The following is a 50,105-nucleotide window of genomic DNA, read 5'->3' as shown; positions in this document are numbered from 1 at the left end:
CGCCGCCGCGCCGGCCGCGCAACGCTGACGCGCCGGCGAACCGCCGCGCCGCGCATCGCGCGAGGCCGTGCGCCGCGGGATCGGGCCGCGCGCCGCAAGACCGGCCGGATGGGCCGGCGCTGACGGTATAATCATCGTTTTTCCCGGTTGGCAGGTTTTTTCCAGGTAACCCGGCATTTTCCAGGTAACCCCGAAAATATCCGGAAACCCCGCACAGGCCTCGCAACAGCGAGCCTGCAGCGCCGCCGGGCCAGCACGATTTTCGATCCAATCCTGCGCGCGAGCCGTCGCGCCGCTTAAAGCCTAGCCCGAACCACACCATGCACGAGAGATACGTACCCGCCGACGTCGAAGCCGCCGCCCAGGGCGACTGGCGCGCAGCCGATGCCTACAAGACGCAGGAAGATTCGCAGAAGCCGAAGTTCTACTGCGTGTCGATGCTGCCGTACCCGTCCGGCAAGCTGCACATGGGTCACGTGCGCAACTACACGATCAACGACGTGATGTACCGCTATCTGCGGATGAACGGCTACAACACGCTGATGCCGATGGGCTGGGATGCGTTCGGGATGCCGGCCGAGAACGCCGCGATGGCGAACGGCGTGCCGCCCGCGAAGTGGACCTACGACAACATCGACTACATGAAGGGCCAGATGCAGTCGATGGGTCTCGCGATCGACTGGTCGCGCGAAATCGCGACGTGCAAGCCCGACTACTACAAGTGGAACCAGTGGCTCTTCCTGAAGATGCTCGAGAAGGGCATCGCATACAAGAAGACGGGCACCGTGAACTGGGACCCGGTCGACCAGACCGTGCTCGCGAACGAGCAGGTGATCGACGGCCGCGGCTGGCGCTCGGGCGCGCTCGTCGAGAAGCGCGAGATCCCGATGTACTACCTGCGCATCACGCAGTACGCGGATGAGCTGCTGAACGACCTCGACGGCCTCGGCTGGCCCGAGCGCGTGAAGATCATGCAGCAGAACTGGATCGGCAAGAGCTTCGGCGTGAACTTCGGCTTCCCGTACGAACTCGACGGCGAGCAGAAGCTGCTGCGCGTGTTCACGACGCGCGCCGACACGATCATGGGCGTCACGTTCTGCGCGGTCGCGGCCGAGCATCCGCTCGCCACGCGCCTCGCGCAGGGCAAGCCGGAGCTGCAGGCGTTCATCGACGAATGCAAGCGCGGCGGCGTCGCCGAAGCCGACGTCGCGACGATGGAGAAGAAGGGCGTCGCGACCGGCTTCTCGGTCAAGCACCCGCTGACCGGCGAGCCGGTCGAGGTGTGGATCGGCAACTACGTGCTGATGAGCTATGGCGAAGGCGCGGTGATGGGCGTGCCCGGCCACGACGAGCGCGATTTCGCGTTCGCGAAGAAATACGGTCTGCCGATCAAGCAGGTGATCGCGAGCGAAGGGCAGACTTACTCGCTCGACGCATGGCAGGAGTGGTACGGCGACAAGGAAACCGCGGTCTGCGTGAACAGCGGCAAGTACGACGGCCTGCGCTATGCGGAAGCGGTCGACGCGGTCGCGGCAGACCTGAAGGCCGGCGGCTTCGGCGACAAGCAGGTCACGTGGCGCCTGCGCGACTGGGGCGTGTCGCGCCAGCGCTACTGGGGCACGCCGATCCCGATCATCCACTGCCCGTCGTGCGGCGACGTGCCGGTGCCGGAGCAGGATCTGCCTGTCGTGCTGCCGGAAGACCTCGTGCCGGACGGCTCGGGCAACCCGCTCGCGAAGTCCGAAGCGTTCCTGAACTGCACGTGCCCGAAGTGCGGCGCGGCCGCGAAGCGCGAAACCGACACGATGGACACCTTCGTCGATTCGTCGTGGTACTTCTCGCGCTACACGGCGCCGGACGCCGAGACGATGGTCGACGCGCGCACCGATTACTGGATGCCGATGGATCAATACATCGGCGGCATCGAGCACGCGATCCTGCACCTGCTGTATTCGCGCTTCTGGACCAAGGTGATGCGCGACCTCGGCCTCGTGAAGTTCGGCGAGCCGGCGAAGAACCTGCTCACGCAGGGGATGGTGCTGAACGAGACGTACTACCGCGAAGACGCGTCGGGCAAGAAGACCTGGTACAACCCGCTCGACGTGACGGTCACGCACGACGACAAGGGCCGCCCGGTCGGCGCGACGCTGAATGCGGACGGCCAGCCGGTCGTGCTCGGCGGCATCGAGAAGATGTCCAAGTCGAAGAACAACGGCGTCGATCCGCAGCTGCTGATCGACCAGTACGGCGCCGATACCGCGCGCCTGTTCACGATGTTCGCCGCGCCGCCCGAGCAGCAGCTCGAGTGGTCGGGTGCGGGCGTCGAAGGCGCGAGCCGCTTCCTGCGCCGCGTGTGGAGCTTCGGCGCGGGCAACCGTGAAGCGCTCGCCGTGCGCGCCGGTTTCGACGCGGCCGCGCTCGGCGACGCCGACAAGGCGCTGCGCCGCGAGATCTACAGCGTGCTGAAGCAGGCCGATTTCGACTACCAGCGTCTGCAGTACAACACGGTCGTGTCGGCCGCGATGAAGATGCTGAACGCGATCGACGGCGCGAAGGGCGCGACGCCCGCCGTGCTGCGCGAGACGTACGGCGTGCTGCTGCGCGTGCTGTACCCGGTCGTGCCGCACATCACGTTCGAGCTGTGGAAGGCGCTCGGCTACGCGGACGAATTCGGCCCGCTGCTCGACGCACCGTGGCCGAAGGTCGACGAAGCCGCGCTCGAGCAGGCCGAGATCGAACTCGTGCTGCAGGTGAACGGCAAGGTGCGCGGCGCGCTGAAGGTCGCGAAGGACGCGAGCCGCGACGCGATCGAAGCGGCGGCGGTGGCCGACGAAGCGTTCGCGAAGTTCAGCGACGGCAAGCCGGCGAAGAAGATCGTCGTCGTGCCGGGCCGCCTCGTGAACATCGTCGTCTGACGGCCGTTGGCCGTCGGGCGCACACAGAAGGAGCGAAGGTGATCCGCAGATCGTTTTTGATGCTCGTCGGCAGCGCGGTCGTGCTGTCGGCATGCGGCTTCCAGTTGCGCGGCCAGCAGGACTACGCGTTCAAGCACCTGTTCGTGGCCGGCGCGCCGCCGGCTGTCGAGGCGCGGCTCACGCGCCTCGTCGAGGCCGGCAGCGACACGAAGATCGTCAAGTCGGCGGACGACGCCGACGTCGTGCTGAACATGTCGGAGTCGCGTGGCCAGAACACGCTGACGCTCAACAAGTACGGCTCCGCACAGGAATACGCGCTGTTCTACACGCTGAACTACACGCTGACGAGCAAGGACGGCACCGTGCTGATCCCGCCGAGCGCGATCGCGCTGAACCGCGCGATGACGTACAGCGACCAGTACACCAACGCGAAGGCGCAGGAAGCCGACATCCTGTACGCGGACATGGCGAACGATGCCGTCGACCAGCTGATGCGGCGTCTCGCGATCGTCCATTCGCTGACGCCGGCGCCGCAGGACGTGGTGCCGGGCGTGGCGCCGGGCGCGCCGCTGCCGCCGCCGCCGCTCTGATCGCCGGCGCACGCACCGATGCAATTGCGACTTGATGCGCTGGAGCCGCACCTCGCGAAGGGGATGGCCGGGCTCTACACCGTGTATGGCGACGAGCCGCTGCTCGCGCAGGAAGCGTGCGACCGCATTCGTGCGGCCGCGCGCGCGGCCGGTTTCACCGAGCGTTCGGTGCATACGGTCGAGCGCGGCTTCGACTGGAGCGTGCTGCTCGGCGCGACCCAGGCGATGTCGCTGTTCGGCGAGCGTCAGCTGATCGAGCTGCGCATTCCGTCGGGCAAGCCGGGCAAGGAAGGCGCCGATGCGCTGAAGACGCTCGCGGCCACGCCCAACCCCGACGCGCTGATGCTCGTCACGTTGCCGCGTCTCGATGCGGCCACGCAGAAATCCGCGTGGTTCACCGCGCTGCAGAACGGCGGCGTCGCGCTGAAGATCGATCCGGTCGACCGCGCGCAGCTGCCGAACTGGATCGGCCAGCGTCTGTCGATGCAGGGCCAGCGCGTCGCGCCCGGCGACGACGGCCGGCGCGCGCTGCAGTTCATCGCGGAGCGCGTCGAGGGCAACCTGCTCGCCGCGCACCAGGAAATCCAGAAGCTCGGGCTGCTGTATCCGCAGGGCGTGCTCGCGTTCGAGCAGGTGCACGACGCGGTGCTGAACGTCGCGCGCTACGACGTCTTCAAGCTGAACGAAGCGATGCTCGCCGGCGACGCCGCGCGGCTCGCGCGGATGATCGACGGGCTGAAAGGCGAGGGCGAGGCGATCGTGCTCGTGATGTGGGCCGTCGTCGAGGAATTGCGCACGCTGCTGCGGATCAAGCGCGGCACGACGGCCGGCAAGCCGCTGGCCACGCTGCTGCGCGAGAACCGCGTGTGGGGCCCGCGCGAGCGGCTGATCGCGCCTGCGCTGAACCGCGTGTCGGAAGCGACGCTCGAGAAGGCGCTCGCGTTCGCCGCGAAGCTCGACCGGCAGGTCAAAGGGCTGTCGGCCATCACGCCGGGCCGCCGCACGCAGGACGATCCGCCGCCCGATCCGTGGGACGGCCTGTTCCAGCTCGCGATGACGGTGGCAGGCGAGCGCGGCGAACGACCGCCGACCGCGGGTCGCGTGCGGCGTTAAGCCTCGTCGGGGCCGTCAGCGCCCGCATCGCAACCCGCTTACAATATTCCGTTGGCCGGCGCGGCCCTTCCTGCTGCCGCGCTGCGCGCTTTCCCCGAATTCATGCCGCGCCAAGCGGCTCGCTTCTCGAGTCACACCATGGATATCGATCAGTACATGACGGACCTGGGCCGCCGTGCCCGGCACGCTTCCCGCGCGATGGCGCGCGCGAGCACGGCCGCGAAGAACGCGGCGCTCGACGCCGTGGCCCGCGCGATCGAACGCGATGCGCAGGCGCTGAAGGATGCGAATGCACGCGACGTGGCCCGCGCGCGCGAAAAGGGGCTCGATGCGGCGTTCATCGATCGCCTGACGCTGTCGGACAAGGCGCTGAACACGATGGTCGAAGGGCTGCGCCAGGTCGCGTCGCTCGCCGATCCGATCGGCGAGATCGGCAACCTCAAGTACCGCCCGAGCGGGATCCAGGTCGGCCAGATGCGCGTGCCGCTCGGCGTGATCGGGATCATCTACGAGTCGCGCCCGAACGTGACGATCGACGCGGCCGCGCTGTGCCTGAAGTCGGGCAACGCGACGATCCTGCGCGGCGGCTCCGAAGCGCTCGAGTCGAACGCGGCGCTCGCGAAGCTGATCGGCGAAGGGCTCGAGGCGGCCGGCCTGCCGCAGGACGCGGTGCAGGTCGTCGCGACCGCCGATCGCGCGGCGGTCGGCAAGCTGATCACGATGACCGAGTACGTCGACGTGATCGTGCCGCGCGGCGGCAAGAGCCTGATCGAGCGCCTGATCAACGAGGCGCGTGTGCCGATGATCAAGCACCTCGACGGCATCTGCCACGTGTATGTCGACGATCGCGCCGATCTCGCGAAGGCGCTGACGGTGTGCGACAACGCGAAGACGCATCGCTACGGCACCTGCAACACGATGGAGACGCTGCTCGTGTCGAGCGGCATCGCGGCCTCGCTGCTGCCGCCGCTCGGCAAGCTGTATCGCGACAAGCAGGTCGAGCTGCGCGTCGATGCGGCCGCGCGCGCGGTGCTCGCCGCTGCCGGCGTCGGCCCGCTCGTCGATGCGACCGAAGAGGACTGGCACACCGAATATCTCGCGCCGGTGCTCGCGATCAAGGTCGTCGACGGCCTCGACGCGGCGATCGAGCACATCAACCACTACGGGTCGCACCACACGGATGCGATCGTCACCGAGGATCACGACCGCGCGATGCGCTTCCTGCGCGAAGTCGATTCGGCGAGCGTGATGGTCAACGCGTCGACGCGCTTCGCGGACGGCTTCGAATTCGGCCTCGGCGCGGAAATCGGCATTTCGAACGACAAGCTGCACGCGCGAGGCCCGGTCGGCCTGGAAGGGCTCACGTCGCTGAAGTACGTCGTGCTCGGGCACGGCGAAGGCCGCCAGTAACCGTCAAGCGAGGCGCACAACCGATGGCAATGCTTTGGGTCAAGACGTTCCACATCGTTCTGATCGCCGCGTGGTTCGCGGGGCTGTTCTACCTGCCGCGCATCTACGTGAACCTGGCCATGGAGACCGATCCGGCCGCGGTGCGGCGCCTGCTGCTGATGGCGCGCAAGCTGTTTCGCTTCATGACGTTCATCGCGGTGCCGGCGCTCGCGTGCGGGTTGTGGCTCTGGCTCGCGATCGGCATCGGCCAAGGGCAGGGCTGGATCCACGCGAAGGTGACGGTCGTGCTGCTGCTGATCGTCTATCACGCGTATTGCGGGCACCTGCTGCGGGTGTTCGAGCGCGGCGAGAACCGTCGCACCGACAAGTGGTATCGCGTGTTCAACGAACTGCCGGTGCTCGGCATGCTCGCGGCGGTCGCGCTGGTCGTGATCAAGCCGTTCTGAGCGGCGAGGGCGTCGCCGTCGAACCGTGCGCAACGGCGCCCTGCGGGGCGCCGTTGTTCGTTTACGTGCCGTTTTTACGTCCCGCTTTTATTCCCGGTTCGCGCGGCGCGGATTCAATCCTTCGTGCCGTCGTCGATCCGGCGCCGCGTGATCGCTTCCTTCGCGCGGCCGACCCGCTCCATCAGCGCGGGCCCGCGCGACAGCGCGACGCCGACCGCGAGGATGTCACCGATCGCGAGGTGCGACATCCGCGACGTCATCGGCGAGAACACGTCGGTTTCCTCGGCGACGTTCGATGCGAGGCTCACCGTCGCGAGCTTCGCGAGCGGCGAATGGCTCTGCGTGATCGCGACGACTTTCGCGCCGCACGCGAGCGCGGAGCGCGCGGCATCGACGATGTCGCGCGTGCGGCCGGTGTTCGAGATCGCGACGACGACGTCGTGCGGCCCGAGCAGCGCCGACGACATCGAGAACGTGTGCGGGTCGGAATACGCGACGCTCGGCACGCCGAGCCGGAAGAACTTGTGCTGGATGTCCTGCGCGGCGATGCCCGAGCCGCCGGCGCCGTAGAACTCGATGCGCGACGCGTTCGACAGCAGCGCGATCGCGTCGGCGACGCTGCCGGCCGACAGGCTGTTGCGCACCTCGATCAGCGCGCCGATCGTGCGGTCGAACACCTTGCCGATGATGCCGGGCGCCGGTTCGTCGGGCTCGACGTCGCGATACACCGACGACACGCCGGGCGCGACGCTCTGCGCGAGCCGGATCTTGAATTCGCGAAAGCCGCTGCAGCCGAGCGCCTGGCAGAAGCGCGCGATCGTCGGCTGGCTGACGCCCGCGCGGGTCGACAGCTCGGTCATTGCGAGGTCGAGCACCTCGCGCGGCGCGGCGAGGATGTAGTCGGCGAGCTTGCGCTCGGACGGGCGCAACTCGGCGCGGATCGCTTCAATGCGAGGCAGCATGGGACGGCAGATGTAAATCGGGTTCGGATGAGCGAGTGTATCGCAATCGAATTGTAGAAAATCTACATGAAAATGCTAGCTCTTTCGTTGGCCTGTCCTCGCGTAGGTAGTGGTGAAAATTAGGGTTTTCACTAGGTAAAACCTTGCTGGTGGCGGGAATGGCGGTTGCGTACAGATCGATCTGCATTGCGCGCTTGTAGTTTTTCTACTAGACTGGCTTCGTTCGTTCGACGCACTCGACCGTCCCCACGATTCCAACCGCCGGTGTCGTCCGGCATACAGGAGCGCCCAGCATGACGTCGCTGCACCCCACTCTGGCAAAAGTCACCGATCGCGTGATCGCCCGCAGCCAATCGACCCGTTCCGCCTATCTGCAGCGCATCGACGGCGCGCAAGGCAAGTTCCCTGCACGCGGCGCGCTGTCGTGCGCGAACCTCGCGCACGGTTTCGCGGGCCTCGAGGGCAGCGACAAGTTCCAGATCAAGGCGATCCGCGAGCCGAACATCGGCATCGTGTCCTCGTACAACGAGATGCTGTCCGCGCACGCGCCGTACAAGGATTTCCCCGACATCATCAAGGCGGCCGCGCGCGAGAACGGCGGCGTCGCACAGTTCGCCGGCGGCGTGCCGGCGATGTGCGACGGCGTCACGCAGGGCAACCCCGGGATGGAGCTGTCGCTGTTCTCGCGCGAGGCGATCGCGATGGGCACGGCGATCGCGCTCACCCACAACATGTTCGACGCGGCGCTCTGCCTCGGCATCTGCGACAAGATCGTGCCGGGCCTCTTGATCGGCGCGCTGCAGTTCGGCCACCTGCCGACGATCTTCGTGCCGGCCGGCCCGATGACGAGCGGCCTGTCCAACGACGACAAGGCGAAGATCCGCCAGCAGTTCGCGACCGGCCAGGTCGGCCGCGACGCGCTGCTCGAAGCCGAATCGGCCGCGTATCACGGCCACGGCACCTGCACGTTCTACGGCACCGCCAACAGCAACCAGATGCTGATGGAGCTGATGGGGCTGCACCTGCCGGGTTCGGCGTTCGTTCATCCGCACACGCCGCTGCGTACCGCGCTGACGGCCGAGGCCGCGCGCCGCGTGCTCGACCTGACGGTCGAGCGCGGCCAGTACACGCCGATCGGCCACGTGATCGACGAGAAGGCGATCGTCAACGGGATCGTCGCGCTGCTCGCGACGGGCGGCTCGACCAACCACACCCTGCACCTCGTCGCGATCGCGCGCGCGGCCGGCATCCTGATCGACTGGAACGATTTCGACGAGCTGTCGGCCGTCGTGCCGCTGCTCGCGAAGATCTACCCGAACGGCAAGGCCGACGTGAACCACTTCCACGCGGCCGGCGGCGTCGCGTTCCTGGTGCGCAACCTGCTCGAAGGCGGGCTGCTGCACGAAGACGTGACCACCGTCGCGGGCAAGGGGCTCACGCACTATACGAAGGAGCCGAAGCTGATCGACGGCAAGCTGACGTGGGTCGACGGCACCGCCGAGAGCCACGACACGAAGGTGCTGCGCGGCATTCGCGATCCGTTCCAGCCGGACGGCGGCCTGCGCCTGATGCAGGGCCGGCTCGGCCGCGGCGTGATCAAGATTTCGGCCGTCGCGCCCGAGCACCGCAAGGTGACGGCGCCCGCGATCGTGTTCGATTCGCAGGAAGCCGTGCAGGCGGCGTTCGATCGCGGCGAGCTGAAGCGCGATTTCGTCGCGGTGGTGCGCTTCCAGGGCGCGCGCGCGAACGGGATGCCCGAGCTGCATCGTTTGACGCCGCTGCTCGGCGTGCTGCAGGATCAGGGCTTCCACGTCGCGCTCGTTACCGACGGCCGCATGTCGGGCGCGTCGGGCAAGGTGCCGGCCGTGATCCACGTGTCGCCGGAAGCGCTGCTGGCCGGCCCGATCGGCAAGGTGAAGACGGGCGACATGCTCGTGATCGACGCGGAAGCCGGCGTGCTCGACATCGAGGTCGACGACGCCGAGTGGCACGCGCGCCCGGTCGCCCAGCCGCTGCACCAGGCCGAGAACGAAGTCGGTTTCGGGCGCGAACTGTTCGGCGTGTTCCGCGCGGCGGCCGCACCGGCCGAGCAGGGCGCATCGGTTTTCGGGACGCTGGTCGGCGAAACGGCCGTCCACGTCGCCGCATGAATTTCAAGGAGCCACATCAATGAAGACGATTGCTGAAATCGTGAAGCTGGGCCCGGTCATTCCGGTGCTCGCATTCGACTCGGTCGAGCAGGGCGAACACGTGTCGCGCGCGTTGCACGCGGGGGGCGTCAAGGTGCTCGAAATCACGCTGCGCACGCCGGCAGGGCTGGAAGCGATCCAGCGCGCGAGCCAGCTCGCGGACGACATCGTCGTCGGCGTCGGCACGATCACGAAGCCCGAACACTGCGCGCAGGCGAAGCGCGCGGGTGCGAAGTTCGGCGTGTCGCCGGGCCTGACGAAGGAGCTGCACCTCGCGTCGCTCGACGCGGACCTGCCGCTGCTGCCGGGCGTGATGACGCCGAGCGACATCATCCAGGCGCTCGAATTCGGCTACGAGATCGTGAAGTTCTTCCCCGCGCAGCAAGCCGGCGGCGTGCCGATGCTGCAGGCGTTCCACGGGCCGTTCCCGGGGCTGAAGTTCTGCCCGACGGGCGGCATCACGGTCGACACCGCGCCGAATTTCCTGAAGCTGCCGAACGTCGTGTGCGTCGGCGGCTCGTGGCTCACGCCGAAGGCGGCGCTCGCCGCGCAGGACTGGGCCGAAGTCACGCGTCTCGCGCAAGCGGCGAGCCAGCTTCCCCGCTAAGACTTGTACCGGATGACCGTTCAACCCTCGGTAGGCGAGCTTAGTGCTTGTTTTACCGAGGGTTTTTGCTGATGGAACCGGTTCTATCCGCGGACCGTAAAGATAAGTAAAATTCAGCGTCCTGACGGGGTGGGAACCCCCCGTGTTTCGGAGACCTGCATAGCCGGGCATACTCGCTACCACTCGCCCGGTTCGAACAATCCAAGGAGGAGTGCCACATGGGGGCTGTCCAAGGCAGCATGCTGCTCGTATTCACGCTGATCGCGATCGCCGCGCTGATCCTGATGATCGCGCGCTACAAGATCTACCCGTTCCTGGTGCTGATCATCGTTTCGCTTGGCCTCGGTCTCGCCGTCGGCATGCCGATGGACAAGATCGTCAAGTCGTTCGAAACGGGCACCGGCGGCACGCTCGGCCACATCGCGATCGTCGTCGGCCTCGGCACGATGCTCGGCAAGATGATGGCCGAATCGGGCGGCGCCGAACGGATCGCGACCACGCTGATCGACTGGTTCGGTGAAAAGAACATCCACTGGGCGATGATGTTCGTCGCGATCATCGTCGGCCTGCCGGTGTTCTTCGAAGTCGGCTTCGTGCTGCTGATCCCGATCGCGTTCAACGTCGCGAAGCGCACCGGCAAGTCGCTGCTCGTCGTCGGCCTGCCGATGGTGGCCGGCCTGTCCGTCGTGCACGGGCTGATCCCGCCGCACCCGGCCGCGCTGCTCGCCGTCCAGCAATATGGCGCCGATATCGGCAAGACGATCGCATTCGGCCTGATCGTCGGCGTGCCGACCGCGATCATCGCGGGCCCGCTGTTCGCGCTGATGATCTCGAAGTTCGTGAAGCTGCCGGAAAACAACCCGCTCGCGTCGCAATTCGTCGATTCGCGCACCGATGGCGGCAAGCGCGAGCTGCCGAGCTTCGGCATCACGTTGTTCACGATCCTGCTGCCCGTCGTGCTGATGCTCATCGGCAGCTGGGCCGACCTGGTGTTCGCGCCGAAATCGCTGCCGAACAACCTGCTGCGCTTTGCCGGCAACTCGGACGTCGCGCTGCTGATCGCCGTGCTCGTGAGCTTCTTCACGTTCGGCAAGCTGCAGGGCTTCAACCGCGACCAGATCCAGAAGTTCTGCGGCGAGTGCCTGGCGCCGATCGCCGGGATCACGCTGATCGTCGGCGCGGGCGGCGGCTTCGGCGGCGTCCTGCGCGACAGCGGGATCTCGCAGCAGATCGTCGAGACCGCGAAGCACGCGCATCTGTCCCCGCTGCTGCTCGGCTGGTTCGTCGCGGCGCTGATGCGCCTCGCGACGGGTTCGGCGACGGTCGCGATGACGACGGCCTGCGGCATCGTCGCGCCGATCGCCGCGGCGTCGGGTGCGGCGGTTCGTCCGGAGCTGCTCGTGCTCGCCACGGGCTCGGGTTCGCTGATTTTCTCGCACGTGAACGACGGCGGTTTCTGGCTGATCAAGGAATACTTCGGGATGACGGTCGGTCAAACGTTCAAGACCTGGTCGCTGCTTGAAACCATCATCTCGGTGCTCGGTCTGAGCTTTACGCTGCTGCTGAGCCTGGTTCTGTAACAAGGGGTAGTCAATGATTCTGATCGCAATGGGCGTGTCGGGCGCGGGCAAGTCGCTGATCGGCGAAATGCTGGCGGAACGCCTGGCGTGCAGCTATACCGACGGCGACGCGTTTCACAGCGCGGCGAACAAGGAAAAGATGCACCACGGCATTCCGCTGACCGATGAAGACCGCTGGCCGTGGCTGCGTACGATCCGCGCGGCCATCGAGGAAAAGCAGCGCGCGGGCGAAACCGCCGTGTTCACGTGCTCGTCGCTGAAGCGGTCGTACCGCGACGTGCTGCGCGGCACCGACACCGACGTGCGGTTCGTGTATCTGAAGGGTTCGTTCGAGATGTTGCACGAGCGCCTGAAGAGCCGCACCGGCCATTTCTTCGATCCGTCGCTGCTGAAGAGCCAGCTCGACACGCTCGAGGAACCGGGCCCGGACGAAGCGATCGAGGTCAGCATCGAGCTGACGCCCGAGCAGATCGTCGATCAGGTCATGCTGAAGCTCGGTCTCGCGCAGCAGCGCTGAGCGCGGTTCGCGGCCATCGTCGCTTCAAACTGGAAAAGGCGCCCACGGGCGCCTTTTTCGTTCGCGGCGAGCAAGCCGGCCAGGCTGCGCGCGCATGTTGGGGGAAATCCCGCTTGCCGTCCCGCCTCGGAACGACGGCTCGGCTTCTTCGACGCGGATGCCGTTCAGCAGCACGTCGAACATCGTGTCGTGCACGGCGGCCGGATCGAGCTGCGGATACGGCGGCGCGGGCCGTTCCGGGCGTTGGTCCCCGCGCGATGCGCCAGTAAAAAAGCCCGATGCGAATTGCTTCGCATCGGGCTTTTTTGCGTCAGGCGACGGCGGCGCTTACGCGATCCGCTTCGCGAGTTCGACGGCCTTGCCGATGTACGACGCCGGCGTCATCGCGAGCAGGCGGTCCTTCGCATCCTGCGGGATCGCCAGCGTGCCGACGAATTCCTGCAGCGCTTCGCGCGTGATGCCCTTGCCGCGCGTCAGTTCCTTCAGCTGCTCGTACGGGTTCTCGATGCCGTAGCGGCGCATCACCGTCTGGACCGGTTCGGCGAGCACTTCCCAGCAGTTGTCGAGATCTTCGTTCAGGCGCTGCGGGTTCACTTCGAGCTTGTCGAGGCCGCGGATCAGCGAGTCGTACGCGAGCAGCGAATAGCCGAGCGCGACGCCCATGTTGCGCAGCACCGTCGAGTCGGTCAGGTCGCGCTGCCAGCGCGACACCGGCAGCTTGTCGGCGAGGTGGCGCAGCGTCGCGTTCGCGAGGCCGAGGTTGCCTTCCGAGTTCTCGAAGTCGATCGGGTTGACCTTGTGCGGCATCGTCGACGAGCCGATTTCGCCGGCCTTCGTCTTCTGCTTGAAGTAGCCGACCGAGATGTAGCCCCACACGTCGCGGTCGAGGTCGAGCAGGATCGTGTTCGCGCGCGCCACGGCGTCGAACAGTTCGGCCATGTAGTCGTGCGGCTCGATCTGGATCGTGTACGGGTTGAACGTGAGCTTCAGGCGGTTCTCGATCACGTCGCGCGAGAACGCTTCCCAGTCGAATTCCGGATACGCGGACAGGTGCGCGTTGAAGTTGCCGACCGCGCCGTTCATCTTGCCGAGGATCTCGACCTTCTCGATGCGGGCGATCGCGCGGTCGAGGCGCGCGGCGACGTTCGCGAGTTCCTTGCCGAGCGTCGTCGGGCTGGCCGGCTGGCCGTGCGTGCGCGACAGCATCGGCTGTTCGGCCAGCGCGTGCGACAGCGCGACGAGGCGCTGGTGCACCGTGCGCAGCGCCGGCACGATCACGTGCTCGCGCGCGCCGGCGAGCATCATGCCGTGCGACGTGTTGTTGATGTCTTCGGACGTGCACGCGAAGTGGATGAATTCGCTGGCCTTCTCGAGTTCGGCCTGGCCCTTCACCGATTCCTTCAGCCAGTATTCGACGGCCTTCACGTCGTGGTTCGTCACGCGCTCGATTTCCTTGATGCGCGCGGCGTCGTGCGCGGTGAAGCGCTCGGCGAGCTGCAGCAGGAACTGTTCGGACGCTTCGGAGAAGCGCGGGACTTCCGCGAAGCCGGCGCGCGACAGCGCGATCAGCCAGTGCACCTCGACGGTGACGCGGTGGCGCATGAAAGCGGCTTCGGAGAGCCAGTCGCGCAGCGCTTCGGTCTTGCTGGCGTAGCGGCCATCGATGGGCGAGAGCGCGGTGAGGGCGAAAAGCGTATCGGGACGAGTGTCGGACATGATCGGGCGGGGCCTTGGGGCCGGGGCGAACGAGGGGGAGGAGAATCCGGCATTTTACCATTGGCGCGGGTCGATCCCGGCCGAACCGGGGGCCGGCCGCCGTTGCGACGGGCGATCGGCGCGCAGACGGCGCTCCGGCGGGCACGGGCCGCGCCCGCACGGCACGCGGACGGAGCCCGCACGGCACGCGGACGGCGCCCGAACGGCACCCGGACGGCACGCGAACGGCGCTCGAACGGCACAGGCGGCACCCGAACGGCACGCGAACGGCACGCGAACGGCACGCGAACGGCCCTCGGACGGGACGACACGCGAACGACACGCGGACGGCGCCCGAACGGCACCCCAACGAAGCCCGAACGGAGCCGGGCACCCGAGCGCACCGCGTCGCCGGCCCGCTCGCCGCCGGAGGCGGCGGACCATGGACAACGCCGTCGGCCGGGCCCGCCCGCCGGTAGAATGCAGGCTTCTTCCCGATCCGCCGCCCGCCGCGCCCGCCTGCATGGAACTGAAATGGCTCGAAGACTTCGTCTCGCTCGCGGAAACGCGCAGCTTTAGCCGCTCCGCCGAACTGCGGCACGTGTCGCAGCCCGCGTTCTCGCGGCGCATCCAGGCGCTCGAGGCGTGGCTCGCGACCGAGCTGATCGATCGTTCGGTCTATCCGACGCGACTCACGCAGGCCGGCCAGATCTTCTACGAGCAGGCGCTGACGATGCTGTCGCAGGCGCACGAGGCGCGCACGCTGCTGCGCGGCCACGTCGGCGCGCCGGTGCCGACGATCGAATTCGCGGTGCCGCACACGCTGTCGCTCACGTATTTCCCGCGCTGGCTGCAGCGGATCGAGGCGAAGATGGGGCAGGTCCACACGCGGTTGCGCGCGCTGAACGTGCACGATGCGGTGCTGTCGCTCGTCGAGGGCGGCTGCGATCTGGTGATGGGCTATCACCACCCGAGCCACCCGGTCGCGCTCGATCCGGCCCGCTACGACATGCTGGTCCTCGGCAGCGAGCCGATCAGCCCGTTCTCGGCGCCGGGCCGCGCGGGCCGGCCGCGCTACACGCTGCCGGGCACGGCCGACGCGCGCGTGCCGTACCTGTCGTATACGCCGAACGCGTATCTCGGCCGGATGACCGAGGTCATCGTCGCGAACGCGCCGACGCGGCTGTTCCTCGATCGCGTGTACGAAACCGACATGGCCGAAGGGCTGAAGGCGATGGCGCTCGCGGGCCACGGTGTCGCGTTCCTGCCGCACAGCGCGGTCGAGGACGCGGTGGCCGGCGGCCGCCTGATCCGGCTCGACCGCTCCGCGCGCGGCGGCACGCATCCGTTCACGCTGACGATGGAAATCCGGCTTTACTGCGACAAGCTCGCGCTGCAGGGCGACGATCCGCGGCAGAAGCTGGTGCGCGCGCTGTGGGACGTCGTGCGCGACGAACTGCGCGAGACCACCGGCGACACCGCCGGTTAACCGCCGGCGGTTAATTCGGCCGACCGGCTCACTCAACTGACGGCGGCCTTGCAGCACCGGTCGGACGACTGTCCGGCGGGCCTCCCGCGCATTTCCAGAACGATTTTCCACGCACGCGATGCACGACCGATCGCGGGCGTTCTTGCGCAATTCGACCGCAGATTTGCGAAAAATCCCGATCATGCAAGAAACGCATAATCGAATAAGCAAACGGCATTGGATAAAAAAAACGGGTTTTTCGACAATGTGCGCAATCCGTTGAACGTTGGAGTGTCCATGTCTTCGCAACTGCAGTCCATCCCGTCCTACCTTCACGCCGACGATCTCGGCCCGTGGGGCAACTACCTTCAGCAGGTCGATCGCGTCGCACCGTATCTCGGTTCGCTGTCGCGCTGGCTCGAAACGCTGAAGCGTCCGAAGCGCATCCTGATCGTCGATTGCCCGATCGAGCTCGACAACGGCACCGTCGCGCACTTCGAAGGCTATCGCGTGCAGCACAACGTGTCGCGCGGGCCCGGCAAGGGCGGCGTGCGCTACCACCAGGACGTGACGCTGTCGGAAGTGATGGCGCTGTCCGCATGGATGTCGGTGAAGAACGCGGCCGTGAACGTGCCGTACGGCGGTGCGAAGGGCGGCATCCGCGTCGACCCGCGCAAGCTGTCGCGTGGTGAGCTCGAGCGCGTGACGCGCCGCTACACCAGCGAAATCGGCATCATCATCGGGCCGAACACCGACATTCCGGCGCCGGACGTCAACACCAACGAACAGGTGATGGCGTGGATGATGGACACGTACTCGATGAACCAGGGCCAGACGTCGACCGGCGTCGTGACCGGCAAGCCGATCTCGCTCGGCGGCTCGCTCGGCCGCAAGGAAGCGACGGGCCGCGGCGTGTTCGTCGTCGGCTCCGAAGCGGCGAAGAAGAAGGGCCTCGAGATCGAAGGCGCGCGCATCGCGGTGCAGGGCTTCGGCAACGTCGGCGGCATCGCGGCGAAGTTGTTCCAGGAAGCGGGTGCGAAGGTGATCGCGGTGCAGGATCACACGGGCACGATCTACCAGCCGGCCGGCCTCGATTCGAACAAGCTGCTCGACCACGTGGCACGCACGGGCGGCGTCGCGGGCTTCGAAGGCGCGGAACCGATGCCGAACGACGAGTTCTGGACGGTCGAGACCGACATCCTGATCCCGGCGGCACTGGAAAACCAGATCACCGAGAAGAACGCGGCGAAGATCCGCACGAAGATCATCGTCGAAGGCGCGAACGGCCCGACGACGACGGCAGCCGACGACATCCTGAGCGCGAACGGCGTGCTCGTGATCCCGGACGTGATCGCGAACGCAGGTGGCGTGACCGTGTCGTACTTCGAGTGGGTGCAGGACTTCTCGAGCTTCTTCTGGACGGAAGACGAGATCAACCACCGTCTCGAGCGCGTGATGCGCGAAGCGTTCGCCGGCGTGTGGGCGGTCGCGGAAGAACACAAGGTGACGGTGCGTACGGCGGCGTTCATCGTCGCGTGCAAGCGCATCCTGATGGCGCGCGAAATGCGCGGCCTGTACCCCTGATCGCGCGTCGCCGACTGGCCTCGATGGCCATGCCGGTTGACTTCGATCAAATCATCACGCAATCCATCCGATTGCGTGCATGAACCCTCGCGGGCGGCGCCGGATCCGGCACCGTCCGCGTGCGCATTTCGGGGCGCCTGAAGCCGGGAGGACGGCTTCGCACAGGGCGATTCGTAGTGCGGTAAACAACCAGTTCTTTCAAAAATATTACTTTGATACACTGGCGCGGGTTTCAGCCAAGGAGATGACCAAAATGAAATACCACAAGGCAGTCCTGATGGTCGCGGCGCTGTGCGCGTTCGCAAGCGGCGCGCATGCACAGGAGACGGGCACGCTGAAGAAGATCAAGGACACGGGCGTGATCGCGCTGGGCCACCGCGAATCGTCGATCCCTTTCTCCTACTATGACCAGAACCAGCAGGTCGTCGGCTATTCGCGCGAATTCCAGATGAAGGTCGTGGACGCGGTGAAGAAGAAGCTGAACCTGCCGAACCTGCAGGTCAAGAACATCCCGGTCACGTCGCAGAACCGCATCCCGCTCGTGCAGAACGGCACGGTCGACATCGAGTGCGGCTCGACGACCAACAACACCGAGCGTCAGCAGCAGGCTGCGTTCTCCGACACGATCTTCGTGATCGGCACGCGCCTGATGACGAAGAAGGATTCCGGCATCAAGGACTTCGCCGACCTGAAGGGCAAGACGGTCGTGACCACCGCCGGCACGACGTCCGAGCGCCTGCTGCGCAAGATGAACAACGACAAGCAGCTCGGCATGAACATCATCAGCGCGAAGGATCACGGCGATTCGTTCAACACGCTCGAATCGGGCCGCGCGGTCGCGTTCATGATGGACGACGCGCTGCTCGCGGGCGAGCGCGCGAAGGCGAAGCAGCCGGGCGAGTGGGTGATCGTCGGCACGCCGCAATCGGAAGAGGCTTACGGCTGCATGATGCGCAAGGGCGACACCGAGTTCAAGAAGGTCGTCGACGACGCGATCTCGCAAGTCGAGAAGTCGGGCGAAGCCGCGAAGATCTACGCGAAGTGGTTCGAGAACCCGATCCCGCCGAAGGGGCTGAACCTGAACTTCCCGCTGTCCGATTCGATGAAGAAGCTGTACGCGAACCCGAACGACAAGGCGCTCGACTGACCACGCGGCCGTTGATGCAGAAATGACGCTACTGAAACGGAAGAGGCCACGCTTCTTCCGTTTCTTTTTGCTGGAGTCTTGCCCATGTCTTACCACTGGAACTGGGGTGTCTTTTTCAGCCCCGTCTCGACCGGCGAGCCGACGACTTATTTCGGATGGCTGATGTCCGGCTTCTGGGTGACGATCGAGGTGTCGCTCGTCGCCTGGGTCATCGCGCTGATCGTCGGTTCGCTGTTCGGCGTGCTGCGCACGGTGCCGAACAAATGGCTCGCCGCGATCGGCACCGTGTACGTGTCGATCTTCCGGAACATCCCGCTGATCGTGCAGTTCTTCATCTGGTACCTCGTCGTGCCGGAACTGCTGCCCGCATCGATCGGCACCTGGATCAAGCAGTTGCCGCCCGGCACGCAGTTCTTCACCGCGTCGATCGTCTGTCTCGGCCTGTTCACGGGCGCGCGGGTGTGCGAACAGGTGCGCTCGGGCATCAACGCGCTGCCGAAGGGCCAGCGCGCGGCCGGCCTCGCGATGGGCTTCACGCAATGGCAGACGTATCGCTACGTGCTGCTGCCGGTTGCATACCGGATCATCGTGCCGCCGCTCACGTCGGAGTTCCTGAACATTTTCAAGAACTCGGCGGTCGCGTCGACGATCGGCCTGCTCGACCTGTCCGCGCAGGCGCGCCAGCTCGTCGACTACACCGCGCAGACCTACGAGTCGTTCATCGCGGTCACGCTCGCGTACGTGGTCATCAACCTCGTCGTGATGGCGTTCATGCGCTGGATCGAAGGCCGCACGCGGCTGCCCGGCTACATCGGAGGCAAGTGATGCATCAATTCGACTGGAGTAGTATTCCCGGCGCGATACCGACGCTGTGGTCGGGTGCGATCGTCACGTTCAAGATCACGCTGATCGCGATCGTCGTCGGCATCGTCTGGGGCACGCTGCTCGCGCTGCTGCGGCTGTCCGGCGTGAAGCCGCTGGCATGGTTCGCGAAGGCGTACGTGACGGTGTTCCGCTCGATCCCGCTCGTGATGGTGCTGCTGTGGTTCTTCCTGATCGTGCCGCAGGTGCTGCAGGGCGTCCTCGGGTTGTCGCCGACGATCGATATCCGCCTCGCATCGGCGATGGTCGCGTTCTCGCTGTTCGAAGCCGCGTATTATTCCGAGATCATCCGCGCCGGCATCCAGGCGGTGGCGCGCGGACAGGTGAACGCCGCGTTCGCGCTCGGCATGAACTACGCACAGGCCATGCGCCTCGTGATCCTGCCGCAGGCGTTCCGCGCGATGGTGCCGCTGCTGCTCACGCAGGCGATCGTCCTGTTCCAGGATACGTCGCTCGTGTACGTGATCAGTCTCGCGGACTTCTTCCGCACGGCCGCCAACATCGGCGACCGCGACGGCACGACCGTTGAGATGGTGCTGTTCGCGGGCGCATGCTATTTCGTGATTTGCTCGTTGGCGTCTGTTCTCGTCAAGGGTCTCCAGAAAAAGGTCACAAGATGATTTCCATCAAGAACGTTTCGAAGTGGTACGGCCAGTTTCAGGTCCTTACCGAATGCACGACCGAGGTCAAGAAAGGCGAGGTGGTCGTCGTGTGCGGCCCGTCCGGCTCGGGCAAGTCGACGCTGATCAAGACCGTCAACGGCCTCGAGCCGTTCCAGCAAGGCGAGATCCTCGTGAACGGCCAGTCGGTCGGCGACAAGAAGACGAACCTGTCGAAGCTGCGCTCGAAGGTCGGGATGGTGTTCCAGCATTTCGAGCTGTTCCCGCACCTGTCGATCACCGAGAACCTGACGCTCGCGCAGATCAAGGTGCTCGGCCGCGGCAAGGACGAAGCGGCGGAGAAGGGCATGAAGCTGCTCGATCGCGTCGGCCTGAAGGCGCATGCGCACAAGTTTCCGGGCCAGTTGTCCGGCGGCCAGCAGCAGCGTGTCGCGATCGCGCGCGCGCTGTCGATGGACCCGATCGCGATGCTGTTCGACGAGCCGACGTCCGCGCTCGATCCCGAGATGATCAACGAAGTGCTCGACGTGATGGTCGAGCTCGCGCAGGAAGGGATGACGATGATGGTCGTCACGCACGAGATGGGCTTCGCGAAGAAGGTCGCGCATCGCGTGATCTTCATGGACAAGGGCGCGATCGTCGAGGACGACCGCAAGGACGATTTCTTCTCGAACCCGAAGTCGGACCGCGCGAAGGACTTCCTCGCGAAGATCCTGCACTGAGCGTTCGCAACGCGTGCGCTTTGTGCGCGCCCATGAAAAACCGCCTGGCCAACCACCAGGCGGTTTTTTTTCGCCGGTGGCCCGTCGCCCGTCGCCCGCCGACGGCGGCGGACGGCTTCGTGCATCGCGCGTTACCAGCTGTAGCGGTAGCCGACCTGGCCGGTGATCCCGCGCCGGTAATCGCCGCCGATGTTGCGCGCGTACTTCGCGTTCGCATACAGCTCGCCCGATTTGCCGAAGCCCGCGGTCACGCCGATGCCGAGCTCGTACCACGTGCGGCCCAGGTGCGTCGCGAACGGCGTGCCGCCGACGACGGTCTGGCCCGGCGACAGGAAGTCGTGCAGCACGTCGGCCGTGAAGTACGGCGTCGCGGCACTGCCGCCCGCGTTCGCGTCGAGGTTCGGCCGGAACATGCGTACGCCGACGCGCCCGCGCAGCGCGTGGGTCGTCGTACCCGACACGGCCGACACGGTGTCGTTGAAGCCGTTGAGCTTCAGATACTGGTACATCAGCTGCGCCTGCGGCTCGACGGCGATCGGCGTGCCGCCGATCCCGAACGGCTTGCCGGCTTCCTGCGACAGCGCGACGCCGAAGCCGTTCTGCGACGCGTCGTTGCCGTAGCTGTCGCGGTAGCGGTTGCCGTAGTGCGTGACCTGCCCGACGCTGTCGAAGTACGTGCCGTCGGACAGATAGCGCGTCCAGTAGACGCCGATGCTCTGCGCGTGCATTTCGACCGAGCCCGTCGACGTCGACAGGCCTGGCGCATCGGCGCGCGCCATGTCGCTGAAGCTCGCGTTCGCGACGCCGATGCTCGCCGTCACGCCCGCGTGCGTGCTGCCGCCGGCGGGCGCCTGGTCGAGTGTCGAGTCCTTGCCGAATTGCGCGAAGAACGTGCGTTCGTCCGCCGCGAAGCGGCCCGCGTTCGCATCGACACTCTGTCCGCCAATGCGGCCCCATACGCCGTCGCGGTTGCCCGGCGCCTGCTTGTCGAGGTTGTAGATGTCGCCGACGCGTTCGTGCAGCCTGCCGAGCGTCGAGAAGCCGTAGTCGGCGTTCAACAGCGGCGTCATCGCATAGCCGGCGACACCCGGACGATAGGCGAGATTGCGGCCGTTGCCGTTGCCAGCGCCGGTCGGATCGATCGGATTGCCGGGATCGGCCGGATCGAGCTGCGAGCGCAGGTACCAGCCGTTCGCGTCGCTCTGCCCGCCGCGATAGAGCCGATATTCGTACGCGCCGGCCTGTACCGGGCCCGCGAGATGGAACGCCGATGCGGTGGTCGTGCCGCCGTTGGCCGTGACGACCACCGGAATCCCGTCTCCCTTCGTTTGTGCGCCGCCGCCGGCCGTGTTCGCGATCTTCAGGCCCGTCGTGCCGCTCGCGGCGCCGCCGTTCACGATCAGCTGGTCGGTCGGCGAGTTGTCGGCGCCGAGGTAGGTGTTCAGCGCGATCGCCGACGGTATCGCCGCCCGACACCGTCGCGGCGCCGGCCAGGTTGCTGTTCACGGTCGGGCTGAAGCTGCCGAGTGCGCAACGGCCGCCGCTTGCGACCGCCGAATTGTCGCCGCAGGTCGACGCGTACGCGGAGCCGGCCGACAGCGCGGCCAGCGCGGCGCCGAGCGCGGCCACGCGTAGCGGCGAGCGACGGATCGCCGCGTGGCCGGCGCCGCGACATGCGCACGATGTGCTGCCCGAACGCTTGCCGCGCGCCCGTGCGGTTTCCCCGACCGCGATCCAGCAACCGGCGGTTTCGCTCCATATCGATCGAAATGAGTGATTCACGACATGCCCCTATTTCTTTTTTTGAAGTGATGTTCACCGTGCAGCGGTGAAAGTGCATTCCGCGGTCGAAAAATGGCCGGACGGGCGTGCTGCGGCCATTGCCGTTTTCACGCCGGTCGTGATCCGTTACGCCGAGGATTGACGGAGTCTACTGATCGAAGTGGCGGGCGATTATCAAAAAAATGACGAATGTGGCGATGATGCCGATTCGGCCGTGTATTTTTGAATTATGTGGATAAGCGAACTGATCGCCTTGTTGGGTAAGGGTTTGAGGGATTTTTTGACGAGACGCCTGTCGATGGCTGGATCGGTGATCTGACGCACCGATCGCGAAAAATTTCTGAGCTAGAATGCGGGCTTCCAGATTATCTGGATGAAATTCCGGTATTCGGATTGTTTCGCATATGGATTATATTCTCTTGAAAATTAATTAAATCAAGCGAATGTTGTGCGAAGCCGTTTCGGCGAACCGGATTGCGGTTTGAATGACACGAAGGCCGAAAAGGCCGGGGCGGGCGACGCGATTTTCCGTGGCGGCGCGCGATGCGCGGAAACCGCGCGCACGCGACTGTCGCGTCGCGCGGCGGCGGGAAAAGAAGCAGGAAAGGGCGCGAGCGCGCCGCTCAGAAGTCGATCGAGTCGTCGGCGTCGTCCGCGGCCGCGGACGCGAGCGCTTCGCGCCGCGCCGCCGTGCAGGGCGCGGATGCCGACGCGTCGAGCGACGGATTGCGAAGCTTCTCGAGCACGCGCTCGGGCACTGGAATCTGCATCCGCGCGGCGACGTCGCCGCACTGGAACATGATCAGCTCGCCCGGCTCGAACGACGTCCAGACCTCGTTGTCGGTCAGCGGCTGCGTGGCGATCACCGCGACGCGATCCTCGGGCGTCGTGTATTTCGCGAAATCGATCGACAGGTCTTCGTCGACCAGGTGTGCGGTCGAGAACGGCCAGCGGCGCACGAGGTAGTGCAGCCGCGTCGAGCAGTGCGCGAACAGCGCCTGGCCGTTCGACATCAGGAAGTTGAACACGCCGTGATCGGTGATGCCGCGCGTCAGTTCGCCCACGCGCTCGAACAGCTCCGGCAGCGGCGGCTGCGCGCCCGGGAACGCTTCGCGCAGCCCCTGCATCAGCACGCAGAACGCCTTCTCGCTGTCGGTCGTGCCGACCGGGTGGTAGACGCTGCCGTCGAGGTCGGGTTCGTAGTCCTGCAGATCGCCGTTATGCGCGAAGATCCAGTGCCGCCCCCACAGCTCGCGCATGAACGGGTGGCTGTTCTCGAGCAGGATGTGGCCCTGCGTGGCCTTGCGGATGTGCGCGATCGTGTTCTTGGACTTGATCGGGTAGCGCTTCACCATTTCGGCGAGCGGCGACGTGGCCGACGCCTGCTGATCGATGAACAGGCGGCAGGCCTTGTCCTCGAAGAACGCGATGCCCCAGCCGTCGGCATGGTGATCGGTGAGCCCGCCCCGGGCCGCGAAACCGGTGAAGGAGAATGTGACGTCCGTCGGTGCGGCGCAGTTCATTCCTAAGAGTTGGCACATTTTGCTTGGGGCGGCAGGGTGAGGCGGGGGTAACGAACCGGGTGAAGCCCGGTACAATGCGGGTTCTAGCATATCACCGAGCCTGGAGCGGTAAAAAGCGGATTCCGCTGCCAAGGGCCTCGTGTTGCGGTTTGCCGTCAGTCGGCCCGCACACGCGGGGTTCCGGCCCCGCAGATGGCCAGCCCGTTCCTCACGACGCCTCCTATGACTGCCTCGAACGCTTCCTCCCCGGCGACGCTCACGCTCGCCCGTCCCGACGACCTGCACCTGCACCTGCGCGACGGCGACATGCTGGCCGCGGTGCTGCCGCACACCGCCCGCCAGTTCGCCCGCGCGATCGTCATGCCGAACCTGAAGCCGCCTGTCACGACCACCGAGCACGCGCGCGCGTATCGCGAGCGGATCCTGGCCGTGCTGCCGGCGGGCATGGCGTTCGAGCCGCTGATGACGCTGTACCTGACCGACAACACGGCGCCCGACGAAATCCGCCGCGCGCGCGATAGCGGCTTCGTACACGGCGTGAAGCTGTATCCGGCCGGCGCGACGACGAACTCCGACCACGGCGTCAGCGATCTCGCGAAGTGCGCGAAGACGCTCGAAGTCATGCAGGAAACCGGCATGCCGCTGCTCGTGCACGGCGAGGTGACGGACCCGGCGATCGACATGTTCGATCGCGAGAAGGTGTTCATCGACCGTGTGATGACGCCGCTGCGCCGCGATTTCCCGGGCCTGAAGGTGGTGTTCGAACACATCACGACGAAGGACGCGGCCGACTACGTGCGCGACGCCGATGCGGCGCCGGGCCTGCTCGGCGCGACGATCACGCCGCAGCACATGCTGTACAGCCGCAATGCGTTGTTCGTCGGCGGGATTCGTCCGCACTACTACTGCCTGCCGGTGCTGAAGCGCGAGACGCACCGCGTCGCGCTCGTCGAAGCCGCGACGTCGGGCAACCCGCGCTTCTTCCTCGGCACCGACAGCGCGCCGCACGCGCGCGACGCGAAGGAAACCGCGTGCGGCTGCGCAGGCTGCTACACGGCGCTGCACGCGCTCGAGCTGTATGCGGACGCGTTCGACCAGGCCGGCGCGCTCGACAAGCTGGAAAATTTCGCGAGCCGTTTCGGCGCCGATTTCTACGGGCTGCCGCACAGCACCGAGACGATCACGCTGCGTCGCGAGCGCTGGGAACTCCCGCGCGAGGTGTTCGCGGGCGATACGCCGGTCGTGCCGCTGCGCGCCGGCGAAACGATCGGCTGGAAGTTTGCGTGAGCGGTACGCCGTCGCGCGGGGCCGGCTTGACGGCCGGCGTCGGCGCGGCGGATTTCGCGCGGATCGACTGGTCCGCGCCGTGGCTCATGCAATACGCGGAGCCCGGCCGTGCGCTGCAGGCGGCCGCGCGCGACGGCGAGGCCGCGCTGCTCGACGCGCTGAACGGCGCGCTGCGCGACGGTGATCGCGCGAGCGGCCGCGGCAGGCCGCTGCGCTTCGTGCCGCAACGCGAGCTGCCGTCCGGCGTCGCATACGAAACCCATATCGCCGACACCGGCGGTGTGCCCACCCGCCACAATCTTCACGACTTCTTCAATGCGCTCGTGTGGTTCGCGTATCCGCGCACCAAGGCCACGCTGAACGCGCGCCAGGCCGCGGCAATCGACGCCGCGGGCGGGGTCGGCCCCGTGCGCGGCCCGCTGCGCGATGCGCTCACGCTGTTCGACGAGAACGCCGCCGTGTTCGCGACGGCCGACCCGGCGCTCGCCGACGCGCTGCGCGGGTTCGACTGGCAGCGCCTGCTGGTCGCGGCGCGCGATGCGTGGGGCACGCGCTGCGAGACGCGGCTCGTCGGCCATGCACTGCTCGAGCAGCTCGTCACGCCTTACAAATCGTGTACCGCGCACACGTGGATCATCGAAGTGAGTGCGGACTATTTTTCGTGGCCCGACACCGCGCGAGCCGCGCATGTCGATGCGCGGCTCGCCGGCGAACTGGCCGCCCGCAACCTGACGAGCCGCGATTTTTCGCCGCTTCCGGTGCTTGGTGTGCCGGGCTGGTGCGATGCGAATGCCGCGCCCGCGTTCTACGACGATCCGGCCGTTTTTCGCAGCGGCCGCCGCTCGCGCGCTGCCGGCGGCGGCGCGCAGTGCTAGAATGCGCACCGCAAAGCAGGCTAGGCAGTCGCGGCCTCGCCGCCTTCGGGCAGGCGGGGGCGAGGAAAGTCCGGACTCCACAGGGCAGGGTGATGGCTAACGGCCATCCGTGGCGACACGCGGAACAGGGCAACAGAAAGCAAACCGCCGATGGCCCGGCGCAAGCCGGGATCAGGTAAGGGTGAAACGGTGCGGTAAGAGCGCACCGCGGCGACGGCGACGTTCGCCGGCACGGTAACCTCCACCCGGAGCAATTCCAAGTAGGCAGGCGCGCATTTTCGGATGCAGGACGGGGCCCCCGTCTCGTCTGCGGGTAGGAAGCTTGAGCGCGTCAGCAATGGCGCGCCTAGAGGAATGGCTGCCACGCGTTGCGCGCTTCGGCGCGCGGCGTGCACAGAATCCGGCTTATCGGCCTGCTTTGCCGCTCGAATACGAAAAGGCCGGCGCTCCGCGAGGAGCGCCGGCCCTTTTTTATCCGCGGCCGCCGTGCGTTCAGGACGCGACGATGTCGAACGAGTGCGTGAGTTCGGCCGTCTTCGCGATCATGATCGACGCGGAGCAGTACTTGTCGTGCGACAGATTGATCGCACGCTCGACCGTGGCCGGGTTCAGGTTGCGGCCCGTGACGGTGAAGTGGAAGTGCACCTTCGTGAACACCTTCGGATCTTCGCTCGCGCGCTCCGCCTTCAGCGTGACCGAGCAGCCGGTCACTTCCTGGCGGCTTTTCTTCAGGATCAGCACGACGTCGTACGCGGTGCAGCCGCCGGTGCCGACCAGCACCATTTCCATCGGGCGCGGCGCGAGGTTATGGCCGCCGCCTTCCGGTGCGCCGTCCATCGCGACTAGGTGGCCGCTTCCGGTCTGGGCCGAAAACGCCATGCCGTCCTGACCCATCCAGTTTACTTTGCATTCCATGCTTGCACTCCAGCGTTGCCTGATTCGGATTCGATCCGGCATTGTAGCCCGCGGCGCTGCGCTCGGCTGATGCGCTGCACGACGCGAAACGCCGCACTCGCGGAGCCGACGCGCGGTGCGGCGATTTCCCTGCGGTTCTTAGGGGTTTTGCTCTAGATGGGACCGATTCCCGGCCGGGTGAATGTTGCTTAGTTCATTGATTGCAAACAGGAAAGCGGATCGTCTCGGCGAATTGCCGTGATTCCGCATTATGGTTTTCGATTTCGCAATGCAAATTTTCTTGTGCAGTCGGCCACGCGTTCGTATAATGGGCTCCATTGGTTGTCGCGCTGCGGCAACCTCCCCATGTCTCCTCCACCCTCCTCCAAAGGTGGATTAAGCCCGAACCAGCCGTTCGGGCTTTTTTTCGTCCCATGCAAACATCGGCGCGCAGCTTGCGCGGGCCGAAACCCGCTTCGAACCGCTTATGCGGGTTGCCGTGCGCCCGGTTGCGACGCCGCGTCGGGCGATGCGCGCCCGGAACGGCCGGCCGGCGCGGACGCGTGTGCGGCGGACGCATGGCCGTGGCCGCGCGCGCAGAAATGGCGCACGCGTTCGCGGACTGCGCGCAGGCGGGCGACGCGCTCCTCGGCATGGGCGCCGCGGGCGTCGGCGATGCGCGCATCGAGCGCGTCGAGCTTGGCTTCGCACGCGGTGCGGGCGGCGACGGCGGGCGTCGCGGCGGCCAGCAGCGCGGCCGCGAGAAAGGGCGTAAGTCGTTGTTTCGTCATGTTTGTTTGTTGTTGTCCTGAGTCGACCGGTAGCGCGCGGCAAGGTCCGGCGCCGCGCGTCGATGGGTGCCGCCGCCGGGCGCTCGGTTCGCCTGGCTTGTCGGGGCACGATCGAATTCTGGCCCAATTCTGGCCCATTTCGCGCGCGGTGAGCACCGCTCGTGGATTCTCTTTGACCGTGTTGCGGTATTTCCTTTATAATTCAGGGCTTTTCCGCATTCATGCCCACGGAAAAAGAACAGGGAGAGCCTGCACCGCGCCTCGAAGCGCACTCAGACAAGCAGGACAAACACACCGGGCAAAGCATTTTTTTTGGATCGATCATGAAGACGTTTTCCGCAAAAGCCCATGAGGTGACGCGCGAATGGTACGTGATTGACGCGACGGATAAGGTTCTCGGCCGTGTTGCCAGCGAAGTGGCACGCCGTCTGCGCGGCAAGCACAAGCCTGAGTTCACTCCGCACGTCGACACCGGTGATTTCATCATCATCGTCAACGCGAGCAAGTTGAAGGTCACGGGCAACAAGACGCTGGACAAGAAGTACTACCGTCACTCGGGCTACCCGGGCGGTATCTATGAAACGACGTTCGGCAAGATGCAAGAGCGCTTCCCGGGCCGTGCGCTCGAGAAGGCGGTCAAGGGCATGCTGCCGAAGGGCCCGCTCGGCTACGCGATGATCAAGAAGCTGAAGGTCTACGCAGAAGCGACGCATCCGCACTCGGCTCAACAGCCGAAGGCGCTCGAGATCTAAGGGGACCCACATGATCGGTAACTGGAACTACGGTACGGGCCGCCGCAAGAGCGCAGTCGCACGTGTCTTCATCAAGGCTGGCAAGGGCGATATCATCGTCAACGGCAAGCCCATCGCTGACTACTTCTCGCGCGAAACGTCGCTGATGATCGTGCGTCAACCGCTGGAACTCACGAACCACGGCCAGACGTTCGACATCAAGGTGAACGTCAACGGCGGCGGTGAAACGGGTCAGGCAGGCGCAGTGCGCCACGGCATCACCCGTGCACTGATCGACTACGACGCAACGCTGAAGCCGTCGCTGTCGAACGCAGGCTTCGTCACGCGCGATGCGCGTGAAGTCGAGCGTAAGAAGGTTGGTCTGCGCAAGGCACGTCGCGCAAAGCAGTTCTCGAAGCGTTAATTTCGCTTCCTGGCCGCGCCGCTTTCGGGCGGCGCTCGCCGAAAAAACCGCCAGCGTTCGCACTGGCGGTTTTTTTATGTCCGCGCGATGGCGCGCCACGGGCCGCACCGCGCATTGGAATCAACAAGAACCTATTGATTTCATGGACATCAGCACGATCTTCTGATCGGCCCTACAATAGCGGCTAAAGCTTTTTGGAGAGTTCGCATGAACGCTGTTACCGAATCCGCAGCAACGACCACCGAAATGCCGGTACCGTTCGTCTTTACCGACGCCGCGGCCGACAAGGTCAAGCAACTGATCGACGAAGAGGGCAATCCCGACCTGAAGCTGCGCGTGTTCGTGCAAGGCGGCGGCTGCTCGGGCTTCCAGTATGGCTTCACGTTCGACGAGGAAGTCAACGAGGACGACACCGTGATGAACAAGAACGGCGTCCAGCTCCTGATCGACTCGATGAGCTACCAGTACCTGGTCGGCGCCGAGATCGACTACAAGGACGACATCAACGGCGCGCAGTTCGTGATCAAGAACCCGAACGCAACGACCACCTGCGGGTGCGGCTCGTCGTTCTCGGTCTGAGCGCACGACGAATCCTGTCCGGTTCGCCGGAATGAAAAGCGGGGCTTGATGCCCCGTTTTTTTTGCCCATGCGCGGCATGACCGCGCGGGGCGCGTCAGCGCGGATACAGTGCGCCGAGCACGCGCTCGCCGGCCGCACCCGTCACGCTCGCGAGATTGCCGGGCTGGCGCGCGGTGAAGCGATACCCGAGCCACGCGAACGCCAGCGCCTCGACTTGCTGCGGCGGCACGCCGAGCGCGGCCGTCGTGTCGACGCTCGCCGGTACGCCGGCTTTCTGCAACGCATCCCCGAGCGCCGCGAGCAGCACCGGATTGCGCGCGCCGCCGCCGCACACGAACACGGCCTTGCAGCCCGCCGCATGCTGCGCGATCTCGCGTGCGACCGACACGGCGGTGAGCGCCGTCAGCGTCGCCTGCACATCCTCCGGCGCCACCTGCGCAAAACCGGCGAGCTTCGCGTCCAGCCACGCGGGATTGAACAGGTCGCGGCCGGTGCTCTTCGGCGGTGGTGCGCTGAAGTACGGTTCGTCGAGCAGCGCGTCGAGCAGTGGCGCGTGCACGGTGCCGCGTGCGGCGAACTTGCCGCCTTCGTCGTACGCCTTGCCGAGGTGGCGGGTTGCCCACGCATCGATCAGCGCATTGGCGGGCCCGCAGTCGAAGCCGCGCACGTCGCCGCCTTCGGCCGGCAGGATCGTGATGTTGCTGATGCCGCCCAGGTTGCACACGACGCGCGTCTCGCCCGGCGCGCCGAACACCGTCGCGTGGAACCCGGGCGCGAGCGGTGCGCCATGGCCGCCGGCGGCCACGTCGCGGCTGCGGAAATCGGCGATCACGTCGATCCCGGTGAGTTCGGCGAGCAGTGCCGGATTGTTGAGCTGGCGCGTATAGCCGCGCTCGGGCCGGTGCCGCACCGTCTGACCGTGCACGCCGATCGCGCGGATCTCGTCGCGCGACAGCCCGGCCGTGCGCTGCAACTCGTGGCAGCACACCGCGTAGCGTGCGACGAGCGCGTTCGCGGCGATCGATTCGCGATCGATCTCGTTGTCGCCGGGCTGCTGCAGCGCGAACAGCGCGTCGCGCAGCGATTGCGCGAAGCCGACGAACGCTTCCGCGAGCACGACCGGCGCGCGGCCGGCCTCGAAACGCACGGCGACGCCGTCGACGCCATCCATGCTGGTTCCCGACATCAGCCCGAAGTAGATGCCGTCGGCAGGGTGGGCGGGTTGCGGATGTCGATGCGCCACGTTGGGTTCTCCTGGATCATGCGCCGCGGGCCGATGCCGCGCGCGTTGCGCCCGATTATCCGCGTAACCTGATGCGTCGTTAAGCGATGCGCGCGCAAGTTATGGGAAAATCCCTGTCTTTGCGACATTCTTCCTGGCACCGATGAGCACCGAACCCAGTTCCAAGCCTGTTTTCCCGATCACCGACGAAGTCCGCCATGCGCTTGCCGTCACGAAGCGCGGCGTCGACGAACTGCTGATCGAGGAAGAGTTCGCGCAGAAGCTCGCGCGCAGCGCAGCCACCGGCACGCCGCTGCGTATCAAGCTCGGCCTTGATCCGACCGCGCCCGATATCCACATCGGCCATACGGTCGTGCTGAACAAGATGCGCCAACTGCAGGACCTCGGCCACACGGTGATTTTCCTGATCGGCGATTTCACGTCGCTGATCGGCGATCCGTCGGGCCGCAACGCGACGCGCCCGCCGCTCACGCGCGAGCAGATCGAATCGAACGCGAAGACCTACTTCGAGCAGGCCGCGCTCGTGCTCGATCGCGACAAGACCGAGATCCGCTACAACAGCGAATGGTCGATGCCGCTCGGCGCCGACGGGATGATCAAGCTCGCGTCGCGCTACACCGTTGCGCGGATCCTCGAGCGCGAGGACTTCACGAAGCGCTTCCAGGGCGGCGTGCCGATCTCGATCCACGAATTCCTGTACCCGCTGATGCAGGGCTACGACTCCGTCGCGCTGAACGCCGATCTCGAACTCGGCGGCACCGACCAGAAGTTCAACCTGCTCGTCGGCCGCGAACTGCAGAAGCAGTACGGCCAGGAACAGCAGTGCATCCTGACGATGCCGCTGCTCGAAGGCCTCGACGGCGTCGAGAAGATGTCGAAGTCGAAGGGCAACTACGTCGGCATCAGCGAGAAGCCGACCGACATGTTCGGCAAGCTGATGAGCATCTCGGACACGCTGATGTGGCGTTACTTCGAGCTGCTGTCGTTCCGCAGCCTCGACGAGATCGCCGGCTTCAAGCGCGAGGCCGAAGGCGGCCGCAATCCGCGCGACTTCAAGGTGCTGCTCGCGCAGGAGATCGTCGCGCGCTTCCACTCGCAGGCCGATGCCGAGCGTGCGCTGGAGGATTTCAACCACCGCGCGAAGGGCGGCGTGCCGGACGATATCCCGTCGGTCACGCTCGCGGGCGCGCCGCTCGCGATCGGCCAGCTGCTGAAGCAGGCCGGCCTCGTGCCGTCGACCAGCGAAGCGCTGCGCAACATCGAGCAGGGCGGCGTGAAGATCGACGGCGCGACCGTGTCCGACAAGGGCCTGAAGGTCGAGGCCGGCGAGTTCGTGGTCCAGGTCGGCAAGCGCCGCTTCGCACGCGTCACGCTGACCGCATGATCGCGCTGATCCAGCGCGTGACGCGCGCCGACGTGCGCGTCGGCGGCCGCACGACGGGCGAGATCGGCGCGGGGCTGCTCGCCCTGGTCTGCGCAGAACGCGGCGACACCGAGGCCGCGGCCGACAAGCTGCTCGCGAAGCTGCTCGGCTACCGCGTGTTCAGCGACGCGGCCGGCAAGATCAACCTGCCGGTATCGAACATCGACGGCGAAGGCCGCGCAGGCGGCCTGCTGCTCGTGTCGCAGTTCACGCTCGCGGCCGATACCAACAGCGGGCTGCGTCCGAGCTTCACGCCGGCTGCGCCGCCCGACGAAGGCGCGCGCCTGTTCGACTATTTCGTCGCAGCCGCGCGCGCGCGTCATCCGGTCGTCGAGACGGGCGAGTTCGGCGCCGACATGCAGGTGTCGCTGGTCAACGACGGCCCCGTGACGTTCTGGCTGCAAGTGCGGTCCTGATTCTTTCCCGGAGACGTGCCGCGATGGCCACTACGCAGATTCTGTTCATTCGCCATGGCGAGACGGCCTGGAACCGCATCAAACGCATCCAGGGCCATATCGACATCCCGCTGGCCGACTCGGGGCTCGCCCAGGCGCAACGGCTTGCCGCCCGGCTCGCGCGGGAAGCGCGCGAAGGCCAGCGGCTCGATGCGGTCTATTCGAGCGACCTGATGCGTGCGCAGCAGACGGCGCAACCCTTTGCCGATGCGCTCGGGTTGCCGCTGCTGTTGCGCGAAGGGCTGCGCGAACGCGCGTATGGCGTGTTCCAGGGCCATGACAGCACGGAGATCGAGACGCGCTTTCCGGACGCATATGCCGCATGGCAGACCCGCGACCCGGGTTTCGCGCCCGATGGCGGCGAGTCGCAGCGCGAGTTCTATCACCGCGTGCTGCATGCGCTCGAACCGATCGTCGCCGCGCATCCGGGCGGCCGGATCGCGTGCGTCGCGCACGGCGGCGTGCTCGATTGCGTGTACCGCTTTGCAAACGGGATCGAACTGTCGGCGCCGCGTACCTATCAACTGCTCAACACCAGCATCAACGTCGTCGATTACGTCGACGGTCACGCGCAGGTCGTGCAGTGGGCCGACGTGTCGCATCTCGAAGCCGCGAGCGACGACGACGGATACCGCAAGGTGCTTTGAGCACCCGGGCTCGTCCGGCATGGCCGGGCCGGGGTTCCCTTCCTTCCGGCGTGACGCGTGCTGTGGCAGCCCGTGGCGCATCTTGTAGGCGAGCGCATACGCGATCTTGCCGCGCTCGTCGGCCGTGATCGGCTGACGCAGCTTGTCGAATTCCCCTTGTTGTATTGCTTCCCGCCGTTGATCGCATCGGCGCGTCCGAGGGCGGTGCCCGATAGAAAGAAGCGGATCGTCAGGCTGGCGGCGTGCCGTCGGGCGGGGTGGCCGCCGCACGGCGGCGCGCACGCTTCGACGCGCCGTTGACGAGCGCCCAGCGCAGCACGGGCGCGACGGCGCGTATGCCGGGCCGGACCACCGCGCGCCGCAACGGCGCAAACGTCGATACACGGAGCATGCGCTGCGCCCATGGCGGCAGCAGGTCGATGCCGGCATGCATCACCAGCGACGCGGCGGGCCGCAGCGCGGGTTTTGCGACCGGTACATTCAGCAGGATCGACATCACGTCGAAGGTACGCGGCCCCGCTTCGAGCTCGGGCCGCATGCGCGCGAAATAGGCCGCTACCTCGGCGCGCGAGCGGGGAACCTCGTGGGCGCCGAGCAGTTCGGCGATCAGCGCCGTCTCCGCGTAATAACGGTCCTGCAGTTCGCCCGACAGCGCGGGATTCACGTAACGCAGATGCGCGGCGAGGAAGCTCGACACTTCCGCGACATGCACCCAGGTGAGCAATGCTGGATCGTCGGCGCGGTATGGCCGGCCGTCCGGCGCGCTGCCCGATATGTGCGCGTGGATCGCCTTCACGCGCGCGATCAGCGCGAGCGCGTCGGCGCGGCTGCCGAACGTCGTTCCCGTGATGAACGTGGCGGTGCGCCGCAAGCGGCCGAGGATGTCGGTACGGAACGACGAATGATCCCAGACGCCCGCGAGCGCGAGCGGGTGAAGCGCCTGCAGCAGCAGCGCGGCGATGCCGCCCGTCATCATCGACGTGAAATCGGCATGCACGCGCCAGCAGACGGCTTCAGGGCCGAACAGCCCCGGGTCTCCGGGCGGTGACGACAGATCGATCGACGGGCCGCCGCCGCCCACCGTCAGATGCGTGACGCCGGCGACGAGCCGCTTGCGGATGGGCTCGGCCCAGCGCGGGCCCGGAGCGGGCGCGGCGGGGTGATGGCTGGGCGGCGTGGTCATGGCTGAGCGGTGGTGCGGCCGGTTACTCGCCGGCGGGCGTGTCCGACGTCCCGCGTTCGGTGTTGCCGGCGTCGGGCGCGGCAAGCCCGAAGTGGCGGTAGGTGAGCAGCGTCGCGACGCGCCCGCGCGGCGTGCGCTGCAGGAACCCCTGCTGGATCAGGTACGGCTCGAGCACGTCTTCGATCGTGTCGCGCTCTTCGCCGATGGCGGCCGCGAGGTTGTCGATGCCGACCGGGCCGCCGTCGAACTTGTGCAGGATCGCTTCGAGCAGCTTGCGGTCCATCAGGTCGAAGCCGACCGGATCGACGTCGAGCATCGCGAGCGCGGCGTCGGCGACGGCGGCCGTGATCTGGCCGTCGGCCTTCACTTCCGCATAGTCGCGCACGCGGCGCAGCAGCCGGTTCGCGATCCGCGGCGTGCCGCGCGAGCGCTTTGCGATCTCCAGCGCGCCGTTCGGATCGATCTGCGCGTTCAACAGCGACGCCGAGCGCCGCACGATGCGCGACAGTTGCTCGGCATTGTAGAACTCGAGGCGCGCGACGATCCCGAAGCGATCGCGCAGCGGGTTGGTCAGCATCCCCGCGCGCGTGGTCGCGCCGACGAGCGTGAACGGCTGCAGGTCGAGCTTCACGCTGCGCGCGGCCGGCCCTTCGCCGATCATGATGTCGATCTGGTAATCCTCGAGCGCCGGATACAGGATTTCCTCGACGACCGGCGACAGCCGGTGGATTTCGTCGATGAACAGCACGTCGTTCGCTTCGAGGTTGGTCAGCAGCGCGGCGAGATCGCCCGCGCGCTCGAGCACGGGGCCCGACGTCTGGCGCAGGTTGACGCCCATCTCGCGCGCGATGATGTGCGCGAGCGTGGTCTTGCCGAGGCCCGGCGGCCCGAACAGCAGCACGTGATCGAGCGGCTCGGAACGGCGCTTCGCGGCTTCGATGAAGATCTCGAGCTGGCCGCGCACCTTTTCCTGGCCGACGTAGTCGTCGAGCTGGCGCGGCCGCAGCGCGCGTTCGAACACCTCCTCGTGCGACGAGGCGGGCGTGGCGGCGATGATCCGCTCGGTGGCGAGTTTGTCGGTTTCAATCATGCGGCCATTGTACCGCGCACCGTCACGCGGCCGAACTGGCCGAACGGCCGACTGGCGCGCGCCGCACGGCGGCGCGACACTGGCTCCGACAGCCCGTTGCGGAGCCTGCCCGGGCCGCCGTTACGCCTTCGACAGCGCCTTGAGCGCGAGCTTGATGCCTTCGGAAACACCGGTGCCGGCCGGCACGTTCTTGATCGCGGCAAGGCCTTCCTTCTCGGAATAGCCGAGCGCGAGCAACGCGTTGAGGATGTCGGTGGCATGGTCGGACGGCGACGCGGCGCCGGCAAGCGCACCGAGGTCCGCGCCGAGCTTGCCCTTCAGCTCGAGCAGCAGGCGCTCGGCGGTCTTCTTGCCGATGCCGGGCAGGCGCGTGAGGCGCGCGGCGTCCTGCATCGTCACGGCCTGGGCGAGCTCCTGCACGCTCATGCCCGACAGCACGGCGAGCGCCATGCGTGCGCCGATGCCGGTGATCTTCAGCAGTTCGCGGAAGGTCGTGCGCTCCTGCGGCGTCAGGAAGCCGTACAGCAGGTGCGCGTCCTCGCGCACGATCTGCTGCGTGAGCAGCACGACGCGTTCACCCGTTTGCGGCAGGTTGTAGAAGGTGCTCATCGGCACGTCGATTTCGTAGCCGACGCCGTTGCAGTCGACGAGCAGGTGAGGCGGATTCTTTTCGAGCAGGATGCCGGCGATGCGACCGATCATGGATGGCGGGATGCGAGGAGGAAAGCGCGAGTGTAGCGCAGGTGCGGCGCGATGCCGATGGATTGGCCGTCAGGCCGCCGTGCCGAGCGACGGTGGATGCGCGGGCTGCGAGCCGACCGCGGTGCGGGCACGCAGGGCGGCCAGGGCGGGTGCCCGTCCTGCGCGAACCACCGCGCGTCGCATGGGGCGAGTGCGTGCGTGGGCGTCAGCCGACGAGCCGTCCGCGCCGCACGCGCAGCCCTTTCTTCGCGAGCGCCGGCGCGAGGCCGCTGATCGTGCCGAGCGTGTTGCCGCTGTGCGCGTGGCAGATCGCCATGCCGAGCGCGTCGGCCGCGTCGCTGCCGGGCTGGCCGGACAGGTTGAGCAGCCGCGTGACCATCTCCTGCATCTGCGACTTGGTCGCGCGGCCGTAGCCGACGACGGCCTGCTTCAACTGCAGCGCCGTGTATTCGGCAACCGGCAGGCCGCCCGCGACGAGCCCGCAGATCGCGGCGCCGCGCGCCTGCCCGAGCAGCAGCGTCGACTGCGGGTTCACGTTGACGAACACCTGTTCGATCGCGGCCTGGTCGGGCGCGTGTTCGCGCACGAGCGTCGATACGCCCTGGAAGATCGTGCCGAGCCGGGTGGCCAGATCGGCCGTCGGTGTGCGGATCACGCCGCTGGCGACGTAGGCGAGCCGGTGGCCGCTGACGTCGATGACGCCGAAGCCGGTGACGCGCAGGCCAGGGTCGATGCCGAGAATTCGCATGAGTGAGGACAAAAACCTGATGCAGCGATACTACAACGAATGGTGCGGCGCACCGGCCGCGCGGCCGCGCGCGCGGGCGCCGCGCAATAAAAAACCCGGCGGGTGCGATGCCGCCGGGTTGTCGTGCAGCGGCCGCGCGGGCCGCATGCTGCGATCAGTGACGGAAGTGGCGCACGCCCGTCAGGACCATCGCGATGCCGTGCTCGTCGGCCGCCGCGATCACTTCGTCGTCGCGCATCGAGCCGCCCGGCTGGATCACGCAGGTCGCGCCTGCCGCCACGACGACGTCGAGACCGTCGCGGAACGGGAAGAACGCATCCGACGCGACGGCCGAACCCGCCAGCGTGAGGCCCGCGTTCTGCGCCTTGATGCTCGCGATGCGCGCGGAATCGACGCGGCTCATCTGGCCGGCACCAACGCCGAGCGTCATGCCGTTGCCGCAGAACACGATCGCGTTCGACTTCACGTACTTCGCGACGCGCCAGGCGAACAGCAGGTCGTCCATTTCCTTCGTGGTCGGCTGGCGCTTCGTGACGACGCGCAGCTCGCTCGGCTGCACGTTGCGCGAATCGAGCGATTGCACGAGCAGGCCGCCACCGACGCGTTTCAGGTCGAATGCGTTATGGCCTTCGCCCAGTGCGATCTCGAGCAGGCGCACGTTCTGCTTCGCGGCGAACACCTGCTTCGCGGCGTCGGAGAACGACGGTGCGATCAGCACTTCGACGAACTGCTTCGCCACCGCTTGCGCAGCCGCTTCGTCGACTTCGCGGTTGAACGCGATGATGCCGCCGAACGCGGAGGTCGGATCGGTCTGGAAGGCCTTCGCGTATGCATCGGCCGAGTCGTTGCCGACCGCGACGCCGCACGGGTTCGCATGCTTGATGATCACGCAGGCCGGCGCGTCGAACGTCTTCACGCATTCCCACGCGGCGTCCGAATCGGCGATGTTGTTGTACGACAGTTCCTTGCCCTGCAGCTGGCGGTAGTTCGCCAGCGCGCCGGCCGGCGTCGCGAGGTCGCGGTAGAACGCGGCGCTCTGGTGCGGGTTCTCGCCGTAGCGCAGGTCCTGCACCTTGCCGAACGCCAGGTTCAGCGTGGCCGGATACGTGCTGCGCGATGCGTGCTGCAGTTCGTCGGTCAGGCTCGTCAGGTAGTTCGTGATCGCGCCGTCGTATTGCGCGGTGTGCGCGAACACCTTCGTCGCGAGACGGAAGTTGGTCGCGTAGCCGATCGCATTGCCGTTCGCCTTCATCTCGTCGAGCACGACTGCGTAGTCGGCCGGGTCGACCACGACCGTCACGTCGCGGTGGTTCTTCGCGGCCGAGCGCAGCATCGTCGGGCCGCCGATGTCGATGTTCTCGATCGCGTCGGCGAGCGTGCAGTCGTCCTTCGCGATCGTCGCGACGAACGGATACAGGTTCACGACCAGCAGGTCGATCGTCGGGATGCCGTGCTGCTCCAGCGCCTGCATGTGCTCGGGCAGGTCGCGGCGGGCGAGGATGCCGCCGTGCACCTTCGGGTGCAGCGTCTTCACGCGCCCATCGAGCATTTCCGGGAAGCCCGTGTAGTCAGCCACTTCGGTCACGGGCAGACCTGCGTCGGCGAGGAGTTTCGCGGTGCCGCCCGTCGACAGCAGCTTGACGCCGAGGTCGGACAGCGACTTCGCGAAGTCGACGATGCCGGTCTTGTCGGAAACGGAAATGAGCGCTTGCTTGATCATGATGGAACCACCAATAGCCAGGGAAACGGGGACGGGACGGCCGCCTACAGCAGGCCGTGCTGCTGCAGCTTCTTGCGCAGCGTATTGCGATTGATGCCGAGGTACTCGGCGGCGAGCGACTGGTTGCCGCCGGCCTGTACGAGCACGACCTCGAGCATCGGCTTTTCGACGCAGGACATCACCATTTCATAGACGTCGTGCGGATTGGAGCCGTCTAGATCCCGGAAATACACGTCCAGGCTCTCGCGGACACATTGTTCGATGTTGTGCTTGCTCATGCTGCTAACTGGTTATGGTCGTCCGACTCGCCCTGGCCGTTGTCCTCTTCGTCATCGACGTAGACGAGGTGGTCCGACAGCGCCTTTTGCGCCTCGAAGAATGCATTGACGGCGGCGAGCTGCTCGCGAGTGGAATCGAGCGTGTTCATTCGGTGCCGGAACGCATTGGCACCGGAAAGGCCGCGAGTGTACCAGCCGATGTGCTTGCGCGCAGTACGGACTCCGGTGAATTCGCCGTAGAACGCGTAGTGGTCTTCCAGGTGTTCGTTCATCACGTGCTGGATCTCGTCGATCCGCGGCGGCGGCAGCAAGTCGCCGGCTTGCAGGAAATGATCGATTTCACGGAACAGCCACGGCCGACCTTGCGCGGCACGACCGATCATCAGCGCGTCGGCGCCGGTTGCGTCGAGCACGGCCTTCGCTTTCGCCGGCGACGTGATGTCGCCGTTCGCGACGACCGGAATGCGCACCGCCGCCTTCACGGCCGCGATCGTGTCGTACTCGGCGTCGCCGCGGTAGAGGTCGGCGCGTGTGCGGCCATGCACGGTGAGCATCGAGATGCCGGCCGCTTCGGCCAGGCGCGCGACCGTGATCGCGTTCTTGTGCTCGCGGTCCCAGCCGGTGCGGATCTTCAGCGTGACGGGCACCGCGTCGGGCCCGGTGCCGACCGCCGCGACGACGGCCTCGACGATCCGCTGCACGAGCGGCTCGTTCTGCAGCAGCGCGGAGCCGGCCGCGACGTTGCAGACCTTCTTCGCCGGGCAGCCCATGTTGATGTCGATGATCTGCGCGCCGTTGTCGACGTTGTAGCGGGCCGCTTCGGCCATCATCGCCGGATCGGCGCCCGCGATCTGCACCGCGATCGGCTCGACTTCGCCTTCGTGGTTCGCGCGCCGCATCGTCTTCGCGCTCTTCCACAGCTGCGCGTTGGACGCGACCATCTCGGACACGGCGTACCCGGCGCCCAGCCGTTTGCACAGCTGGCGGAACGGACGATCCGTCACGCCGGCCATCGGGGCAACGAACAGGTTGTTACGCAATACGTGAGAGCCGATAACGGGCATCGCAATGGCACCGCCCGCGAGCGCGGGGCGTCGCGGGCCAAAAAGGGCGGAGGGAAAACGCGCATTTTACCGTATTCCCATGCCCCGCCGATTTGACCCGGTTTGAGTGGCCCGGCCGCGCGCAATGCGCGGCGCAGCGCGCGCGTCAGTTGCGCTGGCCGAACATCATCTGGCGCGCGATCGCCCGCTTGAGCGGCGGCACGAATTCGAGCGCGGTGAGCGCCGCGCCGCGCAGCAGCGGAAGGGGGCCGGCATCGACCGTGAACAGGCGCGCGAGCGTGTCGGTCGCGCCGATCGTGAAGCGCCGGTCCAGCGCGCGGCGCGCGTTGAACGTGGCGAGTGCCATCGCTTCGAAGCCTTGCGCGGACAGTGCATCGACGAGCGTATGCGCATCGCGCAACCCGAGGTTGAGCCCCTGGCCCGCGACCGGATGCAGCGTTTGCGCGGCGTTGCCGACGATCGCGATGCGTCCGCTGACGAGCGTTTGCGCGGCATTCAACCCGAGCGGGAACGACGCGCGCCCCGCGATCGCGACGAACTGGCCCATGCGCTCGCCGAATGCGGCGCCGAGTTCGCGCAGGAACGCGTCGTCGGGCAGCGCGGCGCGGCGAGCGGCTTCATCGGGCGTGCAGCACCACACGAGCGAGTACTCGGCCTGACGCAGGCCGCCGAGCGGCAGCAGCGCAAGCGGGCCTTCGTGCGTGAAGCGTTCCCACGCGACGTGCGGGCGCGGTGCAGAGACCGTGACCGTGCCGACGATCGCAGTCTGTCCGTAGTCGCGCCGGTGTTTGCCGGTATCGGCCCGCTGTTCGTGGAACAGCCCGCCTTCGGCGTTGATGACGATGCGCGCGCGCAGCGGGCGCTCGCCCTGCGGGCCGTCGAGCGTCAGCGTGACGCCGTCGGCGTCCTGCTGCGGCGTGCGCGCGGTGGTCGACGTGAGCCAGTCGACGCGCGTGCCGCGCACCGCGCTCGCGAGCGCCTGCACGATCGAGCCGTAGCGCACGACGTAACCCAGCGCCGCTAGGTCGTGCTCGTCGCGGTCGATCAGCGTGCGGCCGAAATGGCCGCGCTGCGAAACGTGGATGTGTTCGATCGGCGTCGCGTCGCCCGGCCACGCGAGCGTGTCGAGCAGCACGCGGCTGCCGTGCGACACGGCGATCGCGCGCGGATCGTTCGCGTTCGCGGCCGGTTCGCGCGCATCGATCAGCGCGATCGATGCATGCTGCGTCGCGCTGCGCCGCGCGAGCCAGCCGGCGAGCGCGAGCCCGACAGGGCCCGCGCCGACGATGGCGAGGTCGTAGTCCGGCTTGGCCGGGGAGGAGGCGGTCGTCATCAATGTTCGTGAAACGGGGTAACGATCAACGGCAGCAGGCGGCGGCCCGCTGCCGGTCGACGAAGGCGCGGCGGTCGGCTCATGCGCGGTGCGCCGCGCCCGCGCGCATCAGCGCCTCGATGTCGGCCGCCGCAACCGGCACGTCGCGCGTGATCAGCTCGCAGCCGTGCTCGCGCACGATCGCATCGTCCTCGATGCGGATGCCGATGTTCCAGTATTCGGACGGCACGTCGTCGGCCGCGCGCACATACAGGCCCGGCTCGACGGTGAGCGTCATGCCGGGCTTCAGCGTGCGCCACGGCAGCGCGCCGTTCGCATCGCGCGCGGCGAGCCGCTCGCGGTAGTCGCCGCAATCGTGCACGTCCATGCCGAGCCAGTGGCCGGTGCGGTGCATGTAGAAGCGCGCGTATGCGCGCTCCGCGATCACGTCGTCGACGCTCGAGAAGCGCGTTTTCGGAATGATGCCGGTGTCGAGCAGCCCCTGGGCCAGCACGCGCACGGCCGCGTCGTGCGGCGCCTCGAACGGCACGCCCGCGCGCGTCGCGTCGATCGCGGCCTGCTGCGCGGCGAGCACGATGTCGTACAGCGTGCGCTGCGCCGGCGAGAAGCGCCCGTTGGCCGGGAACGTGCGCGTGATGTCCGACGCGTAGCCGTCGAGCTCGCACGCGGCGTCGATCAGGATCAGGTCGCCGTCCCGCGCGGCCGCGTTGCCGGCCGGGTAGTGCAGCACGCACGCGTTCGCGCCGGCCGCGACGATCGAGCCGTACGCGGGCGCCTGCGCGCCATGCTTGCGGAACGTATACAGCAGCTCGGCCTCGAGTTCGTATTCGCGGATCCCCGGGCGGCACGCCTGCATCGCGCGGCGATGCGCGAGCGCCGAAATATGCGCGGCGCGCATCATGATCGCGAGCTCGTGCTCGTCCTTCATGAGCCGCATGTCGTCGAGCACGGGCGTGAGGTCGAGCAGGGCGTCCGGCGCTGCGACGCCCGTGCGGGCCTGTGCGCGTACCGTGTCGATCCAGCCGGCGAGCTGGCGCTCGAAGTCGGCCGACGCGCCGAACCGGTAGTGCACGGTGCCCGCATCGGCGAGCAGGCGCGGCATTTCGGTGTCGATCACGTCGGTCGCGAAGGCCGCATCGAAGCCGAACGCGTCGCGCGCGGCTTCGGGCCCGTAGTGGAAGCCTTCCCAGATCTCGCGGTCGACATTCTTCGCCCGGCAGAACAGGATCGACTCCGGCGCGCCGTGCGGCGCGGCCGCGTTCAGCACGAGCACGGCATCGGGCTCGGTGAATCCTGTCAGGTAATGGAAGTAGCTGTCGAACCTGTATGGGAATGCCGTATCGCGGTTGCGCAGCATTTCCGGCGCGGTGGGGACGATGGCGACGCCGCCGCCCGCGGCACGCAGTGCGGCAAGCACGCGTTCACGGCGCTGGCGGTAGACGTCGACGGCGATGGCGGTATCGAGGGGCGCATTCATCGTGCGATTGTAGCGCCGCCGGACGCGGCGCGTGAGAGGGGCGGCCGCGAGCCGCACTGGAAGGGGCCGCGCGGCGGCTGTTGCAAACCATCCACAGGCCGAACGGGCGATTTTCTACCCGGCCGCGCCGGCCGGTTATGATCGGCGACAACGTATACTCTCGGCAGTTCCCTTGAAAAGGCAGATGATGAAATTAATCGGTTCGCTCAGCAGCCCGTTCGTCCGAAAGGCGCGGATCGTGCTCGCCGAAAAGAAGATCGACTACAAGCTGGACCTCGAGAACGTGTGGGCGCCGGAGACGGATATTCATGCATCGAATCCGCTCGGCAAGGTGCCGTGTCTCGTGATGGAGGATGGTGCCGCGGTGTTCGATTCCCGCGTGATCTGCGAATACGTCGATACGCTGTCGCCGGTCGGCAAGCTGATTCCGCCGTCGGGGCGCGAGCGCGTCGAAGTGCGCTGCTGGGAAGCGCTGGGCGACGGCGTGCTCGACGCCGCGGTCGCGATCCGCCTCGAATACACGCAGCGTGACGAAGCGCAGCGCAGCGCGAACTGGATCGCGCGGCAGCAGCGCAAGATCGACGACGGTCTCGTCGCGATGTCGCAGGGCCTCGGCGGCAAGACGTGGTGCGTCGGTAATCATTACACGCTCGCCGACATCGCACTCGGCTGCGCGCTCGGCTATCTCGACTTCCGGATGCCCGAACTCAACTGGCGCGACCGCCATCCGAACCTCGACAAGCATTTCGTGAAGCTATCGCAGCGCCAGACGTTCGTCGACACGCTGCCGCAAGGCTGATCCGCCGCCGGCCGCGGATTGAGCAGACAAAAGAAAAGCGCCCGCGGGCGCTTTTCTTGTTGGCGGACCGTTTCGGCAACGAGCGGCCCCGCACGGCATCAGGCGTTACTCGATCGACGCATAGACGGTTTCGCCGAGCACGAACGAATCGCTGCGCGAGATCGGCCACCACTTGTCGTACAGCGTATAGCCGCAGGTCTGGCCGTCGAGCAGCGCGCCCGGCTTCAGGTACTTCAGCAACTGCGACATCAGCCGCACTTCGTGCGGCGCGACGCGCTGCACGATGTGATGCGCGCGCAGTTCGGACGGATGGCCGAGGCCGGCCGCCTGCACGAGTTCCTGCAGCGCATGCAGCGTGTTGCGATGGAAGTTGTACACGCGCTCGGCCTTGTCCGGCACGACGAGCGCGCGCTGGCGCACCGGGTCCTGCGTCGCGACGCCGGTCGGGCAGCGGTCCGTGTGGCAGTGCTGCGCCTGGATGCAGCCGACCGCGAACATGAAGCCGCGCGCCGAGTTCACCCAGTCCGCGCCGATCGCGAGCGTGCGCGCGATGTCGAACGCGGTGATGATCTTGCCGCTCGCGCCGATCTTCACGCGGTCGCGCACGCCGATCCCGACGAGCGTGTTGTGCACCAGCAGCAGCCCTTCCTGCAGCGGCACGCCGACATGGTCGGTGAATTCGAGCGGCGCCGCGCCGGTGCCGCCTTCCGCGCCGTCGACGACGATGAAGTCAGGCACGATGCCGGTTTCGACCATCGCCTTCGCGATCCCGAAGAATTCCCACGGATGGCCGATGCACAGCTTGAAGCCGGTCGGCTTGCCGCCCGACAGCGTGCGCAGCCGCTCGACGAATTCGAGCAGCCCGCGCGGCGTCGAGAATTCGGAGTGCGTGGCGGGCGAGATGCAGTCCTTGCCCATCGGCACGCCGCGCGTCTCGGCGATCTCGGGCGTGATCTTCGCTGCCGGCAGCACGCCGCCGTGGCCGGGCTTCGCGCCCTGCGACAGCTTGATCTCGATCATCTTGACCTGCGGCTCGGCGGCCTGCTTCGCGAACTTGTCCGGGTTGAACGTGCCGTCGTCGTTGCGGCAGCCGAAGTAGCCCGACGCGATTTCCCAGATGATGTCGCCGCCGTTCTCGCGGTGGTACTTCGACAGCGAGCCTTCGCCGGTGTCGTGCGCGAAACCGCCTTTCTTCGCGCCGAGGTTCAGCGAGCGGATCGCGTTCGCGGACAGCGAGCCGAAGCTCATCGCCGAGATGTTGAAGATCGAGATGTCGTACGGCTGCGCGCGGTTCGCGCCGACGCGGATGCGGAAATCGTGGTTCGGCAGCTTGGTCGGCGCGAGCGAATGGCTGATCCATTCGTGCGCGACGGCCTTCACGTTCAGCTCGGTGCCGTACGGACGGTTGTCGGCGACGTTCTTCGCGCGCTGGTAGACGAGGCTGCGCTGCGCGCGCGAGAACGGCTTCTCGTCGGTGTCGTCCTCGACGAAGTATTGGCGGATTTCAGGTCGGATGAATTCGAACAGGAAGCGGCAATGACCCCAGAGCGGGTAATTGCGCAGGATCGCGTGGCGGTCCTGGTTGAGGTCGTACAGACCGAGTGCGACGAGCGCGATGGGGATGATGATCCACAGCCAGGAAAGCACGTGGACCGATGCGAGCGCGGCCGCTGCGACGAGCAGCAGGACGGCGGCCCACATCGCGAGGTAGCGTCTGGAAAGCATGGGGACTCCGTAAGAATCTTGAAATGCCGCCATGCTTGCGCTGCGCGGCGGCGCGCCGGCCGCGACGAAATCGTGTTCCGCCGGGCGCGGCGTGCCGCAAGTCTAAACGAATGGATGTCAGCGTGCGTCGGCAAGTGCCGGCGCGTGGCCTTCGGGTGCGGCCCCACCGGGCTGGCCGGTGGCTGCCGACTCGATGATGCCGCCGCCGAGGCAGATTTCGCCGTCGTACAGCACGGCCGACTGGCCGGGCGTGACCGCCCATTGCGCATCGTCGAACGCGAGCGAGAAGCGCGCTTCGCCTGCGGGGCCGGGGGCCGCGACGCCTATCGCGGCCCGGCCGAATGTGCACGCCGCATCGGCCTGCCGGTAGCGCGTCTTCGCGCCGCACGAGAAGCCTTCGGCCGGCGGTTCGCCCGCGACCCAGCTCACGTTGCCGGCGACGAGCTGCCGCGACAGCAGCCACGGATGGTCGTGGCCCTGCACGACGTACAGCGTGTTCGACGCGATGTCCTTCGCGGCGACGAACCATGGTTCGCCGCTGCCGTCCTTGCTGCCGCCGAGGCCGATGCCCTTGCGCTGGCCGAACGTATAGAACGCGAGGCCGATGTGCTCGCCGATGACCTTGCCGTCCGGCGTCTTCATCGGGCCGGGTTTCGTCGGAAGATAGCGGTTCAGGAAATCGCGGAACGGCCGCTCGCCGATGAAGCAGATGCCGGTCGAGTCCTTCTTCTTCGCGTTCGGCAGCCCGATCTGCGCGGCGATCTCGCGCACCTTCGTCTTCGGGATCTCGCCGAGCGGGAACATCGTCTTCGACAGCTGCGCCTGGTTCAGCCGGTGCAGGAAGTACGACTGGTCTTTCGTATGATCGAACGCCTTCAGCAGCTCGAAGCGCCCGTCGCGTTCGCGCACGCGCGCATAGTGGCCCGTCGCGATCATTTCCGCGTCGAGCGACATCGCGTGATCGAGGAACGCCTTGAACTTGATCTCGGCGTTGCACAGGACGTCCGGGTTCGGCGTGCGGCCGGCCGAGTATTCGCGCAGGAATTCGGCGAACACGCGGTCCTTGTATTCGGCCGCGAAGTTCACGGCTTCCACGTCGATGCCGATCAGGTCGGCCACCGACACGACGTCGATCCAGTCCTGGCGCGTCGAGCAGTATTCGCCGTCGTCGTCGTCTTCCCAGTTCTTCATGAACAGGCCGACCACGTCGTACCCCTGTTCCTTCAACAGCCACGCGGTCACCGACGAATCGACGCCGCCCGACATGCCCACTACTACACGGCGCTTGCTCATTTGTTTACCGCCTGACGGTCGAATGCGTCCGGTCGCGGCGCGACCGAATGCGTGTGCACGAAATCGAGCGGAATGCGCCGCCCGGCGAGATAGTCGTCGACGCAGCGCATCACCGCGGGCGAGCGGTGGCGCTCGCTGCATGCGCGCAGTTCGTCGGCGCTCATCCACAGCGTGCGGATGATGCCGTCGTCGAGCGCGTGGCCAGGCAACGGCTCGCCGACCGTGCCGCAGAACGTGAAGCGCAGGTAGGTCGCGCCGGCGGTGCCGGGGCGATCGTAGTGCGCGAGATAGACGCCGACGAGCGCGTCGGGGACGAACGGATGCGCGGTTTCCTCGAGCGTCTCGCGGATCACGGCGTCGGCGAGCGTCTCGCCGGCTTCGAGATGGCCGGCCGGCTGATTGAAGCGCAGGCCCGTCGAGGTTTCTTCCTCGATCACGAGAAAGCGGCCGGCGCGCTCGATCAGCGCTGCAACGGTCACATGCGGGGTCCAGATTTCGGGTTTCATGGTTCGGCATTTTACCGGTTGCGCCCGGACGCTGCCGGGCGCGCGGTTACACGCATCCGGCCCTAGCGACGCGGTGGGCAACGCAGCCGGCAATAAGAGGCATGCGGCACGGCGGCCGCTTGTGTCGAGCGGCGCGGGGGCGGGGAACTCGGATTGCCTGACATTTGGGCTGGTCGGGTTGGCCGACGCGCTCCGACGTTCGAGGAATGGTCGTGCTTGCCGGGGCGGGGATGCCGCGCAGGACGAATGGCGGCCGCGCGGCATGCGCCCGGCGCGCCGAGCGCGCATCCGTGCATGGACCCTTTCGCGATCCGCCGGCCTTCCCTGTCCGGAAACTGCTCATGCACGGTGATGTCGCCCGTCCGCGCGATTTTTCAGAGCGAGGGGGGCTTTTAGGCGGGGGCGAGCGGGGTACGGGCAGGGAAGGTATCGGTAGTTTTCGGATGTAGGCGGCGAACTTGTTGTTCTATCTGGTCGCCAAACATCATGACCCTGGAGCCATCGTGTTGACGAGCAACCTGACGTTCATGCACTGGGCCACGGCGCTTGCTGACGGCCGCTATTCGCCGCTAGTGGACACAAAGCGAATCGAACGAATGATCTCGAGCACTTCCGGCAGAGCTATCTCTGACGACCGCTGAAGACTCTTTCCCGCGGTCTCCGATATATCTCGGTGGTCGTAACCAAGCTCGACGCCTCCTCTGTCAGTTTGTAGGGTACGCGAACTATCTCCCAAGCAAAAGTCGAGCTCTCGTACTTGACCAGGCAGGGAGCCACCAAGCGGAAACGATGAAATTTGTGCAACTCCAAAGTAAGTGGGATGCAATTTTTCGAGGCGATGCACGTTGTAGTAGCGAATATTCTGCGCGTCTTCAACTGGAAGAAGCTTCGGGCAAAGATCAACTGCCGCCCCCTTGTAACAGCTTATGTTGAGCGTCAACGATTTCTGCCTCCTGGAGCCGAGGATATTGCTATGCGAGAAAGACCCATAGGGGCCACTGCTGCCCGCATAGGCTCGAGTGCGCCCACCTTTTCTTGCGAAGAATTCAATGGCGCAACCTTGCATGGGAATGACATAGCGCTGCATACCTTCCGGTACGGCGTCCGCAGGATATTGAGTAGTGGTCGCCCCATTGTTCTCGCCAATTGCCAAGGCAGCTTGGGTAGCGAAATTAATGAGAAGTCCCACCATGATCTGAGGCAGGAGAAATCTCATGTTTATCTCGGTGCCTCACCTTTCACTTGGTAGTCCTCCGGCAGGAATTGCCGAACACCGCTTCCATCCGGGAAGACTGGCTGGTCAAGCAGCAGCACTTGTGCATAGGCATGTGCGTGGTAGCGATCTACTAAGCCATTGAGCTTCGGATCGTCGCGATTGAGGTGGTCCGGTAGATTGATCAGGCAGCTCACTCGCCGGAAAGAAACACTCTCATAAAAAGCAAACGATTGGTTGCGCCGCTGCTGACTAGTGACATGCACGATGAATGAACGGCGCACGTTGGGCGATGACTGATCCGCCTCATAATTGGCCTTGTGCATAGCCCAGTAGTAACCCGCGCTATCGGCAGCATCATAGGTCCTTTGGCGAACGTCCTCTCGCCACGCCAGCATCTGTAAGGGTAACTGCCGTTCTACCTCGGTCAACGGGCGGTTATTGCGTTGAGCATCTGCTTGCGCCTGAGATTGCCTCAACCTTGTCTCTAATGCGGGCTCAATCGCGCGCCCACGCCAGTGCCAGTAGCCGAGATAATTGCTCGGGTGAGTCAATTGAAGCAAGCCGCGGGCTATCGACCGATGGGTTGTACGGTCCACCGTGCCCACACGTCCGGGGTAAGGTCATCGGGCGGCGTCTTGGCCGCAGCGCCATACACCGCGGGAACACGGATGGTGCGCTGCGCTACGGTAGGTGCGGGCTTTCTCAAAGCACTTTGCTCGGAGCCGCTCACCCGTGGCCACCACGTTCCTGCATCCTTCGCCTTCTTGCCGTTGACGGCAAGGATACGCTCCGGGGTGGTATGGAAGCGCTGCGCGACGCTTCCGAGCGTGTCGTTGCGCGCACCGAAGGTGGAATCGAACGCACGCACAACGTAGTTTCGGGTCTCGGTGCGAGGATTGACCGCGTACATGGGCGTGCCCGCCGGCAGCACGATATGCATGTCGCCCCACACGCAGTTGCGTCGGCCCTCGGCGGCCTGTAGCTTGCCCGTGCTGCGCCCCATCAGCTTCTCCACGTTCGCTTGATCGGCAACGATTTCGAAGTGGATGCGATTGGGCCTACCGTAGATGTTGCCAGCCTGGCCGATGGGGTCCTTGCGATAGACCTTGTCCCCCTTCTTCAATGCGGCCTGAGTGCCCGTTTTGTTCGCCACGGTTTTCAGGTGCTGATAGATCGAATAAAAGACGACCTCGACGCCTTCGCCGATTTCAGTCTGGTGCTTGAGAATCACCACGCCATTGCTGGTCCAGCCGGCGTAGTAGAACAACGGATAGGCGTCGCGCTCTTGCCCGGTGGGGTCCTGTTTCGGCTGGGGTGTGCAGGCGCGCGCGAATACGACTTCGCCATCCGCGATCGCGCGTACGGGTTCGGGATTTTTGTCATCGCCCGGCGCAACCAAATGCACGCCACCATGCCAGCCGAACTGGTAGCTAACGGGGAAGCTACCTTTACCGCTCTTTTCGCCCAGGCCGAAGGTGCCGTCGTTCCGGTCGTCCTCTGCCTTCGGTTGGGGCGTGCTCAAAAAAGGAAAGCTGATAAGCATGGGAAGTTCCAGGCGATTACTCGAAGAGCGACACATCAGCGGGATCGACGGGTTACCGGCCCGTGATCAAGCCGCCGGTCTACATGCGGATAGCGCGGCCGGCGCATGCACCGGCCGCGCGGAGGCCCAGGCTTAGGCTTCCTGCGGCTTGCGCCAGTCGTCCGACGCTTCCGTGCCGGCGATGGCGTGCGTCCAGGTGATCTTGCGATACGCCATCGAGACCTTCACCAGTTGGGTGTACTCGGCCTTGCTGGCGTCCTGCGCATGCGGCAACACGGCGTTGATGTTGACGATGGTGGCGTCTTCGAGCTTGGTCGTGAAGAAGT

At 66.4% G+C, this 50,105-nt stretch carries 46 protein-coding genes, 1 other RNA gene and 4 pseudogenes; 26 read left to right on the top strand and 25 right to left on the bottom strand.

The window, feature by feature from the left end; translation table 11 throughout:
* Positions 1 to 320 precede the first annotated feature (320 nt).
* The 5 genes from leuS to O1Q03_RS33020 all read left to right on the top strand — a co-directional run bounded on the left by leuS (position 321) and on the right by O1Q03_RS33020 (position 6,474).
* Positions 321 to 2,915, top strand: a complete 2,595-nt coding sequence (gene leuS, locus O1Q03_RS33040) for a leucine--tRNA ligase (RefSeq protein WP_269508905.1) — start codon at positions 321 to 323, stop codon at positions 2,913 to 2,915.
* A 38-nt stretch (positions 2,916 to 2,953) separates the two neighbouring features.
* Positions 2,954 to 3,505 (top strand): LPS-assembly lipoprotein LptE, encoded by a 552-nt coding sequence (locus O1Q03_RS33035; RefSeq protein WP_269508903.1) that lies wholly within the window; start codon positions 2,954 to 2,956, stop codon positions 3,503 to 3,505.
* Between the two features lie 18 nt (positions 3,506 to 3,523).
* Positions 3,524 to 4,618, top strand: a complete 1,095-nt coding sequence (gene holA / locus O1Q03_RS33030) for a DNA polymerase III subunit delta (protein ID WP_269508901.1) — start codon at positions 3,524 to 3,526, stop codon at positions 4,616 to 4,618.
* A gap of 138 nt (positions 4,619 to 4,756) precedes the next feature.
* Complete coding sequence (locus O1Q03_RS33025) at positions 4,757 to 6,028, top strand: glutamate-5-semialdehyde dehydrogenase (protein WP_269508899.1); 1,272 nt, start codon at positions 4,757 to 4,759, stop codon at positions 6,026 to 6,028.
* A 23-nt stretch (positions 6,029 to 6,051) separates the two neighbouring features.
* The gene (locus O1Q03_RS33020; protein WP_269508897.1) at positions 6,052 to 6,474 is read left to right on the top strand and encodes a CopD family protein; all 423 of its coding nucleotides are present in this window, start codon (positions 6,052 to 6,054) and stop codon (positions 6,472 to 6,474) included.
* A 113-nt stretch (positions 6,475 to 6,587) separates the two neighbouring features.
* Here the strand turns inward: O1Q03_RS33020 and O1Q03_RS33015 are convergent, their stop codons facing one another.
* A complete protein-coding gene (locus O1Q03_RS33015; protein ID WP_027783542.1) occupies positions 6,588 to 7,436 on the bottom strand; it encodes a MurR/RpiR family transcriptional regulator in 849 nt (282 codons plus the stop codon).
* Between the two features lie 293 nt (positions 7,437 to 7,729).
* Here O1Q03_RS33015 and edd point away from each other — a divergent pair, with 293 nt between their 5' ends.
* From edd to O1Q03_RS32995, 4 genes are all read left to right on the top strand, one after another.
* Positions 7,730 to 9,586 carry a phosphogluconate dehydratase gene (gene edd, locus O1Q03_RS33010; RefSeq protein WP_269508895.1) on the top strand — a complete coding sequence of 619 codons (1,857 nt, stop codon included), beginning with the start codon at positions 7,730 to 7,732 and terminating at the stop codon, positions 9,584 to 9,586.
* A gap of 19 nt (positions 9,587 to 9,605) precedes the next feature.
* Positions 9,606 to 10,232 (top strand): bifunctional 4-hydroxy-2-oxoglutarate aldolase/2-dehydro-3-deoxy-phosphogluconate aldolase, encoded by a 627-nt coding sequence (eda, locus tag O1Q03_RS33005; RefSeq protein ID WP_269508893.1) that lies wholly within the window; start codon positions 9,606 to 9,608, stop codon positions 10,230 to 10,232.
* 218 nt (positions 10,233 to 10,450) lie between these two features.
* Entirely contained in the window at positions 10,451 to 11,812 is a 1,362-nt protein-coding gene (locus tag O1Q03_RS33000; protein WP_269508891.1) for a GntP family permease, read from the top strand.
* Between the two features lie 13 nt (positions 11,813 to 11,825).
* Entirely contained in the window at positions 11,826 to 12,329 is a 504-nt protein-coding gene (locus O1Q03_RS32995; RefSeq protein WP_269508889.1) for a gluconokinase, read from the top strand.
* Between the two features lie 327 nt (positions 12,330 to 12,656).
* On the opposite strand, the gene purB is transcribed toward O1Q03_RS32995, so the two are convergent.
* A complete protein-coding gene (gene purB / locus O1Q03_RS32990; protein ID WP_269508887.1) occupies positions 12,657 to 14,045 on the bottom strand; it encodes an adenylosuccinate lyase in 1,389 nt (462 codons plus the stop codon).
* A gap of 502 nt (positions 14,046 to 14,547) precedes the next feature.
* On the opposite strand from purB, the gene O1Q03_RS32985 reads away from it, so the two are divergent.
* The 6 genes from O1Q03_RS32985 (at position 14,548) to O1Q03_RS32960 (ending at position 20,447) form a co-directional block, all read left to right on the top strand.
* A complete protein-coding gene (locus O1Q03_RS32985) occupies positions 14,548 to 15,513 on the top strand; it encodes a LysR substrate-binding domain-containing protein (protein ID WP_269508885.1) in 966 nt (321 codons plus the stop codon).
* 276 nt (positions 15,514 to 15,789) lie between these two features.
* Entirely contained in the window at positions 15,790 to 17,076 is a 1,287-nt protein-coding gene (locus O1Q03_RS32980; protein ID WP_269508883.1) for a Glu/Leu/Phe/Val family dehydrogenase, read from the top strand.
* A gap of 253 nt (positions 17,077 to 17,329) precedes the next feature.
* Positions 17,330 to 18,223: a glutamate/aspartate ABC transporter substrate-binding protein gene (locus O1Q03_RS32975; RefSeq protein ID WP_269508881.1), complete on the top strand. Its 894-nt coding sequence runs from the start codon at positions 17,330 to 17,332 to the stop codon at positions 18,221 to 18,223.
* Between the two features lie 84 nt (positions 18,224 to 18,307).
* Positions 18,308 to 19,048, top strand: coding sequence for an amino acid ABC transporter permease (locus tag O1Q03_RS32970; RefSeq protein ID WP_269508879.1), 741 nt, complete (start codon positions 18,308 to 18,310; stop codon positions 19,046 to 19,048).
* Positions 19,048 to 19,725, top strand: a complete 678-nt coding sequence (gltK, locus tag O1Q03_RS32965) for a glutamate/aspartate ABC transporter permease GltK (RefSeq protein WP_269508877.1) — start codon at positions 19,048 to 19,050, stop codon at positions 19,723 to 19,725. The genes O1Q03_RS32970 and gltK overlap by 1 nt, the downstream gene beginning before the upstream one ends.
* Complete coding sequence (locus O1Q03_RS32960) at positions 19,722 to 20,447, top strand: amino acid ABC transporter ATP-binding protein (protein WP_089464537.1); 726 nt, start codon at positions 19,722 to 19,724, stop codon at positions 20,445 to 20,447. Before gltK ends, O1Q03_RS32960 begins: the two co-directional genes overlap by 4 nt.
* A gap of 131 nt (positions 20,448 to 20,578) precedes the next feature.
* On the opposite strand, the pseudogene O1Q03_RS32955 reads toward O1Q03_RS32960, so the two are convergent.
* From O1Q03_RS32955 to O1Q03_RS32950, 3 genes and pseudogenes are all read right to left on the bottom strand, one after another.
* Positions 20,579 to 21,898: pseudogene (locus tag O1Q03_RS32955) on the bottom strand (autotransporter family protein); the annotation flags it as partial.
* A gap of 220 nt (positions 21,899 to 22,118) precedes the next feature.
* Positions 22,119 to 22,229 (bottom strand): annotated as a pseudogene (locus tag O1Q03_RS40330) (ESPR domain-containing protein); the annotation flags it as partial.
* Between the two features lie 623 nt (positions 22,230 to 22,852).
* Positions 22,853 to 23,770 carry a class II glutamine amidotransferase gene (locus tag O1Q03_RS32950; protein WP_269508875.1) on the bottom strand — a complete coding sequence of 306 codons (918 nt, stop codon included), beginning with the start codon at positions 23,768 to 23,770 and terminating at the stop codon, positions 22,853 to 22,855.
* 204 nt (positions 23,771 to 23,974) lie between these two features.
* On the opposite strand from O1Q03_RS32950, the gene pyrC reads away from it, so the two are divergent.
* The 3 genes from pyrC (at position 23,975) to rnpB (ending at position 26,338) form a co-directional block, all read left to right on the top strand.
* Positions 23,975 to 25,039 carry a dihydroorotase gene (gene pyrC, locus O1Q03_RS32945; RefSeq protein WP_269508873.1) on the top strand — a complete coding sequence of 355 codons (1,065 nt, stop codon included), beginning with the start codon at positions 23,975 to 23,977 and terminating at the stop codon, positions 25,037 to 25,039.
* Complete coding sequence (locus O1Q03_RS32940) at positions 25,036 to 25,914, top strand: DUF3025 domain-containing protein (protein ID WP_269508871.1); 879 nt, start codon at positions 25,036 to 25,038, stop codon at positions 25,912 to 25,914. Before pyrC ends, O1Q03_RS32940 begins: the two co-directional genes overlap by 4 nt.
* Positions 25,915 to 25,926: 12 nt before the next feature.
* Positions 25,927 to 26,338: RNase P RNA component class A (gene rnpB, locus O1Q03_RS32935), an RNA gene on the top strand.
* Between the two features lie 68 nt (positions 26,339 to 26,406).
* Here rnpB and O1Q03_RS32930 read toward each other — a convergent pair.
* Complete coding sequence (locus tag O1Q03_RS32930) at positions 26,407 to 26,871, bottom strand: OsmC family protein (protein ID WP_269508869.1); 465 nt, start codon at positions 26,869 to 26,871, stop codon at positions 26,407 to 26,409.
* 422 nt (positions 26,872 to 27,293) lie between these two features.
* Complete coding sequence (locus tag O1Q03_RS32925; protein WP_269508867.1) at positions 27,294 to 27,599, bottom strand: hypothetical protein; 306 nt, start codon at positions 27,597 to 27,599, stop codon at positions 27,294 to 27,296.
* 323 nt (positions 27,600 to 27,922) lie between these two features.
* Between O1Q03_RS32925 and rplM the strand changes: the two genes are divergently transcribed.
* The 3 genes from rplM (at position 27,923) to erpA (ending at position 29,333) form a co-directional block, all read left to right on the top strand.
* On the top strand, positions 27,923 to 28,351 hold the full coding sequence (rplM, locus tag O1Q03_RS32920; RefSeq protein WP_041490553.1) for a 50S ribosomal protein L13: 429 nt from the start codon (positions 27,923 to 27,925) through the stop codon (positions 28,349 to 28,351).
* Positions 28,352 to 28,361: 10 nt separating this feature from the next.
* Positions 28,362 to 28,754: a 30S ribosomal protein S9 gene (rpsI, locus tag O1Q03_RS32915; protein ID WP_011883283.1), complete on the top strand. Its 393-nt coding sequence runs from the start codon at positions 28,362 to 28,364 to the stop codon at positions 28,752 to 28,754.
* A gap of 207 nt (positions 28,755 to 28,961) precedes the next feature.
* Entirely contained in the window at positions 28,962 to 29,333 is a 372-nt protein-coding gene (gene erpA, locus O1Q03_RS32910) for an iron-sulfur cluster insertion protein ErpA (protein WP_175721172.1), read from the top strand.
* Between the two features lie 95 nt (positions 29,334 to 29,428).
* Here erpA and O1Q03_RS32905 read toward each other — a convergent pair whose 3' ends face one another.
* Positions 29,429 to 30,577 (bottom strand): anhydro-N-acetylmuramic acid kinase, encoded by a 1,149-nt coding sequence (locus O1Q03_RS32905; RefSeq protein ID WP_269508865.1) that lies wholly within the window; start codon positions 30,575 to 30,577, stop codon positions 29,429 to 29,431.
* Between the two features lie 142 nt (positions 30,578 to 30,719).
* Here O1Q03_RS32905 and tyrS point away from each other — a divergent pair, with 142 nt between their 5' ends.
* From tyrS to O1Q03_RS32890, 3 genes are read left to right on the top strand one after another with little or no spacing between them, the layout of a single operon-like run.
* A complete protein-coding gene (tyrS, locus tag O1Q03_RS32900; RefSeq protein ID WP_059581097.1) occupies positions 30,720 to 31,961 on the top strand; it encodes a tyrosine--tRNA ligase in 1,242 nt (413 codons plus the stop codon).
* A complete protein-coding gene (dtd, locus tag O1Q03_RS32895; RefSeq protein WP_269508863.1) occupies positions 31,958 to 32,416 on the top strand; it encodes a D-aminoacyl-tRNA deacylase in 459 nt (152 codons plus the stop codon). Before tyrS ends, dtd begins: the two co-directional genes overlap by 4 nt.
* A 23-nt stretch (positions 32,417 to 32,439) precedes the next feature.
* On the top strand, positions 32,440 to 33,102 hold the full coding sequence (locus O1Q03_RS32890; RefSeq protein WP_269508861.1) for a histidine phosphatase family protein: 663 nt from the start codon (positions 32,440 to 32,442) through the stop codon (positions 33,100 to 33,102).
* 66 nt (positions 33,103 to 33,168) lie between these two features.
* On the opposite strand, the pseudogene O1Q03_RS32885 reads toward O1Q03_RS32890, so the two are convergent.
* The 10 genes and pseudogenes from O1Q03_RS32885 to O1Q03_RS32840 form a co-directional block, all read right to left on the bottom strand.
* Positions 33,169 to 33,314 (bottom strand): annotated as a pseudogene (locus O1Q03_RS32885) (ParB/Srx family N-terminal domain-containing protein); the annotation flags it as partial.
* Between the two features lie 17 nt (positions 33,315 to 33,331).
* Positions 33,332 to 34,285 (bottom strand): oxygenase MpaB family protein, encoded by a 954-nt coding sequence (locus O1Q03_RS32880; protein WP_269508859.1) that lies wholly within the window; start codon positions 34,283 to 34,285, stop codon positions 33,332 to 33,334.
* Positions 34,286 to 34,307: 22 nt separating this feature from the next.
* Positions 34,308 to 35,375 (bottom strand): Holliday junction branch migration DNA helicase RuvB, encoded by a 1,068-nt coding sequence (ruvB, locus tag O1Q03_RS32875; RefSeq protein WP_269508857.1) that lies wholly within the window; start codon positions 35,373 to 35,375, stop codon positions 34,308 to 34,310.
* A 120-nt stretch (positions 35,376 to 35,495) separates the two neighbouring features.
* Positions 35,496 to 36,077 carry a Holliday junction branch migration protein RuvA gene (gene ruvA, locus O1Q03_RS32870; RefSeq protein ID WP_021162490.1) on the bottom strand — a complete coding sequence of 194 codons (582 nt, stop codon included), beginning with the start codon at positions 36,075 to 36,077 and terminating at the stop codon, positions 35,496 to 35,498.
* Positions 36,078 to 36,282: 205 nt separating this feature from the next.
* On the bottom strand, positions 36,283 to 36,825 hold the full coding sequence (gene ruvC / locus O1Q03_RS32865; protein WP_096506379.1) for a crossover junction endodeoxyribonuclease RuvC: 543 nt from the start codon (positions 36,823 to 36,825) through the stop codon (positions 36,283 to 36,285).
* Positions 36,826 to 36,979: 154 nt separating this feature from the next.
* Positions 36,980 to 38,545, bottom strand: a complete 1,566-nt coding sequence (gene purH / locus O1Q03_RS32860; RefSeq protein WP_269508855.1) for a bifunctional phosphoribosylaminoimidazolecarboxamide formyltransferase/IMP cyclohydrolase — start codon at positions 38,543 to 38,545, stop codon at positions 36,980 to 36,982.
* A gap of 44 nt (positions 38,546 to 38,589) precedes the next feature.
* Positions 38,590 to 38,823, bottom strand: a complete 234-nt coding sequence (locus O1Q03_RS32855) for a Fis family transcriptional regulator (protein WP_006476892.1) — start codon at positions 38,821 to 38,823, stop codon at positions 38,590 to 38,592.
* A complete protein-coding gene (gene dusB, locus O1Q03_RS32850) occupies positions 38,820 to 39,887 on the bottom strand; it encodes a tRNA dihydrouridine synthase DusB (RefSeq protein WP_269508853.1) in 1,068 nt (355 codons plus the stop codon). Before dusB ends, O1Q03_RS32855 begins: the two co-directional genes overlap by 4 nt.
* A gap of 145 nt (positions 39,888 to 40,032) precedes the next feature.
* Complete coding sequence (locus O1Q03_RS32845) at positions 40,033 to 41,220, bottom strand: UbiH/UbiF/VisC/COQ6 family ubiquinone biosynthesis hydroxylase (protein WP_269508851.1); 1,188 nt, start codon at positions 41,218 to 41,220, stop codon at positions 40,033 to 40,035.
* 79 nt (positions 41,221 to 41,299) lie between these two features.
* Positions 41,300 to 42,697 (bottom strand): aminopeptidase P N-terminal domain-containing protein, encoded by a 1,398-nt coding sequence (locus O1Q03_RS32840; protein ID WP_269508849.1) that lies wholly within the window; start codon positions 42,695 to 42,697, stop codon positions 41,300 to 41,302.
* Between the two features lie 184 nt (positions 42,698 to 42,881).
* Between O1Q03_RS32840 and O1Q03_RS32835 the strand changes: the two genes are divergently transcribed.
* A complete protein-coding gene (locus O1Q03_RS32835; RefSeq protein WP_269508847.1) occupies positions 42,882 to 43,496 on the top strand; it encodes a glutathione S-transferase family protein in 615 nt (204 codons plus the stop codon).
* Positions 43,497 to 43,601: 105 nt separating this feature from the next.
* Here O1Q03_RS32835 and O1Q03_RS32830 read toward each other — a convergent pair whose 3' ends face one another.
* The 3 genes from O1Q03_RS32830 to O1Q03_RS32820 form a co-directional block, all read right to left on the bottom strand.
* Entirely contained in the window at positions 43,602 to 45,221 is a 1,620-nt protein-coding gene (locus O1Q03_RS32830) for an FMN-binding glutamate synthase family protein (protein WP_269508845.1), read from the bottom strand.
* A 117-nt stretch (positions 45,222 to 45,338) separates the two neighbouring features.
* Positions 45,339 to 46,514 carry a tRNA 2-thiouridine(34) synthase MnmA gene (gene mnmA, locus O1Q03_RS32825; protein WP_269508843.1) on the bottom strand — a complete coding sequence of 392 codons (1,176 nt, stop codon included), beginning with the start codon at positions 46,512 to 46,514 and terminating at the stop codon, positions 45,339 to 45,341.
* Positions 46,511 to 47,020, bottom strand: coding sequence for an NUDIX hydrolase (locus O1Q03_RS32820; RefSeq protein ID WP_269508841.1), 510 nt, complete (start codon positions 47,018 to 47,020; stop codon positions 46,511 to 46,513). The genes mnmA and O1Q03_RS32820 overlap by 4 nt, the downstream gene beginning before the upstream one ends.
* A 458-nt stretch (positions 47,021 to 47,478) precedes the next feature.
* On the opposite strand from O1Q03_RS32820, the gene O1Q03_RS32815 reads away from it, so the two are divergent.
* Positions 47,479 to 47,661: a hypothetical protein gene (locus tag O1Q03_RS32815; protein ID WP_332112562.1), complete on the top strand. Its 183-nt coding sequence runs from the start codon at positions 47,479 to 47,481 to the stop codon at positions 47,659 to 47,661.
* Here the strand turns inward: O1Q03_RS32815 and O1Q03_RS32810 are convergent.
* From O1Q03_RS32810 to O1Q03_RS32795, 4 genes and pseudogenes are all read right to left on the bottom strand, one after another.
* Positions 47,580 to 48,236: a hypothetical protein gene (locus O1Q03_RS32810; protein ID WP_269508909.1), complete on the bottom strand. Its 657-nt coding sequence runs from the start codon at positions 48,234 to 48,236 to the stop codon at positions 47,580 to 47,582. The two genes, O1Q03_RS32815 and O1Q03_RS32810, sit on opposite strands and share 82 nt — an antisense overlap.
* 2 nt (positions 48,237 to 48,238) lie before the next feature.
* Entirely contained in the window at positions 48,239 to 48,796 is a 558-nt protein-coding gene (locus tag O1Q03_RS32805) for a hypothetical protein (RefSeq protein ID WP_269508839.1), read from the bottom strand.
* Positions 48,797 to 48,804: 8 nt separating this feature from the next.
* The gene (locus O1Q03_RS32800) at positions 48,805 to 49,779 is read right to left on the bottom strand and encodes a LysM peptidoglycan-binding domain-containing protein (RefSeq protein WP_269508837.1); all 975 of its coding nucleotides are present in this window, start codon (positions 49,777 to 49,779) and stop codon (positions 48,805 to 48,807) included.
* Positions 49,780 to 49,911: 132 nt separating this feature from the next.
* A pseudogene (locus O1Q03_RS32795) lies at positions 49,912 to 50,105 on the bottom strand (type VI secretion system tube protein Hcp); the annotation flags it as partial.

It is taken from the genome of Burkholderia sp. IMCC1007 (assembly GCF_027257875.1).
In the GTDB taxonomy this organism is placed as follows: Bacteria; Pseudomonadota; Gammaproteobacteria; order Burkholderiales; family Burkholderiaceae; genus Burkholderia.
Note: the sequence above shows the minus strand (reverse complement) of the source record. Positions and strands in the feature narration are given on the sequence as shown.

Bases quoted from the DNA above. Each gene is read 5' to 3' on its own strand.
- O1Q03_RS32925 (WP_269508867.1), bottom strand. From the start codon at position 27,599: ATGACGAAACAACGACTTACGCCCTTTCTCGCGGCCGCGCTGCTGGCC.
- pyrC (WP_269508873.1), top strand. From the start codon at position 23,975: ATGACTGCCTCGAACGCTTCCTCCCCGGCGACGCTCACGCTCGCCCGT.
- ruvB (WP_269508857.1), bottom strand. From the start codon at position 35,375: ATGATTGAAACCGACAAACTCGCCACCGAGCGGATCATCGCCGCCACG.
- O1Q03_RS32930 (WP_269508869.1), bottom strand. From the start codon at position 26,871: ATGCCGGATCGAATCCGAATCAGGCAACGCTGGAGTGCAAGCATGGAA.
- rpsI (WP_011883283.1), top strand. From the start codon at position 28,362: ATGATCGGTAACTGGAACTACGGTACGGGCCGCCGCAAGAGCGCAGTC.
- erpA (WP_175721172.1), top strand. From the start codon at position 28,962: ATGAACGCTGTTACCGAATCCGCAGCAACGACCACCGAAATGCCGGTA.
- ruvC (WP_096506379.1), bottom strand. From the start codon at position 36,825: ATGCGAATTCTCGGCATCGACCCTGGCCTGCGCGTCACCGGCTTCGGC.
- O1Q03_RS32845 (WP_269508851.1), bottom strand. From the start codon at position 41,220: ATGACGACCGCCTCCTCCCCGGCCAAGCCGGACTACGACCTCGCCATC.
- O1Q03_RS32975 (WP_269508881.1), top strand. From the start codon at position 17,330: ATGAAATACCACAAGGCAGTCCTGATGGTCGCGGCGCTGTGCGCGTTC.
- rplM (WP_041490553.1), top strand. From the start codon at position 27,923: ATGAAGACGTTTTCCGCAAAAGCCCATGAGGTGACGCGCGAATGGTAC.
- dusB (WP_269508853.1), bottom strand. From the start codon at position 39,887: ATGCCCGTTATCGGCTCTCACGTATTGCGTAACAACCTGTTCGTTGCC.
- purB (WP_269508887.1), bottom strand. From the start codon at position 14,045: ATGTCCGACACTCGTCCCGATACGCTTTTCGCCCTCACCGCGCTCTCG.
- holA (WP_269508901.1), top strand. From the start codon at position 3,524: ATGCAATTGCGACTTGATGCGCTGGAGCCGCACCTCGCGAAGGGGATG.
- tyrS (WP_059581097.1), top strand. From the start codon at position 30,720: ATGAGCACCGAACCCAGTTCCAAGCCTGTTTTCCCGATCACCGACGAA.
- O1Q03_RS32950 (WP_269508875.1), bottom strand. From the start codon at position 23,770: ATGTGCCAACTCTTAGGAATGAACTGCGCCGCACCGACGGACGTCACA.
- purH (WP_269508855.1), bottom strand. From the start codon at position 38,545: ATGATCAAGCAAGCGCTCATTTCCGTTTCCGACAAGACCGGCATCGTC.
- O1Q03_RS33000 (WP_269508891.1), top strand. From the start codon at position 10,451: ATGGGGGCTGTCCAAGGCAGCATGCTGCTCGTATTCACGCTGATCGCG.
- O1Q03_RS32985 (WP_269508885.1), top strand. From the start codon at position 14,548: ATGGAACTGAAATGGCTCGAAGACTTCGTCTCGCTCGCGGAAACGCGC.
- O1Q03_RS32810 (WP_269508909.1), bottom strand. From the start codon at position 48,236: ATGAGATTTCTCCTGCCTCAGATCATGGTGGGACTTCTCATTAATTTC.
- O1Q03_RS32835 (WP_269508847.1), top strand. From the start codon at position 42,882: ATGATGAAATTAATCGGTTCGCTCAGCAGCCCGTTCGTCCGAAAGGCG.
- O1Q03_RS32820 (WP_269508841.1), bottom strand. From the start codon at position 47,020: ATGAAACCCGAAATCTGGACCCCGCATGTGACCGTTGCAGCGCTGATC.
- O1Q03_RS32960 (WP_089464537.1), top strand. From the start codon at position 19,722: ATGATTTCCATCAAGAACGTTTCGAAGTGGTACGGCCAGTTTCAGGTC.
- O1Q03_RS32890 (WP_269508861.1), top strand. From the start codon at position 32,440: ATGGCCACTACGCAGATTCTGTTCATTCGCCATGGCGAGACGGCCTGG.
- O1Q03_RS32970 (WP_269508879.1), top strand. From the start codon at position 18,308: ATGTCTTACCACTGGAACTGGGGTGTCTTTTTCAGCCCCGTCTCGACC.
- edd (WP_269508895.1), top strand. From the start codon at position 7,730: ATGACGTCGCTGCACCCCACTCTGGCAAAAGTCACCGATCGCGTGATC.
- eda (WP_269508893.1), top strand. From the start codon at position 9,606: ATGAAGACGATTGCTGAAATCGTGAAGCTGGGCCCGGTCATTCCGGTG.
- O1Q03_RS32830 (WP_269508845.1), bottom strand. From the start codon at position 45,221: ATGCTTTCCAGACGCTACCTCGCGATGTGGGCCGCCGTCCTGCTGCTC.
- O1Q03_RS32840 (WP_269508849.1), bottom strand. From the start codon at position 42,697: ATGAATGCGCCCCTCGATACCGCCATCGCCGTCGACGTCTACCGCCAG.
- O1Q03_RS32880 (WP_269508859.1), bottom strand. From the start codon at position 34,285: ATGACCACGCCGCCCAGCCATCACCCCGCCGCGCCCGCTCCGGGCCCG.
- O1Q03_RS33020 (WP_269508897.1), top strand. From the start codon at position 6,052: ATGGCAATGCTTTGGGTCAAGACGTTCCACATCGTTCTGATCGCCGCG.
- ruvA (WP_021162490.1), bottom strand. From the start codon at position 36,077: ATGATCGGTCGCATCGCCGGCATCCTGCTCGAAAAGAATCCGCCTCAC.
- O1Q03_RS33025 (WP_269508899.1), top strand. From the start codon at position 4,757: ATGGATATCGATCAGTACATGACGGACCTGGGCCGCCGTGCCCGGCAC.
- O1Q03_RS32995 (WP_269508889.1), top strand. From the start codon at position 11,826: ATGATTCTGATCGCAATGGGCGTGTCGGGCGCGGGCAAGTCGCTGATC.
- dtd (WP_269508863.1), top strand. From the start codon at position 31,958: ATGATCGCGCTGATCCAGCGCGTGACGCGCGCCGACGTGCGCGTCGGC.
- O1Q03_RS32800 (WP_269508837.1), bottom strand. From the start codon at position 49,779: ATGCTTATCAGCTTTCCTTTTTTGAGCACGCCCCAACCGAAGGCAGAG.
- O1Q03_RS32980 (WP_269508883.1), top strand. From the start codon at position 15,790: ATGTCTTCGCAACTGCAGTCCATCCCGTCCTACCTTCACGCCGACGAT.
- gltK (WP_269508877.1), top strand. From the start codon at position 19,048: ATGCATCAATTCGACTGGAGTAGTATTCCCGGCGCGATACCGACGCTG.
- O1Q03_RS32855 (WP_006476892.1), bottom strand. From the start codon at position 38,823: ATGAGCAAGCACAACATCGAACAATGTGTCCGCGAGAGCCTGGACGTG.
- mnmA (WP_269508843.1), bottom strand. From the start codon at position 46,514: ATGAGCAAGCGCCGTGTAGTAGTGGGCATGTCGGGCGGCGTCGATTCG.
- O1Q03_RS33015 (WP_027783542.1), bottom strand. From the start codon at position 7,436: ATGCTGCCTCGCATTGAAGCGATCCGCGCCGAGTTGCGCCCGTCCGAG.
- leuS (WP_269508905.1), top strand. From the start codon at position 321: ATGCACGAGAGATACGTACCCGCCGACGTCGAAGCCGCCGCCCAGGGC.